At 71.1% G+C, this 55,921-nt stretch carries 54 protein-coding genes and 3 tRNA genes (1 of these 57 cut by a window edge); 27 read left to right on the top strand and 30 right to left on the bottom strand.

Features of this window, described 5'->3' with window-relative positions:
* Positions 1–510, bottom strand: part of the annotated coding region (locus tag AQJ46_RS38585) for an MFS transporter (RefSeq protein WP_059210014.1) (this coding region is incomplete at its 3' end). The annotated region extends 762 nt beyond the left edge of the window; 510 of its 1,272 annotated nt are in view.
* A 67-nt stretch (positions 511–577) separates the two neighbouring features.
* On the opposite strand from AQJ46_RS38585, the gene AQJ46_RS38580 reads away from it, so the two are divergent.
* From AQJ46_RS38580 to AQJ46_RS38565, 4 genes are all read left to right on the top strand, one after another.
* Entirely contained in the window at positions 578–1,105 is a 528-nt protein-coding gene (locus AQJ46_RS38580) for a winged helix-turn-helix transcriptional regulator (RefSeq protein WP_059210013.1), read from the top strand.
* Positions 1,106–1,143: 38 nt separating this feature from the next.
* Entirely contained in the window at positions 1,144–1,455 is a 312-nt protein-coding gene (locus AQJ46_RS38575) for a DUF6412 domain-containing protein (protein ID WP_059210012.1), read from the top strand.
* Between the two features lie 88 nt (positions 1,456–1,543).
* Positions 1,544–2,257 carry a YidC/Oxa1 family membrane protein insertase gene (locus AQJ46_RS38570; protein WP_059210011.1) on the top strand — a complete coding sequence of 238 codons (714 nt, stop codon included), beginning with the start codon at positions 1,544–1,546 and terminating at the stop codon, positions 2,255–2,257.
* Between the two features lie 116 nt (positions 2,258–2,373).
* Positions 2,374–3,231 carry a fumarylacetoacetate hydrolase family protein gene (locus AQJ46_RS38565; protein WP_059210010.1) on the top strand — a complete coding sequence of 286 codons (858 nt, stop codon included), beginning with the start codon at positions 2,374–2,376 and terminating at the stop codon, positions 3,229–3,231.
* Positions 3,232–3,353: 122 nt separating this feature from the next.
* Here the strand turns inward: AQJ46_RS38565 and AQJ46_RS38560 are convergent, their stop codons facing one another.
* From AQJ46_RS38560 to AQJ46_RS38550, 3 genes are read right to left on the bottom strand one after another with little or no spacing between them, the layout of a single operon-like run.
* The gene (locus tag AQJ46_RS38560; protein ID WP_059210009.1) at positions 3,354–4,211 is read right to left on the bottom strand and encodes an LLM class F420-dependent oxidoreductase; all 858 of its coding nucleotides are present in this window, start codon (positions 4,209–4,211) and stop codon (positions 3,354–3,356) included.
* Between the two features lie 46 nt (positions 4,212–4,257).
* Positions 4,258–4,767, bottom strand: coding sequence for a heme-degrading domain-containing protein (locus tag AQJ46_RS38555; protein ID WP_057610906.1), 510 nt, complete (start codon positions 4,765–4,767; stop codon positions 4,258–4,260).
* Positions 4,764–5,837, bottom strand: a complete 1,074-nt coding sequence (locus AQJ46_RS38550) for a Gfo/Idh/MocA family protein (RefSeq protein ID WP_059210008.1) — start codon at positions 5,835–5,837, stop codon at positions 4,764–4,766. Before AQJ46_RS38550 ends, AQJ46_RS38555 begins: the two co-directional genes overlap by 4 nt.
* A gap of 48 nt (positions 5,838–5,885) precedes the next feature.
* Here AQJ46_RS38550 and AQJ46_RS38545 point away from each other — a divergent pair, with 48 nt between their 5' ends.
* The 5 genes from AQJ46_RS38545 (at position 5,886) to AQJ46_RS38525 (ending at position 10,317) form a co-directional block, all read left to right on the top strand.
* Positions 5,886–7,025, top strand: a complete 1,140-nt coding sequence (locus AQJ46_RS38545) for an ROK family transcriptional regulator (protein WP_059210007.1) — start codon at positions 5,886–5,888, stop codon at positions 7,023–7,025.
* A 290-nt stretch (positions 7,026–7,315) separates the two neighbouring features.
* Positions 7,316–8,077, top strand: coding sequence for a hypothetical protein (locus AQJ46_RS38540; RefSeq protein ID WP_059210147.1), 762 nt, complete (start codon positions 7,316–7,318; stop codon positions 8,075–8,077).
* A 113-nt stretch (positions 8,078–8,190) separates the two neighbouring features.
* The gene (locus AQJ46_RS38535; protein ID WP_007382293.1) at positions 8,191–8,970 is read left to right on the top strand and encodes an HAD-IIA family hydrolase; all 780 of its coding nucleotides are present in this window, start codon (positions 8,191–8,193) and stop codon (positions 8,968–8,970) included.
* A gap of 87 nt (positions 8,971–9,057) precedes the next feature.
* A complete protein-coding gene (locus tag AQJ46_RS38530; RefSeq protein ID WP_059210006.1) occupies positions 9,058–9,609 on the top strand; it encodes a hypothetical protein in 552 nt (183 codons plus the stop codon).
* Between the two features lie 6 nt (positions 9,610–9,615).
* On the top strand, positions 9,616–10,317 hold the full coding sequence (locus AQJ46_RS38525) for a class F sortase (RefSeq protein ID WP_059210005.1): 702 nt from the start codon (positions 9,616–9,618) through the stop codon (positions 10,315–10,317).
* 273 nt (positions 10,318–10,590) lie between these two features.
* On the opposite strand, the gene AQJ46_RS57650 is transcribed toward AQJ46_RS38525, so the two are convergent.
* Complete coding sequence (locus AQJ46_RS57650) at positions 10,591–11,028, bottom strand: hypothetical protein (protein WP_404828515.1); 438 nt, start codon at positions 11,026–11,028, stop codon at positions 10,591–10,593.
* A gap of 385 nt (positions 11,029–11,413) precedes the next feature.
* Here AQJ46_RS57650 and AQJ46_RS38515 point away from each other — a divergent pair, with 385 nt between their 5' ends.
* Positions 11,414–12,454 carry a glycoside hydrolase family 6 protein gene (locus tag AQJ46_RS38515; RefSeq protein ID WP_059210004.1) on the top strand — a complete coding sequence of 347 codons (1,041 nt, stop codon included), beginning with the start codon at positions 11,414–11,416 and terminating at the stop codon, positions 12,452–12,454.
* A gap of 98 nt (positions 12,455–12,552) precedes the next feature.
* Here AQJ46_RS38515 and glxA read toward each other — a convergent pair whose 3' ends face one another.
* From glxA to AQJ46_RS38500, 3 genes are all read right to left on the bottom strand, one after another.
* The gene (glxA, locus tag AQJ46_RS38510; protein WP_059210003.1) at positions 12,553–14,490 is read right to left on the bottom strand and encodes a radical copper oxidase GlxA; all 1,938 of its coding nucleotides are present in this window, start codon (positions 14,488–14,490) and stop codon (positions 12,553–12,555) included.
* Positions 14,487–16,496, bottom strand: coding sequence for a glycosyltransferase family 2 protein (locus AQJ46_RS38505; RefSeq protein WP_059210002.1), 2,010 nt, complete (start codon positions 16,494–16,496; stop codon positions 14,487–14,489). The genes glxA and AQJ46_RS38505 overlap by 4 nt, the downstream gene beginning before the upstream one ends.
* Positions 16,497–17,385: 889 nt before the next feature.
* A tRNA-Lys gene (locus AQJ46_RS38500) sits at positions 17,386–17,459 on the bottom strand.
* Positions 17,460–17,624: 165 nt separating this feature from the next.
* Between AQJ46_RS38500 and AQJ46_RS38495 the strand changes: the two genes are divergently transcribed.
* The 5 genes from AQJ46_RS38495 (at position 17,625) to AQJ46_RS38475 (ending at position 23,054) form a co-directional block, all read left to right on the top strand.
* The gene (locus AQJ46_RS38495; RefSeq protein WP_059210001.1) at positions 17,625–18,959 is read left to right on the top strand and encodes a peptidoglycan-binding protein; all 1,335 of its coding nucleotides are present in this window, start codon (positions 17,625–17,627) and stop codon (positions 18,957–18,959) included.
* 75 nt (positions 18,960–19,034) lie between these two features.
* On the top strand, positions 19,035–20,144 hold the full coding sequence (locus tag AQJ46_RS38490; protein WP_059210000.1) for an SPFH domain-containing protein: 1,110 nt from the start codon (positions 19,035–19,037) through the stop codon (positions 20,142–20,144).
* 96 nt (positions 20,145–20,240) lie between these two features.
* Positions 20,241–20,846, top strand: a complete 606-nt coding sequence (locus AQJ46_RS38485) for a lytic polysaccharide monooxygenase auxiliary activity family 9 protein (RefSeq protein ID WP_059209999.1) — start codon at positions 20,241–20,243, stop codon at positions 20,844–20,846.
* An 85-nt stretch (positions 20,847–20,931) separates the two neighbouring features.
* Positions 20,932–21,366, top strand: a complete 435-nt coding sequence (locus AQJ46_RS38480) for a hypothetical protein (RefSeq protein WP_059209998.1) — start codon at positions 20,932–20,934, stop codon at positions 21,364–21,366.
* A gap of 41 nt (positions 21,367–21,407) precedes the next feature.
* Positions 21,408–23,054, top strand: a complete 1,647-nt coding sequence (locus AQJ46_RS38475) for a long-chain-fatty-acid--CoA ligase (RefSeq protein WP_079072606.1) — start codon at positions 21,408–21,410, stop codon at positions 23,052–23,054.
* Here the strand turns inward: AQJ46_RS38475 and AQJ46_RS38470 are convergent.
* From AQJ46_RS38470 to ehuB, 6 genes are all read right to left on the bottom strand, one after another.
* Positions 23,020–23,093, bottom strand: a tRNA-Lys gene (locus AQJ46_RS38470). The two genes, AQJ46_RS38475 and AQJ46_RS38470, sit on opposite strands and share 35 nt — an antisense overlap.
* A 96-nt stretch (positions 23,094–23,189) precedes the next feature.
* Entirely contained in the window at positions 23,190–23,948 is a 759-nt protein-coding gene (locus tag AQJ46_RS38465; protein WP_059209997.1) for an IclR family transcriptional regulator, read from the bottom strand.
* A gap of 220 nt (positions 23,949–24,168) precedes the next feature.
* A complete protein-coding gene (ehuA, locus tag AQJ46_RS38460) occupies positions 24,169–24,945 on the bottom strand; it encodes an ectoine/hydroxyectoine ABC transporter ATP-binding protein EhuA (RefSeq protein WP_059209996.1) in 777 nt (258 codons plus the stop codon).
* Positions 24,946–24,955: 10 nt separating this feature from the next.
* Positions 24,956–25,606: an ectoine/hydroxyectoine ABC transporter permease subunit EhuD gene (ehuD, locus tag AQJ46_RS38455; protein WP_057610923.1), complete on the bottom strand. Its 651-nt coding sequence runs from the start codon at positions 25,604–25,606 to the stop codon at positions 24,956–24,958.
* Positions 25,603–26,301 carry an ectoine/hydroxyectoine ABC transporter permease subunit EhuC gene (gene ehuC / locus AQJ46_RS38450; RefSeq protein ID WP_059209995.1) on the bottom strand — a complete coding sequence of 233 codons (699 nt, stop codon included), beginning with the start codon at positions 26,299–26,301 and terminating at the stop codon, positions 25,603–25,605. The genes ehuD and ehuC overlap by 4 nt, the downstream gene beginning before the upstream one ends.
* Positions 26,298–27,203 carry an ectoine/hydroxyectoine ABC transporter substrate-binding protein EhuB gene (gene ehuB / locus AQJ46_RS38445; protein WP_059209994.1) on the bottom strand — a complete coding sequence of 302 codons (906 nt, stop codon included), beginning with the start codon at positions 27,201–27,203 and terminating at the stop codon, positions 26,298–26,300. Before ehuB ends, ehuC begins: the two co-directional genes overlap by 4 nt.
* Before the next feature lie 97 nt (positions 27,204–27,300).
* Here ehuB and AQJ46_RS38440 point away from each other — a divergent pair, with 97 nt between their 5' ends.
* Entirely contained in the window at positions 27,301–27,795 is a 495-nt protein-coding gene (locus AQJ46_RS38440; protein WP_059209993.1) for a DUF3830 family protein, read from the top strand.
* Here AQJ46_RS38440 and AQJ46_RS38435 read toward each other — a convergent pair.
* On the bottom strand, positions 27,782–29,209 hold the full coding sequence (locus tag AQJ46_RS38435; protein ID WP_059209992.1) for an amidase: 1,428 nt from the start codon (positions 29,207–29,209) through the stop codon (positions 27,782–27,784). The genes AQJ46_RS38440 and AQJ46_RS38435 overlap by 14 nt on opposite strands.
* An 18-nt stretch (positions 29,210–29,227) precedes the next feature.
* Positions 29,228–30,175 (bottom strand): D-2-hydroxyacid dehydrogenase, encoded by a 948-nt coding sequence (locus AQJ46_RS38430; RefSeq protein ID WP_059209991.1) that lies wholly within the window; start codon positions 30,173–30,175, stop codon positions 29,228–29,230.
* Between the two features lie 198 nt (positions 30,176–30,373).
* Between AQJ46_RS38430 and AQJ46_RS38425 the strand changes: the two genes are divergently transcribed.
* On the top strand, positions 30,374–31,198 hold the full coding sequence (locus AQJ46_RS38425; protein WP_059209990.1) for a maleate cis-trans isomerase family protein: 825 nt from the start codon (positions 30,374–30,376) through the stop codon (positions 31,196–31,198).
* Complete coding sequence (locus AQJ46_RS38420; RefSeq protein ID WP_059209989.1) at positions 31,195–31,926, top strand: maleate cis-trans isomerase family protein; 732 nt, start codon at positions 31,195–31,197, stop codon at positions 31,924–31,926. Before AQJ46_RS38425 ends, AQJ46_RS38420 begins: the two co-directional genes overlap by 4 nt.
* Before the next feature lie 19 nt (positions 31,927–31,945).
* Here AQJ46_RS38420 and AQJ46_RS38415 read toward each other — a convergent pair whose 3' ends face one another.
* A complete protein-coding gene (locus tag AQJ46_RS38415; protein ID WP_059210146.1) occupies positions 31,946–32,479 on the bottom strand; it encodes a hypothetical protein in 534 nt (177 codons plus the stop codon).
* Positions 32,480–32,492: 13 nt separating this feature from the next.
* Positions 32,493–32,753, bottom strand: a complete 261-nt coding sequence (locus AQJ46_RS38410; RefSeq protein ID WP_059209988.1) for a hypothetical protein — start codon at positions 32,751–32,753, stop codon at positions 32,493–32,495.
* 171 nt (positions 32,754–32,924) lie between these two features.
* Here AQJ46_RS38410 and AQJ46_RS38405 point away from each other — a divergent pair, with 171 nt between their 5' ends.
* A complete protein-coding gene (locus AQJ46_RS38405; RefSeq protein ID WP_059209987.1) occupies positions 32,925–34,037 on the top strand; it encodes an LLM class flavin-dependent oxidoreductase in 1,113 nt (370 codons plus the stop codon).
* On the opposite strand, the gene AQJ46_RS38400 is transcribed toward AQJ46_RS38405, so the two are convergent.
* Positions 34,034–35,848, bottom strand: a complete 1,815-nt coding sequence (locus tag AQJ46_RS38400; RefSeq protein WP_059209986.1) for a putative bifunctional diguanylate cyclase/phosphodiesterase — start codon at positions 35,846–35,848, stop codon at positions 34,034–34,036. The genes AQJ46_RS38405 and AQJ46_RS38400 overlap by 4 nt on opposite strands.
* 315 nt (positions 35,849–36,163) lie before the next feature.
* Between AQJ46_RS38400 and AQJ46_RS38395 the strand changes: the two genes are divergently transcribed.
* Positions 36,164–37,417: a M6 family metalloprotease domain-containing protein gene (locus tag AQJ46_RS38395; protein WP_059209985.1), complete on the top strand. Its 1,254-nt coding sequence runs from the start codon at positions 36,164–36,166 to the stop codon at positions 37,415–37,417.
* A 266-nt stretch (positions 37,418–37,683) separates the two neighbouring features.
* Here AQJ46_RS38395 and AQJ46_RS38390 read toward each other — a convergent pair.
* The 7 genes from AQJ46_RS38390 to AQJ46_RS38360 all read right to left on the bottom strand — a co-directional run bounded on the left by AQJ46_RS38390 (position 37,684) and on the right by AQJ46_RS38360 (position 44,052).
* Positions 37,684–37,757 (bottom strand) — tRNA-Lys (locus tag AQJ46_RS38390).
* Positions 37,748–38,338 (bottom strand): bifunctional DNA primase/polymerase, encoded by a 591-nt coding sequence (locus AQJ46_RS38385; protein ID WP_059209984.1) that lies wholly within the window; start codon positions 38,336–38,338, stop codon positions 37,748–37,750. Before AQJ46_RS38385 ends, AQJ46_RS38390 begins: the two co-directional genes overlap by 10 nt.
* A gap of 119 nt (positions 38,339–38,457) precedes the next feature.
* Complete coding sequence (locus tag AQJ46_RS38380) at positions 38,458–38,826, bottom strand: hypothetical protein (RefSeq protein WP_059209983.1); 369 nt, start codon at positions 38,824–38,826, stop codon at positions 38,458–38,460.
* A 137-nt stretch (positions 38,827–38,963) separates the two neighbouring features.
* The gene (locus AQJ46_RS38375; protein WP_059209982.1) at positions 38,964–40,301 is read right to left on the bottom strand and encodes an AAA domain-containing protein; all 1,338 of its coding nucleotides are present in this window, start codon (positions 40,299–40,301) and stop codon (positions 38,964–38,966) included.
* Complete coding sequence (locus AQJ46_RS38370; protein WP_059209981.1) at positions 40,298–41,890, bottom strand: hypothetical protein; 1,593 nt, start codon at positions 41,888–41,890, stop codon at positions 40,298–40,300. Before AQJ46_RS38370 ends, AQJ46_RS38375 begins: the two co-directional genes overlap by 4 nt.
* Positions 41,891–41,987: 97 nt before the next feature.
* Entirely contained in the window at positions 41,988–43,202 is a 1,215-nt protein-coding gene (locus tag AQJ46_RS38365) for a hypothetical protein (RefSeq protein WP_079072605.1), read from the bottom strand.
* Positions 43,099–44,052: a phosphatase PAP2 family protein gene (locus AQJ46_RS38360; protein WP_059209979.1), complete on the bottom strand. Its 954-nt coding sequence runs from the start codon at positions 44,050–44,052 to the stop codon at positions 43,099–43,101. The genes AQJ46_RS38365 and AQJ46_RS38360 overlap by 104 nt, the downstream gene beginning before the upstream one ends.
* Positions 44,053–44,261: 209 nt before the next feature.
* Here AQJ46_RS38360 and AQJ46_RS38355 point away from each other — a divergent pair, with 209 nt between their 5' ends.
* Positions 44,262–44,858 (top strand): histidine phosphatase family protein, encoded by a 597-nt coding sequence (locus AQJ46_RS38355; protein WP_059209978.1) that lies wholly within the window; start codon positions 44,262–44,264, stop codon positions 44,856–44,858.
* Positions 44,859–44,941: 83 nt separating this feature from the next.
* Here the strand turns inward: AQJ46_RS38355 and AQJ46_RS38350 are convergent, their stop codons facing one another.
* On the bottom strand, positions 44,942–46,348 hold the full coding sequence (locus tag AQJ46_RS38350; protein WP_059209977.1) for a tetratricopeptide repeat protein: 1,407 nt from the start codon (positions 46,346–46,348) through the stop codon (positions 44,942–44,944).
* 264 nt (positions 46,349–46,612) lie between these two features.
* Between AQJ46_RS38350 and AQJ46_RS38345 the strand changes: the two genes are divergently transcribed.
* Positions 46,613–46,993, top strand: a complete 381-nt coding sequence (locus AQJ46_RS38345) for a hypothetical protein (RefSeq protein ID WP_079072615.1) — start codon at positions 46,613–46,615, stop codon at positions 46,991–46,993.
* A gap of 69 nt (positions 46,994–47,062) precedes the next feature.
* Complete coding sequence (locus tag AQJ46_RS38340; RefSeq protein WP_059209975.1) at positions 47,063–47,914, top strand: spermidine synthase; 852 nt, start codon at positions 47,063–47,065, stop codon at positions 47,912–47,914.
* A gap of 66 nt (positions 47,915–47,980) precedes the next feature.
* Here AQJ46_RS38340 and AQJ46_RS38335 read toward each other — a convergent pair whose 3' ends face one another.
* The 3 genes from AQJ46_RS38335 to AQJ46_RS38325 form a co-directional block, all read right to left on the bottom strand.
* A complete protein-coding gene (locus AQJ46_RS38335; RefSeq protein WP_059209974.1) occupies positions 47,981–48,589 on the bottom strand; it encodes an acyl-CoA-like ligand-binding transcription factor in 609 nt (202 codons plus the stop codon).
* On the bottom strand, positions 48,586–50,133 hold the full coding sequence (locus AQJ46_RS38330) for an MFS transporter (protein WP_059209973.1): 1,548 nt from the start codon (positions 50,131–50,133) through the stop codon (positions 48,586–48,588). Before AQJ46_RS38330 ends, AQJ46_RS38335 begins: the two co-directional genes overlap by 4 nt.
* Positions 50,134–50,237: 104 nt before the next feature.
* The gene (locus AQJ46_RS38325; protein ID WP_059209972.1) at positions 50,238–50,738 is read right to left on the bottom strand and encodes a hypothetical protein; all 501 of its coding nucleotides are present in this window, start codon (positions 50,736–50,738) and stop codon (positions 50,238–50,240) included.
* Between the two features lie 98 nt (positions 50,739–50,836).
* On the opposite strand from AQJ46_RS38325, the gene AQJ46_RS38320 reads away from it, so the two are divergent.
* From AQJ46_RS38320 to AQJ46_RS38305, 4 genes are all read left to right on the top strand, one after another.
* Positions 50,837–51,541 carry a response regulator transcription factor gene (locus tag AQJ46_RS38320; RefSeq protein WP_059209971.1) on the top strand — a complete coding sequence of 235 codons (705 nt, stop codon included), beginning with the start codon at positions 50,837–50,839 and terminating at the stop codon, positions 51,539–51,541.
* Positions 51,538–52,947, top strand: a complete 1,410-nt coding sequence (locus AQJ46_RS38315) for a sensor histidine kinase (RefSeq protein ID WP_059209970.1) — start codon at positions 51,538–51,540, stop codon at positions 52,945–52,947. Before AQJ46_RS38320 ends, AQJ46_RS38315 begins: the two co-directional genes overlap by 4 nt.
* Positions 52,948–53,021: 74 nt before the next feature.
* Positions 53,022–54,422, top strand: a complete 1,401-nt coding sequence (locus tag AQJ46_RS38310; RefSeq protein WP_059209969.1) for a glycoside hydrolase family 18 protein — start codon at positions 53,022–53,024, stop codon at positions 54,420–54,422.
* A 200-nt stretch (positions 54,423–54,622) separates the two neighbouring features.
* Positions 54,623–55,921, top strand: a 1,299-nt coding sequence (locus AQJ46_RS38305; RefSeq protein WP_059209968.1) for an ABC transporter substrate-binding protein, incomplete at its 3' end; no start/stop codon positions are given.

Here is a 55,921-nt window from a genome sequence, read left to right as displayed (position 1 = left end):
CAGAGGACCGACCGCGATGCCGCCGCTCACGAACGCGCCCCACACCCCGGTCGCGTGCAGGCGCCCTCTCGGCGAGGGGAACGCGTGGACGATCAGGCCCAGGCTGCTCGCGAGGAGCGCCGCGCTGGCCGCGCCCTGCGCGATCCGGGCCAGGGTGAACAGCCAGGTGGACGAGGTCAGCGCGCCGAGGGCCGTGGTGAGGCCCAGCGCCAGGGTGCCCGCGACGAAGATCCGGCGGCGCCCGTAGTCGTCGGCGAGGCTGCCGGCGACCAGGAGGAGGGCGGCGAGGCCGAGCGGGGTGCCGTTCAGGAGCCAGGCCTGGGCGGACAGCGGGGTGTGCAGGTCGGCGGCGACATCGGGGAGCGTGACCATCGGAGCCGTGTACGTCATCAGGGCCACGGCGGTGGCGGCGCTGGTCAGGGCCAGGGTCGCGGAAGGGCGCGGGGAGGCCGGGGCCGGGGCGGCCGGCACCTCCGTCTCCGTGATAGTTCGTTCACTGAACCTAGTCATGTCGAGAACCGTAGCAGAGTGAGTTCGGTCATTGAACCTACGGCCGGAAAATGGTTACAGTGGCGCCATGGCACTGGGTAAGGACTACGCGACACAGGAATGCTCGATCGCCGGCGCGCTGGAGATCGTCGGCGAACGCTGGACCCTCCTCGTCATCCGCGACGCCCTCTACGGCGTCCGGCGCTACAAGGACTTCCTCGTCCACCTCGGCATCCCGCGCGCGGTCCTCGCCGCCCGCCTTCAGATGCTCACCGAGGAGGGGATCCTCGAGAAGCGCCGCTACCAGGAGTCCCCGCCGCGCGACGAGTACGTCGTCACCGACCGCGCCATCGCCCTGTGGCCCGCCCTGCGCGCTCTCGGCCGCTGGGGCCGCGAGCACTACGGCAAGACCGTGCTGCGCACCTTCGAGCACACCGAGTGCGGCACCGAGATCGGCTCCTACGGCGAATGCCCCGCCTGCGCCAGGGTCGTACCGCTCGAGGAGGTGCTGATGCTGCCGGGCCCCGGACTCGATCCCCACCCGGCGGATCCGGTAAGCCGGGCCCTGCTCAAGCCGAAGAGGCTCTTGCAGCCGATCGTGGTCGATCAGGTATAACCGGGGGAGGACCCGACGACAGGGAGAGGGGGAGTGCCGTGATCCGCAGCTGGACGAGCATGCGGCCCGCCGCCGTGCTCCTGCTCCTCGTCCTCGACGTCGTCCTGCTCGACACCGGCAGCCTCTCCGCCGCCGTCGCGCTCGCCGCGACCGCCGCGGCCGGCTCCGCCTTCGCCGCCTGCTCGCTGATCGCCTCGCGCTGCGCGCCCGCCGTGCCGCCCACCCGGGTCCGTACGGCCATCCGCGACCGCGCCCGGCGCACGGCCTTCCTTCCGCAACGCGACCCCGACGCCAAGGGTCGCCCCCGCCCCCGAGCGCCCGGACACGCCCTCCCGGCGACCGTCGCGTAGGGACTCGCTCCTGCAAGGACACCCCGCGCGGGTCGTCATGCCGCCTCGCACCACTCCCGGCACGACGAGACCCCCGGAGGGCTCACCCATGTCCGTCTTCGCTGATCTGGTCCAGCATCTCGCTGACCTGCTCCACCCCCTGTTCGGCGCCACCGCGGCCGCCGCCGCGATCGTCCTGTTCACCGCTTTCGTACGACTGCTCGTGCACCCCCTGTCCCGCGCCGCCGCCCGCGGTCAGAAGGCGCGCACCAGGCTCCAGCCGAAGATCGCCGAGCTGCGCAAGGAGCACAAGGGCAACCCCGACAAGCTCCAGAAGGCGGTGTTGGAACTGCACGCCGAGGAGAAGGTCTCCCCGCTGACCGGCTGTCTGCCCGTGATGTTCCAGATGCCGGCGTTCTTCCTGCTCTACCACCTCTTCTCCAACACGACGATCGGCGGCAAGGCGAACGAACTGCTCGGCCACGAGCTGTTCGCCGCGCCGCTCGGCGGGCGCTGGGCGGACGCGCTCGGGGACGGCGGGGTGTTCCAGGGAGCGGGGCTCGTGTACGTCTGCCTGTTCGCGTTCGTGATCGTGGTGGCGACCTTCAACTACCGCCGGACGAAGCGGATGATGGCCGCGAACCCGGTCATGCCGGTGGCGGACGGGCAGCCGGTGCCCGGGGCGGGCGCGATGAGCAAGGTCATGCCGTTCATGTCCTTCTTCACGCTCTTCACCGTGGCGGTGGTACCGCTGGCGGCCGCGCTGTACGTGGTGACCAGTTCGACGTGGGCCGCGGTCGAGCGGGCCGTCCTCTACCGCTGACCGGTCCAGTCCGTGAACCGGGTATTGCGGACGGGACACTCTGCTTGGAGGATCGACCAGTCATCCGATGGCTGCACCCGTCGGCGGGCGCCCCGCAATCGAGGGAGATAGTGATCATGAAGCTGCTGCGAGTCGGTACGGCGGGAACGGAGACGCCCGCGCTGCTCGATGCCGACGGGGTCCTGCGGGACCTGTCCGGTGTCGTGGACGACATCGACGGGGCGCTGCTCGCCGACGACGCGGCACTCGGCCGGGTCCGCGCGGCCGCGGAGGCCGGGGAACTGCCGGCGCTGGACGCCACAGGGCTCCGCGTCGGACCGCCGATCGCCCGGATCGGCAAGATCGTCTGCATCGGGCTCAACTACCACGACCACGCGCGCGAGACGGGGGCCGAGCCGCCCGCCGAGCCGGTGATCTTCTTCAAGGCCGCGGACACCGTGGTGGGCCCCTACGACACGGTGCTGGTGCCCCGGCGGTCGGTGAAGACCGACTGGGAGGTCGAGCTGGCGGTCGTCATCGGACGTACGGCCCGCTACCTGGAGTCCGTAGAGGAGGCGCTCGCCCATGTCGCCGGGTACGCGGTGGCGCACGACGTGTCCGAGCGGGAGTTCCAGATCGAGCGCGGGGGGACGTGGGACAAGGGGAAGAACTGCGAGACCTTCAACCCCCTGGGGCCCTGGCTGGTGACCGCGGACGAGGTGCCCGATCCGCAGGATCTGTCCCTGAAGCTGTGGGTCAACGGAGAGCAGAAGCAGAACGGCACGACCGCCGAGCAGATCTTCCCCGTCGGTGAAGTGGTGCGGTACGTCAGCCAGTTCATGACCCTGTACCCCGGAGACGTCATCAACACCGGTACGCCGGCCGGGGTCGCGATGGGGGAGCCCGAGCCCAAGCCCTATCTCCGGTCCGGGGATGTGGTGGAACTGGAGATCTCGGGGCTCGGGCGTCAGCGCCAGGAGTTCAAGGACGCGTAAACGCTCTGCTGGGAAAACCGGGAACTGCGCGTTGTCCGGCGGCTGCAGGCCGTCTGTGGCTGGTCGCGCCCACGCGGCGGAGCCGCAGATCGACACAGCCCCGCGCCCCTAGGTCGGTCCGGTCACCCCAGCAGCGACGCCAGCCTGCGCCAGGCCTCCCTCGGGAGGTCGTAGCGCGGGCCTCCGTCCACGATCTGCAGGGCCACGTGGTCCGCGCCCGCCTCGATGTACTCGTCGATGCGGGCGCGGATCCTCTCGTCCGTGCCCCAGGCGTAGACCGCGTCGATCAGGCGGTCGCTGCCGCCGTCCAACAGGTCGTCCTCCGTGAAGCCGTTGCGGAGGAAGTTGTTGGTGTAGTTGGGCAGGCCCAGGTAGATGGCGAGGTAGCCGCGGGCCACGCTGCGGGCCTTGGCGGGGTCGGATTCGAGGACGACCTTCAGCTCCGGGGCCAACAGGGGTCCCTCGCCCAGGAGTTCGCGGGACTGTGCCGTCTGCTCCGCGGTGATCAGATACGGGATCGAGCCGGCCGCGCGGTCCCGGGCCAGCTCGATGGTCCTGGGGCCCAGCGCGGCCAGCACGCGGCCCTCGGCAGGGACTCCCGCCTTGTCCAGGGCGTCCAGGTGGGCCACCAGGGCCGAGTACGGGCGGCGGTACTGGTCGGCGATCTTGGCGTGGCTGACGCCCAGGCCCAGGACGAAACGGCCGGGGTGGGCGGCGCTGAGGTCGGTGAAGCTCGCGGCGGTGGCCTCGGGTTCGTGTTCCCAGATGCTCTGGATGCTGGTGCCGACGGCGATCCGGGAGGTCGCCTCGAGCAGCGGGGCGGCGTTGGCGGCCGAGCTGTTGCCGCCCAGCCAGATCGCGCCGAACCCGAGTTCCGCCAACTCGGCGGCGGCCTCGGCGCGCTCGCCCCGCTGGGACGGGTCCTCCGAACGCAGACCGCCGCCGTTCCAGATGCCGTACTTTCCGATGGTCTCCTTCATGGCAGGTGCCAACGTGGGAGGACCCGGAGATAATTCCTGTCCCGGACTAACGGTCCTTGCTCAGGAACTCCTCCAGCACCTCGACCACGAAACGGTGGTCCTGGAGCTGGGGCAGGCCCGAGACCGTCACCGTGCCGACGACGCCCACGCCCTCCACCGTGATGGGGAAGGAGCCGCCGTGGGCCGCGTACTCGTCCGGGTCCAGGCGCGAGGACTCCTCGAAGGTGCTGCCCTTGGCGCGGAAGCGGGCACCGACCAGGTAGGAGGCGGAGCCGTAGCGCTCCACGACCCGGCGCTTGCGGTCGATCCAGGCGTCGTTGTCCGGGGTGGAGCCCGGCAGGGCGGCGTGGAAGAGCTGCTGGCCGCCGCGGTGGATGTCGATGGCCACCGGCGCCTGCCGCTCCCGGGCCAGCTCGACCAGCAGGGAGCCCAGCGCCCACGCGTCCTCGAACGTGAACTGCCGGAAGACCAGGCGGCGTTCCTGCGCCTCCAGCTCCTCCAGCGGCGGGGTCAGTTCCGGATGGAACTTCGGGGTCAGCTCGGTGTTGTGCGTCACAGCTCCACCGCCACTCCGTCGTGGGCCGAACGGCGCGCCGCCTCCAGTACGTCGAGGGCGGCGGCCGCCTCCAGTGCGGTCACCGGGTTGGTGCCGCCGCCGGAAAGGGCCCTGGCCACGGCCGCATAGTAAGCGGGGTAGTCGCCGGAAAGGGTGGGGACGGGGCTGCCGCCTCCCGTCACGGGGGACTCGCCCGAGCCGAGCCGGCCCCACAGCGACTCCGGCTCCCGGCCCCAGCCGGCCGCCGTGCCGGGGCGCTCGCCCTCCCGCAGCGCGGCCTCCTGCGGGTCGAGGCCGTACTTCACATAGCCCGCCTTGGAGCCCAGCACCCGGAAACGGGGGCCGAGTTGGGCGGTGGTGGCGGAGACGTAGAGGTGGGAGCGGACGCCGCTCGCGTGGGTGATCGCGATGAACGTGTCGTCGTCGATCTCGGCGCCCGGGCGGCGGACGTCCGCCTCGGCGTACACCAAGGCGGCGGGTCCGAAGAGGGTCAGGGCCTGGTCGACGACGTGGCTGCCGAGGTCGTAGAGCAGACCTCCGACCTCTGCGGGATCGCCGGACTCGCGCCAGCCGCCCTTGGGCTGCGGCCGCCACCGCTCGAAACGGGACTCGAAGCGCCATACGTCGCCCAGTTCGCCCTCGTCGAGGAGCTTGCGCAGGGTCAGGAAGTCGTTGTCCCAACGCCGGTTCTGGAAGACGGAGAGGAACAGTCCGCGCTCCTCGGCCAGTGCCGCCAGCTGTCGTGCGTCGGCCGCGGTCCCCGCGATCGGCTTGTCGACCACGACCGGCAGGCCCGCCTTCAGGGCGGTGGTGGCGAGCGGGACGTGCGTCTTGTTGGGGGACGCGATGACGATCAGGTCGAGGTCGGCGGCGCGGGCGAACAGCTCGTCGGCGTCCGCGACCGTACGCACGTCCGGGAACTCGGCGCGGGCCTGTTCCTGCCGCTCGGGGTTCGAGGTGACCACCGTGTCGAGGGTGAGGCCCTCGGTGGCGGCGATCAGCGGGGCGTGGAAGACGGAGCCCGCGAGGCCGTAGCCGACGAGGCCCACCCGGAGGTCAGCAGCAGTCATGCCTCCCACTTTGGCAACGCTGTTGCCAAAGTGCAAGCGAGGCGGAGAATGGCAGTCGTGAACAGGACGAACGGCGGCGCCAACCTCCTGGCCCTGCGCAGCCACAACACCGCGCTCGTGCTCGACCTGCTGCGGGGCGCGGGCGCCGAGGGAATCAGCCGGCTGGAACTCGCCGAACGCACGGGCCTCACCCCCCAGGCCGTCAGCAAGATCACCGCCCGGCTCCGGGAGGAGGGCCTCGCGGTGGAGGCCGGGCACCGCGCCTCGACGGGCGGCAAGCGGCGGACCGTACTGCGCCTGGTCCCGGGAGCGGGCCACGCGGTGGGCGCCCACCTGGACCGGGACGCACTGCGGGCCGTGCTGGTGGACCTGGCCGGAACGGTGGTGGCCGAGCGCTGCGCCGCGCTGGACCTGGGCGCGGGGGCGGAAGCGGTGGTGGACGCGGTCGCGGGGGAGGTCGAGGCGCTGGCGAAGGGAGTGCGGGGAGGGGACGGGACGGGGGCGGCCGGTGCGGACGCAGTCGCTGCAGAACCCCTCTCCGCCCTCCTCGGCGTCGGTGTCGCCCTCCCCGGGCCCCTGGACCACACCCGGGGTGTACTGCACCGCGTCACCGGCTTTCCCGAGTGGGACGGCTTTCCGCTGCGGGACGCGCTCGCGCGGCGGCTCGGGGTGCCCGTCGTGGTCGACAAGGACACCAACGCGGCCGCGCTCGGGCTGGCGGTCGCGGGGGAGCGCGGGTCGTTCGCGTATCTGCACCTCGGTACGGGACTCGGCGCCGGGCTCGTCGTCGACGGGGCCGTGCACCGGGGCGCGCGGACCGGGGCCGGGGAGTTCGGACACCAGGTCGTCCAGCTCGACGGGCCGCCCTGCGGCTGCGGTGACAGGGGCTGCGTCGAGGCGCTGTGCCTGGCGGCGGTGGCCCGCGGCGACCTCGCCGAAGCAGCCCGGGTCCTCGGCATCGCCGCCGGCAACCTCGTCGCCCTGCTCGACATCGACCTGGTCCTGCTGGGCGGCCGGACCATCGCCACCACCCCGGACGCGTTCCTACGAGGGGTCGCGGCCGTCCTCGACGAACGCGCCCGGCGCGCGGGCGAGGAGCCGGTCCCCGTACGCGCCGCGACCGGCGAGGTCGCCGACGGGGCGGCACAGCTCGTGCTGGGCCCGCTCTTCGGACGAGCCGACGCCTGACGTCCGCTGATCGAGGGGACTTCCCGGGCCGCACGGAGCGGCATCGCCGGCAGGCCGTCCGCACCCGGCAGGGTCATGTGTTTATGCGACGGTATGTGCACGCCCCCACGCCCGCCCTCCTCGGCCTCGCGGCGGCAGCCGCCCTGTTTTCCGCACCCCCGGCGGCAGCCGCGCCCGCGGCTGCTTTGCTCCCCGCGCCCCCGGCGGTGGCCTTCCGAGCCCCCGCATCCCCGGCGGCAGCCGCGCTGTTCCCTACGCCACTGAAGGCGGCAGCCGCGCCCGCGGCCGTTCTGTTCCCCGCACCCTCGGCGGCGGTCCTCCGAGACCCCGCATCCCCGGCGGTGGCCCTCCGAGCCCCCGCCGCCCCTACCCCCGTGGCCCCCCTCGGTGACTCCTGCGCCCCCACCGGCCGTACCTTCCCCCTCACCACCCGCATCCACGGCGGCCCCGCCGTCTATGAGGCCGGTGGCGGCTACAGCATCTGGTACCTGGACATCACCAACACGACCCGGCACACCTGCGCCGAAGTCCACCCCGTCGTCGTCCTCGTCGACGAGCGGCACGTCCTGAAGCCCTCCCAGCCCCGCCTCGAGTTCTACGACGGCCCCCACACCCACGCCGTCCGCTTCGAGAGCACCGACGAGGACGAACTCGTCGGGGCTTTCGGAGGACCCGGGCTCACCGTCGGCCCCGGAAAGACCCTCACCGTGAAGGTGCGGCTCGCGCTCACCCCGGACGCCGTGCCGAACGAGGTCACCGTCAACGCGGCCGTCGTCCAGCGGCACGGTGATGACGGCGACTGGGTGGGGCAGTCCAACGCCTACCGATTCGGCATCGACACCGATCCGAGCCCGAACTCGAGCCCGGACCCGACCCCGAACCCGAACTCGAGCCCGCACCCCGACCCGGCCACCCCGGAAGGCATCCCCTTCACGGACGCGGTCGCGGAACTCGCCAGCACCGGCCCCGGCGTGGCCGCCGCCGCCCTCGCGACCCTCTCCCTCCTCCTGGTCACGGTGGGCGCGATCCTGCGAGCACGTGGCCGCCGTTGACCCCAAACCTTCCGAGACCTGTCCCGAACCGGCCATTCCCCCAAGATCGGGCCACTGTCTAGGCTGGGGCCGACGCAGCACGGCGTACACGCGTACGGCAGGAGACCCCGCACATGGCAGACCGCAAGCCCATCGATTCGTGGCTCACCGACATGGACGGTGTGCTCATCCACGAGGGCGTGCCGATCCCCGGCGCCGACGCCTTCCTGAAGAAGCTCCGCGAGTCCGGCAAGCCCTTCCTGGTGCTGACCAACAACTCCATCTACACCCCGCGCGACCTGCACGCCCGCCTGCGCCGCATGGGCCTGGACGTCCCGATCGAGAACATCTGGACCTCCGCCCTGGCCACCGCCCAGTTCCTGGACGACCAGCGGCCCGAGGGCACGGCGTACGTCATCGGCGAGGCGGGTCTGACCACCGCGCTGCACGACATCGGCTACATCCTCACCGACCACGAGCCCGACTACGTCGTTCTCGGGGAGACGCGCACCTACTCCTTCGAGGCCATGACCAAGGCGGTCCGGCTCATCAACGACGGCGCCCGCTTCATCTGCACCAACCCCGACGAGACCGGCCCCTCCGCCGAGGGCGCGCTGCCGGCCACCGGCGCCGTCGCCGCCCTGATCACCAAGGCGACCGGCAAGCAGCCGTACTTCGCGGGCAAGCCCAACCCGCTGATGATGCGCACCGGGCTCAACACCATCGGCGCGCACTCCGAGACCAGCGCGATGATCGGCGACCGCATGGACACCGACGTGCTGGCCGGCATGGAGGCCGGCATGCAGACCTTCCTGGTGCTCACCGGCCTGACCCGCCCCGAGCAGGTCGAGGACTTCCCGTACCGGCCCTCGAAGGTCGTGGACTCCATCGCGGACCTCGTCGACCGGATCTGAGGCGGACCCGAACGGAGCAACACGGAACCGCTTCGGGATGCGGACCCGGGCTCCCCGGGAGACCCTCCAGGTATCTGGAGGTTCACGATGGGTTCACTACGCCTCACTCTCTGTACCGCGGTCCTGGCTGTCGCCGCCTTCGCCCCGGCCGCGCAGGCGGCGGACGGCGGCAGCGTCTCGGTGACTCCCTCCTCCCCGGCCGCCGGCGCCGATCTCACGCTGCGGGTGACCGGCTGCGCGGGGAGGACGGCCACCGCCGCCTCGGCCGCATTCGTCGCGGACGCCCGGCTGACGGGGGCCGACGGCAGTCTCACCGGCGAGACCCGCGTCCGCTCCTCGATCGAACCCGGGCCCTACGACGTGCAGATCACCTGCGCCGACTTCCAGGTGAAGGGCCGGATCACGGTCGTAGCGGCAAAGGGCGCCGGCGCCACGGCCACGGCGACCGCCACCGCCCTCGCGACCCCCGTCGCCCCGGTGAACGCGGGCGGCGGCTGGACCGCCACCCACCTCTCCGCGATGGAGCCCCAACCCACCGGCCCCGGCACCGGGCAGACCGTGACCGGGCTGGTGCTCGCCGGGGTCGCGGCGGTCGCCGTAGTGCTGCGCCGCAGCCGCCGGAGTCGCGGGACGGGCTGACCGGAGATGTCCGACCGTTTCTCCGACCAGGAAGGCGGTCCCGCCCACCGCGCACACGTCTCCGGGACCGGACGGCTGCTGGCCGGCGTGACCTGGGCGGTGCTGCTGCTCGGGCTGTGGCTGTGGGGCCGCGAGGTGACCGACGTACGGCACGGCGTGTCCGCGCCGACCACCGGCGACATGGCCGCGGTCGGGCGCCCGCCCGAGACCGTCGAACTGCCGCCCGCCGCACGCCCCTTGAAGGAAGCGCTGCCCCAGCGCCTCGACATCCCGGACCTCGGGGTGCAGGCGCCCGTGGTGGCCCGCGGCCTGGACGCGCGGGGCGCCCTCGACCCGCCGCCCTTCGGCCGGCCCGGAATCGTCGGCTGGTACGCGGCCGGCGCGAAACCCGGTGCCGCCGGGACCGCGCTGATGGTGGGACACGTCGACACCGAGACCCGGCCCGCGGTGTTCTACCGGATCAGCTCCCTGAAGCCGGGCGAGACGGTCCGGGTGATCCGCGACGACGGCAGGGTCGCCGAGTTCACCGTGGACAACGTACGGCTCCTCGGCCGCGAGAGCTTCGACGCCCACCAGGCCTACGGCCCACGCGAGTCGGGCCGCGCCGAACTGCGCCTGATCACCTGCGGCGGCACCTTCGACCGGGCGACCCGCAGCTACACGGCGAACGTGGTCGTCTCGGCGTATCTGACGGGCACGGGTCTCTAGGGCCCCGCAGGCGGCACCTGGCCCGGTCGGCGACCCGCTCCCCCCGAAGTCGCCGACCGGGCCGGTCCTCGACCGCGCGCGCTCGGGCTGCGGGAATAACCCGGCGACGGCGCGGGAGGCATGGGAGGCTCGGTCGGTGCTGACCGCGGCCAGGGGCTGGGGCCGTGTCCGTATGAGGAGACTCTAGAACGGATGAGCGCCCGGGCCTAGAGGCTGGTTGACGCCAAGTCCCGTTCTCGTGGCTCTCCGTCATACGGCCTGGTGGTACAGGTCCTACGCGGGTCCGTCGGCGCTCGTTCCGCTCTCCCGGCGGAGCTCGGCGTCGTCGACGACGCCCTCGACGACCGCGCTCGCCACCTGGTCCAGGGGCAGTCGCTGCCGTCGCGCGTACTGCCGCAGCGCCATGAACGCCTCGTCGGCGCGGACCCTGCTGGAGAGGGCTCCCTGCAACTGCCCGGACAGGGCGCGGTACTGGGCGTAGGTGCTGCGGTTCTGCAGGCCGAGCGCGGCGGCGTCGGCGAGGGCCTGGGCGACATGGAGCTCGGAGGTGGAGTCGTCGGCCGGAGTGGTGTCGGGCAACGTTGGTACGAACACGTTGAGGGTGCCCAGCAGGTTCCCGCGGCGGCGCAGCGGCACCGCGAACGTTGTCACGATGTCGTGCCTGAGGGCCCGTTCGGTGAAGTCGGGCCAGCGGGCGTCCGCATGGGCGATGCGTAGGGAGACCGGCAGTACGGGCTCTCCCGAGCCGTAGCTGTCCAGACAGGGGCCGCCGCCGTGCTGCCGGCATCACTCCGGCCGCCCGGGCGTTGAGCAGTTCCACACAGTGGTCGGAGACCCGTTGTGAGTACCGGATGGCCTCGAAGCCCTCGACGAGGGTGTCCGCCGCCTCCACCAGTGCCGAGGCCAGCCGGATCTCCCTGGTGGCGTACCGCATCGCTGAGCACTCCCCTCCGTCGACGAGCGCCCGTACCCGCGCGCGCCTCCCCCGACCTTCGGTGCTGTAACGGCTCGTGGACAAGGCTCCGGCGACCTCGTTGGCGGCGCGACGGGTGTGTCACGATTGAGACTTGCCACGGTGCACCCAGGGGGGAATTGGATGTACGTCAGCAGGGGGGCCAGGAGGGCGACCCGCGCACGGGTTTCCGCGGCGGTGCTGGGGGCGGCACTGCTGCTCGCCGCGTGTTCGTCCTCGGGAGACGGGAACAAGGAGGGCGAAGGCGGCAAGGCCGGTGCCGGGATCACCCAGCAGCCCAAGGAGGCCGACCCGTTCTGGGTCAACCCGGACGGCAACGCGGCCCAGCAGGTCGCGGCGTATGCGAAGAGCGGCAAGGACGACGAGGCCGATCAGATCCGCAAGATCGCCCAGCAGCCGACCGGCGAGTGGATCGGCCCGGAGAACCCGGAGCAGGAGGCACGCGGTTTCACCGAGGCCGCGGACAAGGCGGGCCGTACGGCCCTTCTGGTCCTCTACAACATCCCGCACCGCGACTGCGGCCAGTACTCCCAGGGCGGCGCCGCCGACGGCAACGCCTACCGGACCTGGATCGACGGTGTGGCGGCGGGCATCGGTGACCGCTCGGCGACGGTGATCCTCGAACCGGACGCGGTTCTGCACCTGGTCGACGGCTGCACCAAGGACGAGTTCCACGAGGAGCGCTACGACCTGCTCACCGGCGCCATCGAGAAGCTCAAGTCCCTGAAGAACACGAAGGTCTACCTGGACGCGGGCAACGCGGGCTGGGGCCACCCCGACGAGATCTTCGAGCCCCTGAAGTGGGCCGGCGTCGCCAAGGCCGACGGCTTCTCGGTGAACGTCTCCAACTTCTACTCCACCAAGGACTCCATCACCTACGGCAAGCAGCTCTCCGCCAAGGTCGGCAACAAACACTTCGTCATCGACACCAGCCGCAACGGCAACGGCCCGTACAAGGAGGGCGACGAGAACGAACGCTGGTGCAATCCACCGGGCAGGGCCCTGGGGGAGACGCCGACCATAAAGACGGCAGACCCCTTGGTGGACGCCTACCTGTGGGTCAAGCGCCCGGGCGAGTCGGACGGCGAGTGCAAGGGCGGCCCGAAGGCGGGCGAGTGGTGGCCGACCTACGCATTGAAGCTGGCGCGAGGTTCGGACACCTAGGGGCGCGGGGCTGTATCGATTTGCGGCTCCGCCGCGTGGGCGCGACAAGCCACGACGCTCCCGCACCCGAGAAGCAAAGGTGCGGGAGCGTCGCAGTGCTAAGGAACTCGCACCCACTGTGCCTTCGAGGGCGTCCCCTGATCGTCATCGACGAACACCATGTACCACCCCGACTGCACCAGATTCTTGTTCTCCGGCACCGTCACCTTCACCTTGTCCCCGGACACCGTGAACTTCAGCTCGATGGACCGCTGATCCACATCGGTCACATGAGTTGACGCGCTGGGCCGGATCAACCGCACCTTCTTGATCACAGAAGCCTGCGGAGAGGTGAACGTCCCGGAGGCACCCCGAGCGATCGTCTGTGGCCCCCCGGACAGCGACGGCCGGGAATCCCGGTACAGATAGGGCGGCGTATAGATCTCGATCCGCTGCTCGAAGACGCCCGGCTTCGTGTTCGCCTTGTCGCCGTACAGCGAGTCAGAACCGAAGAACATCACCCGCCCGTCCGGCAACAGCAGCGACCCGGAGTGGTAGTTGCGCCCCACGAGAGGATCGGCCACCGACTCGAACGTGTTCGTGTCCGGGTGGTACAGCCGGGCCTGAAGGATGTTGGAGTCACCGCGCCCGCGATAGTCCTCCGACCCCCCGGACACCAGCACGCTGTCGTCGGGAAGGATCGACGCCTGCGGATACCGCGTCCCCTTCTCCAGCGTCGGCCCGTCCACGAACTTCGGGCTGCCCGCCTTCATGTCCACGATCCGCGTCCGGTTGCTGGACAGCGCGGACTCACCGACCCCGCCGCCCCCGATCACCATGTACTTCTCGTCCTGCGCCGGCGGCAGCAGCACGGTCCCGGAGGTCTCCATCTCGTTGGCGTCGCTGAGCCCCGGGATCTTCGTGAACTTGTTGGTGTCCACGTCCCAGATGCCCGGGACCCGGCCCACGTTGTCCGGCCCGTACCCCGCGTTCGACCCCGAGTAGAAGACCTTGCCGTTCTGCATGAGGAACAGCGCCGGGTACGTCGGGAACTGACGGACCTTCGGCAGGTACGTCCACTTCTTGGTCTTCGGGTCGAAGACCTCGTTCTTGCCCGGCACCAGCTGCCCGATGTCGTCGAGCCCGGAGACACTGAGGATCTTCCCGTCGCTCAGGGTCGTGAGCGTCGGATACCAGCGGGCCTCCTTCATCGGGTCGACCTTGATGTACTTCTCGGCGACCGGGTCGAACTCGAAGGCGTCCCGGATCCCCTGGAAGTCCTTCTTGTCGAGCGCGAGCTTCTGCGCGATGCCGTAGGTGTTACGGGCATCGGTGCCGGTCAGACCCTGGATCCGGTAGTTGTCCTGGGTACCCGTCTCGTACTTGGCGCCGCTCTTCTGCGCCTCGACGTAGATACGCCCGAGGCCGGGGTCGTTGCGCAGGAACTTCCCGGTCTGCTTGTCGAAGACCTTCGTGGCCCGCTCCACGACGACCGGGTCCTTGGAGACGAAGGTCTTGCCGTTCTCCTTGCCGGTGAACTTGGTGCCCGCCGGCAGGGTGATCGGCTGGTCCGGGTTCTCGTTGTGGACGATCATCAGGCCGCCGGCCTTGGTGACGTCACCCTTGAGCTTCTCGTACCGCTTGGTGCCACCGGCGATCAGCAGATTGCCGTTCGCGAGCTGCGTGTGCCCCGTGCAGAACAGGTCGCTGGGGGTCGGCACTTTCTTGATCGTGCCCTTGACCGGGTCCCAGATCCGGGTGTCGAACTTCTTCGCGTCGAAGTTGTCCTGGTTGTTGCCCGAGCCCGCCACCAGCAGCACCTTCCCGGTGCGCAGCAGCGCCGCGTGGATGGTGTTCTGCCGGTACTTCTCCGGGAAGTCGAGGATCTCCCACTTGCCGTTCTCGGCTTTGTACTCGGGCTTGTTGATCTGGTACTGGTGGTATTTCTCCGTCCCGAAGCGGTACAGCCACGGGCCGTTCATCCCGGCCAGCGCGAGCACCACCGCCGTACCGATCGCGAGTCGACGGGCGCGGCGGCGGCCTGCACGGTCGTTCATTCCTTACGTCCCCCAAGTCCACCAAGGGCGATCTGCATGGTCTGGTCGTTGCCCCCGTCGCCTGCGGTGCCCGGGTTCGAGCCGGCGGCCCAGGTCGGCTTGTGGGCCGGGGCGTGCGGGGCCTGGGCCTGCTGGGCAGGCAGCGGCTGCGGCTGGTACTGCGCCGGGATCTGAGCCGGGACCACCGGACCCTGGGGCGCCTCGGCGGCCGTGGCGGGCTTCTTCTTCGCCTGTCGCAGCATGTGCCGCCAGGTGAAGATCGGTGTCGCGGTGATCAGCATGGCGAAGGTCGCCCAGATGATCATCGCGGGATGCGAGTGCCCGAGGGCGACACCGGCACCGATCGAGCCACCGAAGATCAGGATGAAGTACCAGTGGTAGCGGAAGGTCGCGAACCACCGGTCGGGGCTGGCCGAGTCGCCCTTGGGCGTCACCACGAACTTGCTCTTGCGCCGCAGCAGCGAGTCGACCAGCGCCTTCGCGTACAGCGGGGCGGACAGCGCCGACATCACCATGCCCGCGACCCCGCCGGAGCCCTCGGGCTCGTGCGGGGAGACGTTGTGGCGGCGGTTCCAGATGTACAGGCCGATCTGGAGCGCGGAGGCGTTGCCGTAGAGCATCAGCCACACGGTCGGGTCGATGTTCACACCCGAGGCGCCCAGGCCCAGGAACAGCGCGCAGCTCAGGGCTGCGAGGATCCAGTTCAGGGCGGACATCGGGTAGAAGATGATCATCATCGTGTAGTTGAAGAGCTTGCTCGGCGGCAGCGAGTACCAGCCCTTCCAGTACTGCTTGAGGATCGTCTCGTACGTCCCTCGCGACCAGCGCATCTGCTGGGTGAAGAAGTCGGTCCAGGCGCTGGGGCCCTCGCCGACCGCGAGGACGTCCGGGGTGTAGACCGAGCGCCACTTCCTGCCGGTGGCCGGGTTCTTGGCGCGGTGGATCTCGAAGCCGGTGGCCATGTCCTCGGTGATCGAGTCGTACAGCCCGCCGATCTGCTTCAGCGCCTTGATCCGTACGGCGTTGGAGGTGCCCACGAACATCGGGGCGCCGTACTTGTTGCCGGCGCGCTGGATCAGCGCGTGGAAGAGGAACTGCTGGGACTCGGCTGCCTTGGTGACGAAGTTGTCGTAGTTGCCGTAGACCTGCGGGCCGATCACGAAGCCGATGTCCGGGTCGCGGAAGTAGCCGAGCATCCGCTCCAGGTAGTTGGGCAGCGGCACGTGGTCGGTGTCCACGGAGGCGAAGTAGTCGTACTGGTCGCCGTGCGCGTCCAGCCAGGCGTTGTAGTTGCCGTGCTTGGTCTTGGCGCGGTGCGGGCCCTTGGGTCGGTTCCACTTCTCGACGCCCTTGCGGGAGAAGTGGTGCACGCCGAGCCGGGCGCACACTTCCTTGACCGCCGGGTCGTCGCCCTCGTCCAGGAGCCAGACATGCATGAGGCCGCGGTGGCGGATCCTCACCGCGGCTTCCAGGGTCTTCGTCACCATCTCCAGCGGCTCCTTGCCGGGCACGAAGGAGGTGAGGAAGGCGACTCTGGTGCCGGTCTCGGGAACCACCGGGATCGGGTCGCGGGCGACCAGGGTGGCGTGCGCGTTGGACAGGACGTTCATGCAGCGGAAGAACTCGATCAGGCCGATCGAGACCAGCATGACGATGTCCAGTGCCGGCAGCCAGGAGAAGGCCGGGTAGTCCCGCTCGGTCCAGTGCTCGGGCTGCAGCAGCCAGGCCAGCAGGACCAGCGAGAGCAGCGGCGCGGCGGCGAGCATCAGGGCGACCCGGATGCGGTGCGGCTCCTGAGAGATCAGCGAGCGGTACTGCACCTTGTAGGGCTGGCCCGGGTCGGGCTGCGTGAGGGGACCGGCGAGTCTGCTGTAGTGCTCGTAGTCGTACTTCGGAAGCGTCTTCTTTATCCGGCGCAGTGTGCCGGTCCGATGCGAAGGCAGCCTGAGCTGAGTGGTGTCGGACGGGTCGAAGTTCTGCCGGGCGCCCGTCGGCGTCGACGTCATGAGTCATCCCCCCACACGCGGACGAGCCGCGTGTCGTCGTTTCCTTGCGTCTGCTCTGGTCCCCCTCGACCTTCACAGACGTATCAGTGGTGGGCCGCAGTCACCACAATCTTCATAGCATTAGACAGGTAACAGCGGCCTTCCGGTTGCAGACGCCCCCCTCGGCATCCTCCGAAGCGGGGCCCCTTTCCCCGCAACTCCGGCAACCGGATCCTTGCCCCCCAACTGCCGCGTATCCGCAGCATCTTGAAGAACCAGGGTTCTACGGTGCTCATCATGATCGCAAGATGCGAAACGCGGTGTTTACCGGTCATACGCGTTCAATGGGGCGCCTGTCATACAAGTCGGCCCCCCGGTTTCGTGGGAGGCCTTCAATCGTCGGTGCGCCGCCAGGGACTCGAACCCCGGACCCGCTGATGCTGTGTCTTCCCTGGGGCGACCCCCGGACCGTCGGCCGCCGCTGCATGACCGCCTGGTCGCGCCTGTGTGCCGGAGTCGCTCGTTTCAACGTTGAAGGCCCCCCACTCTCGCGGGGGGCCTTCAACCGTCTGTGCGCCGCCAGGGACTCGAACCCCGGACCCGCTGATGCTGTGTCTTCCCGGGGGCGACCCCCGGACCCCCGGCCGCCGCTGCATGACCGCCTGGTCGCGCCTGTGTGCCGGAGTCGCTCGTTTCAACATTGAAGGCCCCCCCGGTTTCGTGGGAGGCCTTCAATCGTCGGTGCGCCGCCAGGGACTCGAACCCCGGACCCGCTGATGCTGTGTCTTCCCGGGGGTGACCCCCGGACCCCCGGCCGCCGCTGCCGTCCCCCTGGTCGCGCCTGTGTGCCGGAGTCGCTCGTTTCAACGTTGAAGGCCCCCCACTCTCGCGGGAGGCCTTCAACCGTCTGTGCGCCGCCAGGGACTCGAACCCCGGACCCGCTGATTAAGAGTCAGCTGCTCTAACCAACTGAGCTAGCGGCGCCTGCTGACCTGCACGACTCTACCGGATGCCGGTGGGTGCTCCGGAACGCTCCCGAGGGTGCCGTACATCATTCGGACCGTCAGCATGCGCGTCCGGGCGTCAGTTGAGAAACTGGCGAATGTGCATAGTTGCGGACATATCTACCTGGAGGGTGAGGGGCGTCGCATGGAGACTCCGGTATTCGAGGAAATCGATCCCGCGAGCGACTGCGACTGCCCCGGCTGCGTCCACTGGCGTCGCGTTCTCCCGCGATCGACCGGAGGTCACCCCGCGGCCGCCCGAGTCGTGATCCTGGCCACCGCCGCCGCGGCCTCCACCGCCTTCGGCGCGGTCCACGCGGCCCCGGCCTTCGCCGCCCCCCAAGCCCCCGCCCGTCCCGGCGCCCCCGGCATCCCCGCGGGCGACGAACCCGACACCCCGCAGGGCCGCAAGGCCCCGCTGCACGGCCCCGGCGGCGGGCCGGTGGTCGCCAAGGCGCCGACCATCACCCGCGCCGACATCATCAGACGGGCCAAACAGTGGGTCGCCGCGAAGGTGCCGTACAGCATGTCCGAGTACTGGAGCGACGGCTACCGCCAGGACTGCTCGGGCTTCGTGTCCATGGCCTGGAACCTCCCGGCCAACGAGTGGACCGGCAGCCTCGGCAAGTACGGGATCAAGATCGCCAAGGACGACCTGCAGCCCGGCGACATCCTGCTCTTCCACAACCCGGACAACCCCGAGCAGGGCTCCCACGTCGTCATCTTCGGCGGCTGGACGGACCTTACGCGCACCTACTACGTCGCCTACGAGGAGACCCGTCCGCACGCCCGCGAGCAGGCCACCCCGTACGCCTACTGGAGCAACTCGGACCGGTACGTCGCCTACCGGTACAAGGACCTCGCGGGCGGCACCACGGACACCGGGACGGATCCCACCGCGACCGACAACGCCAAGCCGGGCTCACCGGCCGTGACGTCCTACCCGGGGAGTGCCTACTTCGGGCCCGGGGCCAACAACAAGTACGTCACCCAGCTCGGCCGGATGCTCGTCGCGCGCGGCGCCGGGCGCTACTACACCTCCGGCCCCGGCCCCCGCTGGACGGACGCGGACCGCAGGGCCACTCAGGCGTTCCAGCAGGCGCAGGGGTGGCGGGGCAAGGACGCGGGCGGGCTGCCCGGGGCGCCGACCTGGACGCTGCTGGTGACGGGCGGCGGCAAGGACATCGGGGCGGGCGGTGGGACGGGGACGGCGGGCCCGTCCACACCCTCCTCCCACGGGGTCACCGGCTACCCGGGGCGCGCGATGTTCCGCCCCGGCGCGACCAACGAGTACGTCACCCAGCTCGGCGGACAGCTGGTGAAGAAAGGGTTCGGCAAGTACTACACGACCGGGCCGGGTCCGCGCTGGGGCGAGCCGGACCGGCGGGGCGTCGAGGCCTTCCAGCGTGCCCAGGGCTGGCGGGGCGGCGCGGCGGACGGCTACCCGGGGCCGGAGACCTGGCGGCGGCTCTTCTCGTAGTCACCCGGCGCGTCGTCATCACCTGGCGCGTCATCACCTTTTGTGACGCATCTGGCGCGGAGGCTGGAGGCACTCATGAGCACGACCACTTCACACACCCCCGAGTCCGAGGGGCCGTCACGGCCCGCCCGGCTCATCCAGAACGAGGCGACCACCGAGATCCCCGTCCATCTGCTCTTCCGTGACGACCCGGACCCGGTGTCGGTCCCGCTGAGGCCCGCGGTGGTGGCACGCCGGCAGGGCACCGGTGAGCAGCCCCGCCTGCGCAGAACCGGTCAGGTCACCCCGCGCCCCGCCCCCGACGTCGACCCCGAGCTGGCCGAGCGCCCCGCGCGAGTGCTGCCGGGCTCGGCGGGCGTCCTGGCCGGCGCCTGCGGACTGGCCGGGTGCGCGATCACTTCGTGGTGGGCGGGGCTGCTGCCGCCGCTCGCCCTGGAGGCTCTCAGGGTCCCGGAGTTCGCGGGCGGGGTCCTCGGCCCGGCGCAGTGGGCGGCGTACGCCGGAGCCGGTGCCCTCGGCCTGTTCGGTTTCGGCGGACTGGCCCGCGGCCGTACCGGAGGTGCCTGGGTGCTCGGGCTGTTCGGCCGCTACCGGGGGACCGTCCGGCGCACCGGCCTGATGTGGGTCAACCCGCTGCTGCTGCGCCGCCGGGTCGACGTACGGCTGCGGCACTGGCGCGGCGAGCCGATGCCGGCCGCCGACGCGAGCGGGGTCGCGCTCCGGGTCGTCGTCCTCGTGGTGTGGCGGGTGCGGGACACCGCGCGGGCCACGCTGGGCGTCGACGACCACGAGACGTTTCTGCGCGAGTGCGTCGAGGCCGCGCTCGCCCGGGTCCCGGTGGAGGCGCCGGGCTCCGGCCGCGGCTCGGTCGACGCGGCGGGGGAGGCGCTGACCCGGCTGGTGGCCGCGGAGACCGCGCCCGTCGGCGTCGAGGTTTTCTCGGTCCAGCCGCTGCGCGTCGAGTACGCCCCCGAGGTCGCCGCGGCGATGCACCGCCGCCGGATCGCCGCGCTGGACGCCCAGCACCGGGCCACGATGCTCACCTCGGTCGTGGACTCGGTGGAGGACACGGTGACCCGGCTGACCATGCGGGGCCTGGTGGAACTGGACGACTACGAACGCAAGGCGCTGGTGAAGGACTTGACGGTGGCGTTCTGCGCGGGACGCGCAGAACAGGGCGGGTGATTGGTATGGACATGGTCAACGCACGGTAATAATCTGGGACTTGGTCTAGACCTGCAAGCTCACTGAACTTCCCCCACGTTCTCCAGGAGCGGCAGCATGCGCAAAAAGACCAAGTGGTACGCCGCCGTGGTGGGCCTCGCCACCACCGGAGCCGTCGTGCTCTCCTCCGGCGGTGCCAGCAGCCACGGCTACACCGACCTCCCCATCAGCAGGCAGAAGCTCTGCCAGAACGGCACGGTGGCGAACTGCGGCTCGATCCAGTGGGAGCCACAGAGCGTCGAGGGCCCGAAGGGCTTCCCGGCCTCAGGCCCCGCCGACGGGCAGATATGCAACGCCGGCCTGAGCCAGTTCAGCCAGCTCAGCGCGCCGAAGACCCCGTCGGGCAGCGTCTGGCCGACGACCAAGGTGACGGGCGGCCAGAGCTACACCTTCCGCTGGCAGTTCACCGCCATGCACGCCACGACCGACTTCAAGTACTACGTCACCAAGGCGGGCTGGAACCCGAACCACAACCTGGCCCGTTCCGACCTCAACCTCACCCCGTTCCTGACCGTCCCCTACAACGGCCAGCGGCCCCCCTCGACCCTCTCCCACAGCGGCACCCTGCCGTCCGGGCTCAGCGGACGGCATGTGATCGTCGCGGTGTGGACGATCGCCGACACGACGAACGCGTTCTACGCCTGCTCGGACGTCACGTTCTGAGCATCGCTTGAGACAGTCCAGGTGTCCCCCGGGGTACGTTCCCCACACGATCACGCGATCGGTGCCTGACCTCGGGGGATCTGTCATGGACGCCTTCTTCTACATCATTCCCGGCCAGATCATGGCCGTGGTCCTCCTCGCCGCGTACGTCGTGGTGCGGCGCTGGCTGCGGATGCGCAGCGCCTGGCGGAGCGGGCTGACCGCCGAGGGGCGGTGCCTGCGGGTGTACGCGACGGCGCACGGGGGCGGCGACACCCGGGTGCGTACCGCGCTGCGCCATGTGTACGAGTTCAGGGCCCGTGACGGCCGGGTCGTCCGTTTCGAGGAGGAGGGCGGTCCGGGGACGATACTCGAGGGCGACATCGTCACCGTCCACTACGCCGACGGCCCGGACGTCGTGGCGACGGCCCGCCCCGGCCGTGGCGGGCACGGGTGCGCTGCCTGCGCGGTGCTCGCCCTCGTCGGCGTGGTCGTGCTGGTCTGCGTGGTCTTCATGGTCGCCGTCAGCGCGCTGTCCTAGGCCCTCCACATCTGACGGTGCGTCAACTACCGTACGCCTCCATGGACTCCAGGAGGCGTACGGTCGCGGAGCTCGTCGCCGGCCGGTGGGGCGACCACCGGCCCGGGCTGTGGTTCGAGGGGCGGGTGCTCACCCACCATGAGGTCGCCGTCGGCGCCGCCGCCCGGGCGGCGCTGCTCACCGACCTGCTGCCGGGCCCCGGGGCCCACATCGGTGTGCTGCTCGACAACACCCCCGAGTACCCGCTGTGGCTGAGCGCCGCCGCGCTCGCCCGTACCGCCGTCGCCGGCATCAACCCCACCCGCCGGGGACTCGAACTGGCCCGCGACATCCTGCACACCGAGTGCCGCCTGTTGATCACGGAGGCGTCCCACCTGCCGTTGCTGAGGGGCCTCGACCTCCCCGGCGTCCGTCTGCTGGTGACCGGCACCGAGGAGTACGACGCCCTGCTCGCGCCCTACGCCGACGCCGAACCCGACGCCTCCCGCGCCGCCCCCGACGACCGGCTCCTCCTCTACTTCACCTCCGGCTCGACCGGCGCGCCCAAGGCCGCGCTCTGCTCCCAGGGCCGCCTGGCCGCGGCGGGGAGCTCGCTGGCCGACCAGTTCCGGCTCGGTCCCGACGGGGTGCACTACCTCTGCATGCCGATGTTCCACGGCAACGCGGTGATCGCCGACTGGGCGCCCGCGCTGGCGAGCGGGGCGGGGGTGGCGCTGAGGCGGCGGTTCTCGGCGTCGGGGTTCCTGGTGGACGTACGCGCGTACGGGGCGACGTACTTCACCTATGTCGGCCGGGCGATCCAGTACGTCCTGGCCACCGAGCCCCGCGAGGACGACCGGGACAACCCGCTGCGGCTCGGTTTCGGCACCGAGGCGGGGGCGGTGGACGCGGCGGCCTTCGAGCGGCGGTTCGGGGTGCGGCTGGTCGAGGGGTACGGGTCCTCCGAGGGCGGCGCGGCGATCCAATGGGCGCCCGGCACGCCGGTGGGCGCGGTCGGGCGGGCGGGGCCGGGGCTCGTCGTACTCGATCAGGAGACGGGGCAGGAGTGTCCCCCCGCACGATTCGACACGGCGGGGCGGCTGCTGAACGGGGACGAGGCGATAGGTGAGCTGGTGAACCGGGCGCCGAACCCCTTCGAGGGGTACTGGCGCAACGCGGAGGCGGAGGCCGAGCGGCGCCGGGGCGGCTGGTACTGGACCGGTGACCTCTTCTACCGGGACGCCGACGGCTATCTGTACTTCGCGGGCCGCACCGACGACCGGCTGCGCGTCGACAGCGAGAACCTGGCCGCCGCGATGATCGAGAACATCCTCGCGCGCTACGAGGGGGCGGTGGCCGTCGCCGTGTACGCGGTGCCGGATCCGGTGACCGGGGACCAGGTGATGGCGACCCTCGCGGGGACCTTCGATCCGGAGGCCTTCGTGGACTTCCTGGAAGCCCAGCCCGATCTCGGGACGAAGATGGCGCCCCGGTTCGTGAGGGTGGTGGAGCGGATGCCGGTCACCGCCACGAACAAGATCCACCGGGCGCGGCTCAGGAAAGAGGGCGTGCGGTGCGCGGACCCGGTGTGGTGGCGGCCGCCGGGGACGCGGACGTACCGGAGACTGGGAAACCTCGAAGGGCCCCTCGCTCCCACGAGAGGCCCTTCATCGGTGCGCCGCCAGGGACTCGAACCCCGGACCCGCTGATTAAGAGTCAGCTGCTCTAACCAACTGAGCTAGCGGCGCATGACTCTCGCCCTCCGCCTTCGGCGGCTGGCGACAGAGAAAATACTACCCGGTCTCAGGGGGTGCTTCCGACCACGCTCGAGTGGACCCACCCACCTAGATCGCCAGTGACAGGAGGACCGGTGCAGCCCCCCTGTTCAAGCGGTCCGTCGCCTGGCGGAGCCGATGCGCCTGGTCGAGCGGCAAGGACAGCGCAAGGCATCCCACCGACGACCCCGCGGTGATCGGCACCGCCGCGCACACCGTGCCCACCGCGTACTCCTGGAGGTCGAGATGGGGGACCGTGGGCGGCTGGGACTCCAGGCGGGAGAGCAGCAGCTTGTCGTTGGTGATGGTCCTCGAGGTGAGCCGGGTCATGCGGTGCCGGGAGAGGTGGTCGCGGCGGCCGTTGTGGTCGAGCTGGCTGAGCAGGCTCTTGCCGAGGGCGGTGGCGTGGGCGGAGGAGCGGAAGTCCACCCACTCGTTGACCGCCGGGGTCGCGGGACCGTCGGCGTACTGGGCGATGGTGACCTCGCCGTCGACGTACCGGCTGATGTAGACGGCCGCGCCGATCGAGTCGCGCAGTTCGTCGAGGGTGTGCTGGAGCTTGTCGCGCAGGGCCTCGTCACGGTCGTGCGAGGAGCTCAGCCTGGTCAGGGCGGCTCCCGTCACATACGCGCCGTCGGCGACCTGCTCGACGTACCCCTCGCGGCGCAGCATCCTCAGGAGGGTGGTCAGCCGCTCCGGGTCGAGGCCGGTGGTACGGGCGAGTTCGACGTCGGTGACTCCGGCGGTGTGCCGCGCCACTGTCTCCAGGACGCGCAGCGCGTCCTGGGCCGAGTGGTACGGCGCGGTCGGTTCGTGCTTCAGCGCCACGGTTTTCCCCCTGCGCTCGCTCGGTCGCACTACTACTGGGCCGTAATCCAGACAGCGATCCCCTCCACGATAACCGGCAAAAGGCTTGTAGTGAGCGGCTGTTGACGAGATTCCGTCCCCGGGCCGTGCCTCTCAGCAGGGACGCTGACACTCTGGCATATGCCAGAGACATGACCCGGGTCCGGGACCTCGAAGGTTGAACGCTGTTCATCTCTTGGCGTCAGAGAACCGCGCTGAGAAATTCCCGGGTGCGGTCCTGCTCGGGGTCGCTGAAGATCTTCTCCGGCGCGCCCGACTCGATGATCCGGCCCGAGTCGAACATCAGGACCTGGTCGGAGATGTCCCGGGCGAAGTTCATCTCGTGGGTCACACAGAGCATCGTGATGTCGGTGGTGCGGGCGATGTCCCGCAGCACGTCGAGGACGCCGGCGACCAGCTCCGGGTCGAGCGCCGAGGTCACCTCGTCGAGCAGCAGCACCCGTGGCCGCATGGCCAGTGCCCGCGCGATCGCCACCCGCTGCTGCTGGCCGCCGGAGAGCTGGGTCGGCCGGGCGTCGGCCTTGTCGGCGAGGCCCACCAGGTCGAGCAGCTCACGCGCGCGTGCCTCCGCCTCGTCCTTGGACATGCCGAGCACGGTGACGGGCGCCTCGGTGATGTTGCGCAGGACCGTCATGTTCGGGAACAGGTTGAACTGCTGGAAGACCATCCCGATCTTCTTGCGCACCTCGCGCAGCTGCTTCTCCGGCGCCGGGAACATGGTCTGGCCGTCGACCGTGACCGTGCCCTCGTCGGGCTTGGTCAGCGTCATCAGCATCCGCAGGATCGTGGTCTTGCCGGACCCGGAGGGGCCGATCAGCGTCACGTGCTTGCCGGAGTCGACGGAGAAGTTCAGCCGGTCCAGGACGGTGTTCGACCCGAAGCGCTTGGTCACGTTCTCGAAGCGGATCAGCTCGCTGCCGTCCACCGGCGGGTTGGCGCCTGCGTCGGGTTCTTTCATCAGGGGAGTGTCAGCGGACAAGACGTCGCTCCAGGGATCGCAGAAGAAGGGAGGCCAGATAGGAGATGACGATGAAGGCCACACCGATCACGGTCAGCGGCTCGGTGAACTGGAAGTGCTCCTGGGCGAACAGCCGTGCCTCGCCGAGCATCTCCAGGACCGTGATGACCATCAGCATCGGTGTGTCCTTGAGCATCGAGATCACGTAGTTGCCGAGAGCCGGCACGACCCGGCGGATCGCCTGCGGCAGGATCACCACCTGCCAGGTCCGCACGCGTGGCAGGTTCAGCGCCGTCGCCGCCTCCCACTGGCCGGTCGGCACCGCCTCGATACCGGCCCGGTAGACCTGCATGGTGTACGTCGAGTAGTGCAGCCCGATCCCGATGACACCGGTGGCCAGTGCCGAGAGGGTCACGCCCCACTCGGGCAGCACATAGAACAGGAAGAACAGCTGGACCAGCAGCGGGGTGTTGCGCACGAACTCCGTGACCACCCCGACCGGCCAGCGTACGAACCGCGAGGGCGCACGCATCAGCAGCGCCCACACCAGGCCGAGCGCGAAGGAGATCAGCGAGCCGAGCGCGAGGGCCTGCAGGGTGACCAGCAGCCCGTCCCAGAACTGCGGCATGAAGTCGCTGACGGCACTCCAGTCCCATGTCATCCGACACTCCCTCCGACCGGCTGGGGCACCTGGACCTCACGCGTGGGCTCCTTGCCGACCCCCGCCTTGAGCTTCTTCTCGAGGCCGCGCATCAACCGGGTGAACAGGAAGGCGATCACGAAGTAGATGAGCAGCAGATACGTGTAGATCCCGGCACTCTCCTGGAGCGCGAGCCGCACCAGGTTGCCGCTGAACGCCAGATCTCCCATGCCCATCACGGACACCAGCGCGGTGCCCTTGAGCAGTTCGATCAGCAGGTTGGAGAACGGCGGGATCATCTCCGGCACCGCCTGCGGCAGCAGGATCAGCCGCAGGCGCTGCCAGGGCGTGAAGCTCAGCGCGATCCCGCCCTCCTGCTGGGCCGGGTCGACCGCCTTGAGCGCCCCGCGCACGATCTCGGAGCCGTAGGCCCCGTAGGTCAGTCCGAGTGCGAGCGTGCCCGCCCACATCGGCACCAGCTGCCAGCCGAAGGCCGGGGGCAGCACGAAGAACACCCAGAAGATCATCACCAGCGCCGAGGTCCCGCGGAACACCTCGGTGTAGAAGCCCGCCAGGAAGCGGACGATCCACAGCCGGTGGGTGCGCAGGACGCCGACCACGAAGGACACGGCGGCCGCGAGGATCGCGCTGAAGAACAGCAGCTGGACCGTCGTCCAGATGCCCTTGAGTACCAGTTCCCAGAGTCCGGAGGTCATCCGCCGCAGAGCTCCTTCGCGGTCAGGTCCGTCATCTCGGCCTGCGTGAACCCGAAGGGCTTGAGGACCCGGAACAGCTCCCCGCTCTTCTTCAGCTTCCGCAGCTCGGCGTTGAAGGCGTCCCGCAGGTTCGTCTCGGTCCGGCGGAACGCGAAGGCGCCCCCGTCGACGTGCGGTTTGCCGCCGACGGTCGGGGTGAAGGCCTTGGTGGCCTCCGCCTTGGCCGATTTCTTCACCACCTCGCGGGTGGTGAGCGCGGTCCCGGCGAACACGTCGACGCGTCCCGCCTCCACCGCGTTCAGCCCCGCGACCTGGTCCGGCACGATCAGGATGTCGCTTTCCTTGTAACCCGCCTCGACGGCGTACCCGATCTCCGCGTAGCCGGTCCCGGTGGCGAACTTCGCCTTCTTCGTGACGACGTCCTTGTAGTTGTGAAGACCTTTGGGATTTCCCTTGCGCACGATGAAGGAATCGAGCATCTGATAGTCGGGATCTGCGAAGATCACCTGTTCGCAGCGTTCCGGTGTGACGTACATCCCGGCCGCCACGACATCGAACTGCTGAGAATTCAGCCCGGGAATGAGCGAGCCGAACTCGGTGGGCACGGGCTGCACCTTGTCCACCCCGAGCCGCTTGAATATGACCCTCGCGAGTTCTGGTGCCTCGCCGGTCAGGTCGCCGTTCTTGTCGATGTATCCGAACGGGATCTCGCCCGCGATTCCCAGCCGTACGACACCTGCCGCCCTGAGCCGGTCGAGCAGTTCACCGCCTCCCTTGGTCGAGGCGGTGGCCACGCGGGAGCAGCCCGCGGCGCCCAGGGCACCGAGCGCCGCCACCCCCGCGAGCAGCGACCGGCGGGTGGTCCCGGATATGTGTTCGCCATGTTCCAGTGGTGGAGCCATGGCGGCGCGGCTACCCGACCGGATGCGACTTATGCAGATCGATTTGAGCCCCGTTCCGGACCGAGGCCCTCTTGACCGGCGGGGGACCATGGAATGCATGGCTGACCGCTACATCGAAGTCTCGCTGGTCAAGCGGGGAATCACCGCCACGGCAAAGCTCCTGGACGATCGGGCGCCGATCACCTGCGCGGCCGTATGGGATGCCCTGCCGCTCGCCGGTGACGTCTACCACGCGAAGTACGCACGCAACGAGATCTACGCGCTTTTCCCGCCTTTCGCAGAATCGGAACCACCCCTGGAAAATCCGACAGTTACCCCGATTCCCGGAGATCTCTGTTATTTCTCCTTCGCGGGCGCCGAGCTCGGCACCAAGTCCTACGGCTACGACCGTGAGGTCCGCGCGGGCACGACCGTCGTCGACCTGGCACTGTTCTACGAACGCAACAACCTGCTCCTGAACGCCGATGTGGGCTGGGTGCCGGGGATCGTCTGGGGGCAGGTGGTGGACGGGCTGGACGCCCTGGCCGAGGGCTGCAACGACCTCTGGCGCGCGGGCGCCCTCGGCGAGAGCCTCCGGTTCAGCCGGGCGTGACGCTCCTCGCGCGGGCCGGGGCGGGTGGCCGGATACCCGCGGTTTCCGCCTCGTAGAGTGCGTGCGCCGCTCGCAGCACCAGGTCGTCCCGGTGCCGGGCCGCCACGATCTGCAACCCCACCGGCAGCCCGTCGGCGTCGGTCCCCACCGGGACGGACGCGGCGGGCTGCTGGGTCATGTTGAAGGGGTACGTGAAGGGCGTCCACCCCGTCCAGCGGTGGTGCCCGGAGCCCTTCGGGACCTCCGTGCCCGCCTCGAACGCGGTGATCGGAAGGGCCGGGGTGACCAACAGGTCGTAGGAGTCGTGGAAGCGGCCCATCCGGCGCCCGAGCTCCATCCGGACGTCCACCGCGGCGAGGTAGTCGAGCGCGCTCATGCGCGACCCGAGACCGCAGATCGCCCGGAGCCCCGGATCCAGCACCTCCCGCTGGTGCGGCCCGAGATGCTGGGTCACCCGGGCCGCCCCGCTGAACCACAGGGTGTGGAAGGCGTCCACCGGGTCGGCGAAGTCGGGATCGGTCTCGGTGACGTACGCGCCGAGTCCGGCCAGGCGCTCCACGGCCCGCCGTACCGCCGCGGCGACCGCGGGCTGGACGGCCACCTGGCCGCCGAGGGACGGTGAGTACGCGACCCGCAGCCCGCGCACCCGGCCCGACAGGGCCGCCGTGAACGGGCCGGCCGCCGGGCCCAGCGCCGACCAGTCACGGGAGTCCGGCACCCCGATGACGTCGAGGAGCAGTGCCGCGTCGGCCGCGTCGCGGGTCATCGGGCCCACGTGGGCGAGGGTGCCGAAGGCGCTCGCCGGGTACAGCGGCACGCGGCCGTACGTCGGTTTGAGGGCGAAGATCCCGCAGAACGCGGCCGGGATACGGACGCTGCCCCCGCCGTCCGTGCCGAGCGCGAGCGGCCCCGCGCCAAGCGCCACGGCCGCCGCGGCGCCCCCGCTGGAGCCGCCCGCGGTGCGCGTCGGGTCGTAGGGATTGCGCGTCACGCCCGACAGCGGCGAGTCCGTGACGCCCTTCCAGCCGAACTCGGGGGTCGTGGTCTTGCCGAGGAAGACCGCGCCCTGCTCGCGCAGCCGGGCGACGGACGGCGCGTCCTCGTCCCAGCTGCCGCTCTCCGGGATCGTCCTGGAGCCCTTCAGGGTCGGGGCGCCGCGCAGCAGCAGGATGTCCTTCACCGTGACCGGGACGCCGTCCACCGCGCCGGACGGCTCCCCCCGTCGCCAGCGGTCGGCCGAGGCGCGGGCCTGCGCCAGGGCCTCCTCGCCGGTCAGGCGCACGAACGCGTTCACCTCCGGCTGGATCCGTTCGGCCCGGTCGAGAGCCGCCCGGGTCGCCTCCACTGGGCTGAACTCGCCCTTGCGGTAGCCCTCCACGAGTTGTACGGCGGTCAGTTCGGTGAGGTCCTGCATGTGCCCCTCCGCTCACGTTCAGTGCCCTGGCACGTACCCGCGTTGCTTGTCGACCACGTTCGCCAGTGATCTGCCCGCCTCCCAGCGGTCGTACAACTGCAGGAACTGCGCGCCGAGTTCATCGCGCCAGCCGACCGTGTCGCCGCTCATGTGCGGGGACACGATCAGGCCCGGCACCTGCCACAACGGACTGTCGGGCGGCAGCGGTTCGGTGTCGAACACATCGAGGGCGGCCCCGGCGATCCACCGCTTGGACACCGCCTCCACCAGCGCGTCCTCGACGACCAGCTGACCCCGGCCGATGTTGATGAACCGCGCGGAGGGCTGCATCATCCCGAAGCGGCGGGCGTCGAACATGCCGTGCGTGTCCTCGGTGAGCGGGGCGGCCGCGATCACCCAGTCGGCGCGGGCCATCAGACGGTCGAGGTCGTCGGGGCCGTGGATCCCGGTGCGGGAACGGCGGCCGACGAGGGCCGTGGTGATGCCGAGCGCCTTGAGGGTGCTCACGATCGCCCGCCCGATGGGCCCGGAACCGACCACACAGGCACGGGTCCCGGCCACCCGCTGGGACTCCCGGTGCCGCCACACGCCCTCCCGCTGCAGTTCCAGGGTCCGGGGCAGGTCCTTCGCCATCGTCAGGACCAGCGCGGCGACGTACTCGGCGATCGGCTGGTCGAAGACCCCGCGGGCGTTGGTCACCACCGTGTCGGAGACGGCGAGTTCGGGGCACATCAGATGGTCCACGCCCGCGCTCGCCGTGTGCACCCAGCGCGGCCGCGGGCCCTCGCCCGGCCATGCGTCACGCACCGCGGTCGAGGTGAAGTCCCAGACCAGCAGCACGTCGGCGGACGGCAGCCGCTCGGCGAGTGTGGTCGCGTCCGCGTGCTCGATCCGGGCCCGGCCGGTGAGCTTTCCGAGCCGGGGCAGGGGGTCGGCGTCAAGGACGAGAAGGGTGGGGACGGACATCGAGGCACCGTTTCTACGGATTATCGCGAGCGCTGCCGGGCGTCTGACATGGGCGGAAACGCCGGCGGTGACACCGGTGTGACGTGAGCGTGACATGGGCGGATTGACCACGCTCGCACCCGAACCTACCTTCGTCAACACGGGCGTTGTGCACGTACCGCTGTCCCCCCGTCTCTCACCGTGAGGCCGGTCTCTGCCATGGACGTTTCCTTTCTAGGTGGTCCGCGCCCCCAGCGCGGTGTCGGTGTCGTCGCCCCCTTCGACTTCGCGCTGGATCGCGAGCTGTGGCGGTGGGTCCCCGACGAGATCTCGCTCCATCTGACCCGCACCCCGTACGTCCCCGTCGAGGTCAGTCTCGACCTGGCCCGTCTGGTCAGCGAGCACGAGACCCTGCACGAGGCGGTGCGCACGCTCAACGCCATCGCCCCCGAGGTCGTCGCCTACGCCTGCACCTCCGGCAGCTTCGTCGGCGGAATCGCCGGGGAACGCGCCATGTGCGCGGCCATGACCAGGGCGGGCGCGGTCCCGTCCCTGACCACGTCCGGCGCCCTCCTGGACGCCCTCGCCGAACTCGACGTCCGCCGGGTGGCGCTGGTGACGCCGTACACGGTGTCGGTGACCAGGTCGCTGGAGGAGTACGTCGCCGAGGCGGGCGTCTCGGTCACCGGATGCGCCTACATGGGCCTGACCCGGCACATCTGGAAGGTGCCCTACCGCCAGGTCTCCGAGATGGCCCACAAGGCCGTACGGGGCGACGCGCAGGCCCTGTTCATCAGCTGCACCAACCTGCCCACGTACGACGTCATCCCGCAACTGGAAGCGGAACTGCGCATACCGGTGATCTCGGCCAACCAGGTGACGATGTGGGCCGCGCTGCGCCGACTGGGTACCCGAGCCGTGGGACCGTACCAGGCGCTGATCGATCCGGCGGCGAGGTACGGCCCCGTGCGCCCGGAGATTCCGGGACTGCCGGAAGTCCGGGGCCTGCCGGACGAAGAGCAGCAGCAGGAAGGCTGGACATGACCGCTCTCGGATTCCTCTACCCGGGCCACTCCGCCGAGGACGACTATCCACGCATCGAACAGCTCCTGGGCAGCGACATCCGCCTGGACGTCGTCCACACCGACATCGGCACCGACGCGCACCGCGTGGACGCCCTCCTGGAGATGGGCTCGGCCGAACGGCTCGCCGCCGGTGTCGAGGAACTGCGCATGTCGGGCGCCGAGTCCGTCGTCTGGGCCTGCACCAGCGGCAGTTTCGTCTACGGCTGGGAGGGTGCCCACGAGCAGGTGCGCACCCTCGCCCGCGCGGCCGGCATGGCCGCGTCCTCGACGTCGTTCGCCTTCGTGCACGCGGCCCAGGAGATCGGGGCCGAGCGGGTGGCGGTCGCGGCGACCTACCCGGACGACGTGGCCGGCCTGTTCGCGGAGTTCCTGCGGGCGGGCGGAGTCGAGGTCCTCCAGGTCCGCGGCGCCGGGATCATCACCGCCGCGGAGGTCGGCACCTGGGGCGAGGAGGAGGTCTTCGCGCTGGCCCGGGAGGCCGACTCGCCGGACGCCGAGGCGGTGCTCCTCCCGGACACCGCCCTCCACACGGCCACGCACATCCCGGCCCTGGAGAAGGAGCTCGGCAAGCCGGTCCTCACCGCGAACCAGGTCACGGTCTGGGAGGCGCTGCGGCTGACGGACCGCCGGGTGAACGCTCCGGCCATGGGGGCGCTGTTCACCAGGGAGCCGATCGTCCAGGTGTGAGACGCGCCTGTTCACGGGCTCACCGCCGACGGTCCTGGGCGGCCTCGGCGGTGAGTTCCGTGTGCATGGCGCGCAGTCGCCGGTGCTGACGGTTTCCGTACAGGACGAGCCAGCCCAGGAAGACCCCGGCGAACAGGCCCATGCCGAGGGTCTGCGGCAGGCTCGCGGTCAGGGCCGTCAGCACCACGACCGCGCAGAACAGGACGGCGAGGAAGACCTGGGCCGCGACCCGGTGGCGGGACCGGTGCAGACGCTGTTCGACCAGGTCGCGCACGACCTGCCGCTCCTGCGGCGCCGTGGGGACCTCGCCCCGGCGAAGCTTCCGGTCGAGCGACACGAGGCTGTCCACGGAGCCTCCGGCGGCCTGCTTCTCCCGGCGCCGCACGGCGAGCATGACGCCGACCCCGCCGACCGAGGCGAACACCACGTACAGCGGGACCGAGGCGATCGAGCGATCCGGGGACAGCAGCAGCACCACGGCGCACGCGACCAGGAGGGACAGGGCGGCCTGGACCCACAGGTGCTTGCCGAGAAAGGAGTTGACGCGTTCCACGGCCTGCCTCCCGTCACATCCGGTCGCGGCGGCGGACGGCACGCAACCGCATCGTCAGGCCGATGGCCAGCAGTACCAGGGCCACGGCGCAGTAGGCCCACGAGCCGGTGCCGCGCACGGCGTCGGCGGCGGCCAGGACCACCCACAGGGCGGCGACGACACTCAGCGCGGTCCACGCGATGTCGGCGATACGGATGGACAACTGGGCGCGCTGTCTGGTGCCGGGTTCGAGCGGTCCGAGTTCCGACGGCCGCGACCGGTTCTCTCGCGTCATGGCGATCCCTCCGGATTGTGGATTTGTGCGCTTTGAGTACCCGGGGGCCGGTGCGGCAAGCCGTCGACGCAGGTCGGGATGCGGAAGCCGGTGCTCCAGGAATCCTCGATCCGCCCCGGGGAATAAACGGAGACACTCTCCTGTTACTTCGTGACTGACAGCGCACGGCTCATGAGCAGGAGGCACCCCACCGTGGCGGAAGACGAGATCCGAGGTACCGCACAGGGCACCGCCCCCGTACCTCTCTCGGTACTGGACCTGGTCACCGTCGGCGCCGGACGCACGGCCGGCGACGCCCTGCGCACCAGCGTCGCCATCGCCAGGCTCACCGAGTCCCGCGGCTTCCACCGCTACTGGATCGCCGAGCACCACTCCATGCCGGGCGTGGCGTCCTCGTCCCCCGCGGTGATCCTCGCCCACCTCGCCGCCCACACCACCCGCATCCGGCTCGGCTCGGGCGGCGTCATGCTCCCCAATCACGCCCCGCTGGTGATCGCGGAGCAGTTCGGCACGCTGGAGGCGATGGCCCCCGGACGGATCGACCTGGGCCTCGGCCGGGCGCCCGGCACGGACGGCGCCACCGCGGCCGCCCTGCGCCGCAGTGACCGGCTGAACGAAGGCGCCGACGACTTCCCCCAGCAGCTCGCCGAGCTCACCCGCTTCCTGGACGACGACTTCCCCGACGGCCACCCCTACCGCCGTATCCACGCCGTACCCGGTCCCGTCCAGGCGACCTCACCCGGTGGCGTCCAGTCCCCGCACCGCCCGCCGCTCTGGCTGCTCGGCTCCTCCGGCTTCAGCGCCCAGCTGGCCGGCTCCCTGGGCCTGCCCTTCGCCTTCGCGCACCACTTCTCGGCGCAGAACACCGTCCCGGCCCTGGACCTGTACCGCGAGTCCTTCCGGCCCTCCGCGGTCCTCGACGAGCCGTACGCCCTCATCGGCGTCTCCGCCCTCGCCACCGACGACGAGCGGGAGGCCCGCCGCCAGGTCCGCGCCGCCGCGCTCAGCATGATCCGGCTGCGCACCGGCCGTCCCGGCCTGGTCCCCACCCCCGAGGAGGCGGAGGCCCACGAATTCAGCCCGATGGAGGAGGAGTTCGCCAACTCCTGGAACGCCAACGTCATCCACGGCACCGCCGACGAGGTCCGCTCCGGCCTCGACGACCTCCACAAGCGCACCGGCGCCGACGAGTTGATGCTCACGGGCAACGCGCACAGCGGTGACGCACGCCTGCGCTCCTACGAACTCGTCGCGGACGCCTACGGACTGCCCACGACCCGCTAGGCCTTCACGCCCATCAGCCCGGAGATGCGATCCGGCGACACCGGCCGCGAGTACAGCCAGCCCTGGCCGGTGTCGCAGCCGATCCGGCGTAGGCGGCTGGCCTGGGCCGAGGTCTCGACGCACTCCGCGGTGACGGTGAGGCCGAGGCGGTGGGCGAGCTGGATCATCGCCTCGACGACGACCTCGTCGGCCGGGTTCGGGGGGACGCCCTCGCCCTCGTACTGGAAGCCGCGCACGAAGGAGCCGTCCAGCTTCAGGACGGAGACCGGCAGGCGGCTGAGGTAGGCGAGGTTCGAGTAGCCCGTGCCGAAGTCGTCGATCGCGATGCCGACGCCCATGTCGCTCAGCGCCTGGAGGGCCTGCAGCGGGCGGCCCGCCGAGCCCATCACCGCGGACTCGGTGAGTTCGAGCTGGAGGAGATGGGGTGCCAGGCCGGTCTCCGCGAGGGTCTTCGCCACGTCCGCGACCAGGTCGGAGTCCCACACCTGACGGACCGCCACGTTGACGCTGACGAAGATCGGCGGCTCGTCGGGGTGGTCGAGCTGCCACTGACGGGCCTGGCGGCACGCGGTGTCGAGGATCCAGCGGCCGAGCGGGACGATCGATCCGTCCTCCTCGGCCAGTGCGATGAACCGATTCGGCGTCAGCATCCCGAACTGCGGGTGGTTCCAGCGCACCAGCGCCTCCACCCCGCGCAGCCGGCCGTCCTCCATGCCCACCAGCGGCTGGTACTCCAGCTGGAACTCGCCGCGCTCGATGGCCGGGCGGAGCGTGGAGGCAAGGGCCTGGCGGGTCATGCGGTGGGCGTTGCGCTCGGGGTCGAAGAGCGTCCAGCGGTCCCGGCCGTCCGCCTTGGCCCAGTACAGCGTGGTGTCGGCGGCCTGCATCAGACCCGTCGCCGAGGTGCCCTCCGCCTGCCGCTCGACGACCCCGATCGACGCCGACACCGACATCCGGTTGCCGGAGACGTCGAAGGGCGCCTGGACGGCCTTCAGCAAGGACTCGGCGAGGTCGGCGAGCTGTTCGGTGCCCGTGGAGTCCTCGACGAGCAGCGCGAACTCGTCACCGCCCAGCCTCGCCACCAGGGGAGCGGTCGCCCGCCCGTGGCCGGCCTCGTCCGCGCAGCGCGTGAGCCGCTCGGCGACGGCGGCCAGCAGCCGGTCGCCGACCCGGTGGCCGAGGGTGTCGTTGACGGCCTGGAACCCGTCGAGGTCCAGGTAGCACAGCCCGATCCGGCCCGTGCCGCCCTGCTCGTACGACTCCGGCTCCAGCGCGGCCGTCAGCCGTTCGAAGAACAGCGTGCGGTTGGGCAGCCGCGTCACCGGGTCGTGCATCTGCAAGTGCCGCAGCCGGGCCTGGAGTTCACGGCGGGCGGTGATGTCGGCGACGGACAGCAGGACGCCGGGGGATTCCTGGGGGCCTTCGGCCAGCGGGGTGATCGTGATCTGCGCCCACATCGAGTGCCCGTCGGGATGCTTGAGCCGCCGCTTGAAGCGCAATTTCGACTGCCGGCCGCGCAGCACCTCGCGGTAGGAGTGCCAGGTGCGGGCGTCCGAGGCCAGATCCACCAGGTCGGCGGCCTGGGCCCCGGCCAGCTCCTCCGGTACGGCGCCGAGCAGCTCGCCGAAGGCGGGGTTGGCGTCGACGACCGTGCCCTCGCGGTCCACCACGGCCATGGCCAGGGGCGCCGCCGCGAACGCGGCACGGTGCGTCGGGGGCTCCGTACGAGCAGGTGTCGTGATGTCACTCTCTGTTACGGCCGACCCGTCGAGGTCTGCCGCGGGCGCCGGCCCTTCGGACGTTCCGTTCACCGCTCGCTCCCGCAGTGCACTCGATCGCTGTCCGCGCAGGAAAGTGTGCCGATCATAGAGGCTGCCCCCGGGCCCTTCCAGCCATTGCCCAGTCTGGAGGACCGGCAACCCCTTCTGGCAGATCGTTTCTGCCCGCAGCTGGACGGGTTCTTGGGGCCCGGGACCGGTTGTGACGTTCCGTGAGTGATTCGGGGGTGTCGGCCGGCCCGTCAGGTCACGCCGCCTCACTCATCCGGTGCAGATAAACAGGGCGTACCACCACAAAACAACACAGGCTGGGTGCGGTATCCCGTGAAACCGCTCCCGGAGGTCCCGTTGCCGCGCCCGTTTCCGCGCACACCCCCGCGCCCCCGACTGCGCAGCACCGCCGCCGTGTTCACCACCATGGCGGCCCTCGCCTCCACCTCCCTCGTCACCGGCCCCTCGGCAGCCGAACCCTTCTCGTCGGCGCCCTGCACCCTGGAGCGCACCGAGGCCCACCACTCGGAGGGCCTCGACACCTGGAACGCCGCCTATCCTCGCCCGGCCCGCGCCCTCGACGCGGTCATGGTCTTCCTGTCCTTCCCGGACGCCCGGCCGATGACCGCCCCCGCCCAGCTGGCCGCCGATCACTTCCCGGCCACCACCCGCTTCTTCCAGCACGCCTCCTACGGCCGCTTCACCCTGCGCCCGCACCCGCTGCGGCACTGGATCCGGATGCCACGCCCGTCGACGGCCTACGCCATACAGCGCGACTGGAGCGCCGCGGACCGGGGGGCCTATCTGCGCGACGCGCTCGCCGCGGCCGACGGGCAGGTCGACTTCTCGCGCTACGACGTCGTCTACTTCGTCGCCGACCCGGACGCGCCCGGCGTCGACTCGGACGCCACGAAGGTCGTCAACCTGGACGTACCGCTGCGCGCCGACGGCACGGACATCCGCCGGGTGGTCACCGTCTTCGAGAAGCACCCGCCGGACCGGCTGGTGCTGGCCCATGAGACGGGCCACGTGTTCGACCTGCCGGACCTCTACCACCGGCCGATGGACGGCAAGGGCGACTGGGACACCTATGTCGGCGACTGGGACCTGATGGGCAGCCAGTTCGGGCTCGCCCCCGATCTTTTCGCCTGGCACAAGTGGAAGCTGGGCTGGCTGGAGCGGCGGCAGGTGACGTGCGTACGGGGGCCGAAACCGACGCGGCTGACGCTGGAGCCGCTGGGGTCCGGCCCCGGCAACGCCGGGATCTTCGGGCCCGGTCACGGCACCAAGCTCGCGGTCGTGCGCACCGGGGCGGACAGCGCGCTCGCCTTCGAGGGGCGCGCGGCGACGGGCGACGACGAGGCGGCCTGCCGGCAGGGCGTGCTGATCTACCGCGTCCACAGCGGCGCCGCGTCCGGCGGCGGCCCGATCCAGGTGATCGACGCCCACCCCCGTACCGAGGCCTGCTGGGAGAACTCCGTCTACCCACCCCTCGCGGACGCCCCCGTCGACACCGGCGAGACCTTCACGGTCCCGGGCGAGCACGTACGCGTAAAGGTGACCGGGCGAACGGCCTCGGGGGCGTGGAACGTGGAGATCGCGGTCGGGTGACGTCCCGGCCGACGGCTCGGTGAGGGAGGGCGTGTGGGTGGCGGAGCCCCCACAGCGCGCGGCGCAGCCGCGCAGAAACGACGATGGCGAGGCCGGTTCGCGCTTTCCGCGAACACGCCTCGCCATCGACAACGTGCGCCGCCAGGGTCGAACCCCGGACCCGCTGATGCTGCGTCTTCCGGGGGGCGACCCCCGGACCCCCGGCGGCCTTGCAGTGCCGTCACGGATGAAGGCCCCCCGCAGTCGCGAGAGGCCTTCACTGTCTGTGCGCCGCCAGGGACTCGAACCCCGGACCCGCTGATTAAGAGTCAGCTGCTCTAACCAACTGAGCTAGCGGCGCCTGCTGACGTCGTAGACCTTAGCATCCTGATCGGCGGGGGGAAAAATCGATATCCGCACGGCGGCGCGAGCCGCGCGTACCGCCGCCCAGAGCAGGATTTCCGGGCCCGGCAGCCACGGGTGGCGGGTGTCGGGGGCGACCAGCCAGCGGGAGGCCGGCGCGGATTTCGGGGCGCTCAGCGGGGCCGGGACGGTGACCGCGTCGCCGATGCCGTGGCACAGCAGCGGCGGGATCGCGGCCGTACGGCCGATCTCCTCCCACCGCAGCAGCGACGGCAGCCGCTGAGCCGTGCCGGGCGCCGCGAACAGCAGCATCCGGGCCCGGAGCATCGCCACCGGCCCCGAGCCCGGCCCCTCCTCCCAGAGTCGGTCCAGCATCCGGCGCCCGAAGATCGCGGGGGCGCTGACCACGTCGAAGGCGGTGCCGCAGGGCAGTACGACCGGGGCCGCGGGGCGCTCCTCCCAGAGCGCCAGGGTGCTGCGCGGGTACGTTCCCGCCGAGGCGAGCCAGGCGGCTCCGTCCGCGGTGACGTCCGAGACGTCGAAGCGTGTGTCGGAGAGCGGTTCGTCGCGAGTGCTCATGTCGCCTACATCTACCGGGCGTGAGCAGGACGTTCCACAGAGTTGCGGGAAATCGGGACAGGAGGGGCCGAGGAGGGGTATCTTGCCCGCCTGGCATATGCCAGGGATCGTTTACGGGCTCACACGGGGTCGGCGTGCCCCGCTCCGCCCTCCGCGCCACCCAGCAGATCCCGGCCGAACTCGACCATCTTCTTGGCGTAGTCCTCGGTCCACTCGGCGCGCTCGGCGATGTCGGCCGTCGTGAGCCGGTCGAAGCGCCTGGGGTCGGCCAGCTGGGCCGCCGCCATCGCCTGGAACTCCACGGCACGGTCCGCCGCCGCACGGAAGGCCTGCGCCAGCTCGGTGGACCGGCTCAGCAGCGCGCGCGGATCGTCCATCGACTCGAGGTCGAAGAAGTGCTCCGGGTCGTCGGCCACCTGTGCGGGCTCGAACAGCAGGGGCGCGGGGCGCAGCCGCGGTTCGTTCCGACGCGGCGTGGGCTCCGCCATGTCTTCATCCTCCTCGTACGTCGTCCGTACCGACGGCCCATCTGTGCATGGGCCACCGTCCATTGTCCCGCGCCCATGCAAGAGGGCGGGGGCGCCTGCGGCGGTACCAAGGTCTACGGCCCGCGCGATGTTCCCGCTCACGGCCGCCACGCCACCCGGTGCTCCGCCAGCCGTGCCAGTACCGCGTGGTTGGCCTCCCAGCCGTCCGGAAACTTCACCAGGGTCCCCAGCTGGACCGGTTCCGTCGACGGGTAGTCGTCCAGCAGCTCGCTCACGCCCGCGCGGCACACCACGACGCACGCGTGGCGGTGCCGGGAGGCCAGAACGCACAGGCGGCCCGTCTCCAGGTGGAAGGCGGTGGCGTCGGGGCGGCCGGAGAGGGGATGGAGGACGACCGTGACGTCGTACTCGCGGCCCTGGAGCCGGTTCGCGGTGTCGACGGTGACGTCCATGACGCCGAGGTCGGCGAGCGCTGCACGGACGGCCGCCGCCTGGTCGCGGTGGGCCGTGCCCACGGCGATGCGGTCGGCGGTGAGCGGCGCGGGGTCCGGTGAGCGTTCCGACGTGGCCGCCCCGCCCCGGTCCAGCAGCCGCCGTACGACGGTCGCGACGGCCCGTACCGCTTCGGGGTCCGTGCGCGGAGTGTGCCGCGCGGGCAGCTCCAGCAGGCCCCAGCCGGACTCCGCCGCCGCGTCGATCACCCGGTCGGGGCCCGAGCCGTCCGAGGGGACGCCGAAGGTGAGCCGGCGGTCGCCGTGGTCCGTGCCGCTGCGGAAGGGCGTGTACGGGTAGAAGGCGTCCGAGACCAGGGGCGCGGCCGAGGCGGGCAGCCGCCAGGACACCGGCAGGCGGTGCTGGGGCAGCTCCGGGTTGTGGGCCAGCAGGGTCGTCACCGCCGAGGCCGAGGGGTCGTACGACAGCCCCGCCCACTGCTCGCTGCCCACGATCGCGAACGGGTCCAGCTGCCCGGGGTCGCCCACGAACAGCGCCCGCTCGAACAGCCCCGCCACCGCCAGCAGCGCGTCCGAGCGCATCTGGTACGCCTCGTCCACGATCGCGTGCGCCCACGGCTCGTCGACCTTCACATGCCCCCACTTGGCGGCCGTGGAGATCACCACGGGCAGCCCGGTCAGATCACCCGCCTTCGCCGACTTCCGTACGTTCGCCAGCGCGTCCAGCGCCTTGTCGTACGGGTCGGCGTCACTGCTGTGCAGCCGCCCGACCGGCAGTTCGGGGTTCTTCTCGGCGAGCCGCAGGACCAGGTCGTCCACCTGGGCGTTCGTCTGCGCCACGACCATCAGCGAGCGCCCCGCGTCGGCCAGTTCCAGCGCGGCACGCACGACGAGGGTGGACTTGCCCGCGCCGGGCGGGGAGTCGACGACGACACCGCGGTGGGTGCCGTGCAGGGTGTCGTGGAGGATCGCGTCGGTGGCCCGCGCGGCTTCGGCACCGGGGTCGAAGGTCCGGGTGGTCACAGGACGTCCTCGGGGGTCAGGGGATCGGCGGTCTCCTGCACGGCCTCACCGGGCGGCCCGCCGTGCGTCCACGGGGTGTCCTCCGGGTCGGGCAGCTTCGCGCCGCCGCGCTGCTCGTGCTCGAAGAGCGTGAAGCACACCCGGTCGCCCTTCTCGGGCACGGACCCGGTCTCGGGCTCCTTGCCGCGGCCCATCTTGTCGAGGATCTTGAGGACGACGAGGGCGCCCTCCTCCTCGTACCCCACGAACTCGGCCGACTGCGGCTTCCCGCCCAGCGCGCGGTATCCCTTGGCCCGCTCGCCCAGATGCGGCCGGTCGTCGGTCCGTACGGTCACCAGCGGGCGCGGGCTCGGCCGCTTTCCCTCGCTGTAGGTCATCACGACGTCCGTGACCTCCCCGGCGAACGCCTCCCCGGCCAGCCGCCGCCCGGCCATGACCAGTGGGTCGTCGAGCGCCTCCTGTGCCTCCAGACGGGCCTGTTCGCGCTCGCGCGCGGCGAGCTTGTTGGCGGCGGTGACCGCGTCGTCGCGGCGCGGCTGCGGGGGCTCGCCCGCCACGACCCGGTCGCGGTGGCTCGTGAACGACCAGCGGTCGCGCGTCCACCGCTCCTCGGCGTGCGCCCCTTCGGGCAGCGTCCGCAGCAGGTCGATGCCCCGCCACACCGCGTCCCAGGTCGGCCGGGTACGACTGGCGACCAGGGCGCGGATCTCCTGCTCGGCGGCGGTGAGCGCGCCGAGCCGGTCGTCGGCCTCCAGGCCGTCCTCGGCGGCGGCGAGGGCGGTGCGCGCGCGGTCGTAGCGCAGGAGGGCCGGGGCGAGCAGCTTGTTGTCGAACGCCGGGTCGGTGGCGGGCCCCGCGGGCGGGTGCAGCAGCTGGCCGTGGGCGTCCCGGGCGAGCTCGGCCTCCAACGCGGCGTCGGCGCCCGAGCGGCCTTGCGGAGGGTCGATCCACGCGAGCAGCGCGCCCAGGTGCTGGTCCTCCAGCGTGGACTGGCCGGTGGACCAGTGCCGGCCCAGTACGTCCGTCATCGCCAGCAGCAGCGAGGAGCCCGGCACCCGGGCCCGCTCCCCGAAGTGGGTCAGCCACCGGCCCAGCAACGGCACCCGGGGCGGGGCCGGATACGGGGTCTCCGGGTCCTGCTCCGCCGTACGCCGGAAACGCATGGAGCGCCCGAGCAGCCGTACGAAATCGACACCCGCGCGGCTCGGCAGGATCAGCTGCGGGGCGTCCGCGCACAGTTCGACCTCGACCTTGACCCGCTTGCCGGTCTCCGGATCGGTCTCATTGCGCTCGGCGGCCTCCACCGATTCGGCGTATCCGTCGACGTACGGCAGCACGATGTCCGCCAGCTCGGCCAGGAACGCGAACCTGAGGTCCCGGTCCCGCGGCTGCGGTACGACCAGGAGGTGCGGGGCGTCCCGGTCGGTGCCCACGAGCGCGCCCAGCGGGGCACCGGCCTCGCCCGCGGTGGTGAGCGGGACCAGGACGAGGGGGTGGTCGGAGAGGTGCCGGTGCAGGACGGTCGCGGCGGGCTGGGCGCGGCCGGTGCGAACGGCTTCCAGCCGGGCCAGCGTCGTGATCAGTGACACGGGGCCTCCACTGACTGGGGGCGGGGGGCCGGGGACATGCCCGGAGGGGGCGTGGCGGGGTGGGGCGGCGCCGGAAAGCCCGGGCGCGGGATCGTCGTCACCACGCGGCACCTCCCGCGGCCGTGCCCGGCGCCGACGCCGGTCCGATGCCCTCCAGCGCTTCGGCGCGCAGCCGCGCGGCTCTCCGCAGGGCGGCCACGGCCGGATCGTCCGGATCGCCGGCCTCACCGCGGGCCGCGGCCAGGACCTCCTCGACCGTTGTCAGTCCGCCCAGTTCCGCGCGTACCGAGCGGCCCAGGGAGGTCACCGCGCCGGCCGCGCGGGAGCGGTCCCGGCAGTGGAAGGCCAGTTCGCACGCGGACAGGCACTCGGGGGCGTAGGTCGCCGGGACCGACTCGACCGCCGCGGTCAGTTCGGCGGCGGGCTGGTCGGGAGCGAAGCAGGTGCCGTCGGGCAGGGCGTCGGCGATGTCCTGGATGCGGGTGAGACGGGCCAGCTGGCGGGCGGTGACCGCACGCTGCTTGCGGATGTCGACGGCCGAGGCGGTGGGCAGGTTGGAGAAGTCCTTGGGGCAGACCAGCAGGACCCGGTGGCGGACCTTCGGAGCCGGTTCCAGACGGGCCGCGACCGCCTCCAGCGCCAGGACGTACACCGCGGCCTGGCGGGCGGCCGCGCCCACCTTCGACGGGTCCGCCGAACCGTCCAGCATCGGGAAGGACTTGATCTCCACGACTGTCCAGCTGCCGTCCGGGTGCACGACCACCGCGTCCGGCTCCAGGAAGGCGGGGGAGCCGGCGACGTCCAGCGCGAGCATCGGGTGGTCGAGCAGCGTCCACGTGCCCGCTGCCTCCGTGGCTTCGCGCAGGGCCAGTGCCGTACGCGCGGTACGGCCCTCGGGGCCGATCGCGGTGAGGTCGGGGACCCGGGCGTCGGCGGGGGGCTGCGCGGTGCGGTCCAGCCGCTCGTGCACCAGCCGCAGCAGCTCCGCGCCGCCGTCCGCCTTGACCTTCGCCTCGAAGGCGTTGCCCCGCGTCAGGGCGAACTGCGACTGCCCGAACGCGGACGGCGCACCCAGCGCGCTCGCCACCGCCGTCTTGTTCACCCCGGCGCCGTCGAGGATCGCGCGCCGCTTGCACCCGGGGTTGGCGGCGAGGGCCGCGAGGGCGCGCGCGTCCAGTGCCTTGGCCGGTACCTCGGGCCCGCGCAGCTCAGCGAGCCGCTGCCGGAGCGCCGTCCCCCGCGTCCGCGGGAGAGGTACTCGGCTCGGCTCCGCTTCCGAAGAGTGACTCGCGCTGCCGTGGAATGTGCTCACCCGCGGAAGTCTGGCATCCGTCACTGACAATTGAGGGCTCTGCGTCCTGCGGGACGGCGGTGACGGGAGTTATCCGGGCCCGGATACCCGCCGTGGCCCGCTCCGCGGCCCGTGAGACGTACGGGGCGAGCAGGAACCCGACACCCATCACGGCCGCGCCCGCGACCGCGTCGAGGAAGTAGTGGTTCGCGGTGCCCATGACCACGATCGTGGTGATCAGCGGGTAGGCGACGGCCGCGACCTTCGTCGTACGCGTCCTGCCGTAGCGCCACAGCATCACTCCGCACCACAGCGCCCAGCCGACGTGCAGGCTCGGCATGGCCGCGTACTGGTTCGTCATGCCGCCCATACCCCGTGGGGCGCTCGCCTCGCCGCCCCACCAGCCGTACGAGCTGTACTGGGCCATCGTGTCGACGAAGCCATGGCTCGCGGAGAGGAGGCGGGGCGGGCAGGTCGGCAGCAGGGTGAAGCCGATCAGACCCATGAACGTGGACGTCATCAGCCAGGTGCGGGCCGCGCGGTAGTGCAGGGCACGGGAGCGGAAGAGCCAGACCAGGATGGCCGGCGTGACCAGGTAGTGCAGCGAGGCGTACCAGAAGTCGGCCGGTACACCGATCCAGGTCTGGCTGGTGAACAGCCGGTTGAGCGGGTGCTCGGCGTTGAGGTACAGGACCTTCTCGACCTTGAGGATCGCCAGGCCGTGGTCCACGGCGCCCGTGACATCGCCCCTGGCGAGGAGCCGGCCGGCGCTGTAGCAGGCGTACACCAACAGGATCAGGGGCAGCTCGGTCCACCAGCGCAGCCGCGTGTCCGGGACTGCCTCGGTGCCTGGTGTCTCGGTCAGCGGCATCCGATCCTGTCCCCCTTCGTTTCGCGCGGCGTCCGGCGGTCCTTGTCCGGTCGTGCCACTTTACGGCGTATGTGCGGGCCCATGTGGAGTGCCCCCACGCAGCGCCTTCGGCCCTCAAAGACGCTGAGATCGCCCGTCGGGTTGCCCCTGCACAGCGTGCGCGATGATGGAGGGGTTCCGCCTCCGCTTTCCTCCGGAAAGGTCTCTTCATGGCTCCGCGCATCCTGCTGGCCCGGCACGGACAGACCGAGTGGTCGCTGTCCGGCAAGCACACCGGCAGGACCGACGTGCCGCTCCTGGAGGAGGGCCGGCGGGGCGCCAAGCTGCTCGGCGAGCGGCTGCACCGGGCTCCCCACGACGGTCTCCGCGGGGCGGAGATACGCACGAGCCCACTGGCACGCGCGCGGGAGACCTGTGAACTCGCCGGGTTCGCGGAGCGGGCGTCCACCTGGGACACGCTCATGGAGTGGGACTACGGCGCGTACGAGGGCATGACCCCGGACGAGATCCAGGCCGTCCGGCCGGGGTGGCTGATCTGGCGGGACGGGGTGCCGGACGGGGAGTCCCTGGCGGAGGTCACCTCCCGCGCGGACGAGGTCGTCGCCTGGGCACGTTCCGCCGACCGGGATGTGCTGGTGTTCGCCCACGGGCACATTCTGCGGTCCATCGGGGCGCGGTGGCTGGGGTTGCCGATCGACTTCGCGGCGCGGGTGCGGCTGAATCCGACGTCCCTTTCGGTGCTGGGCTGGGCTTATGACGAACCGGCGATCGAGAGCTGGAACGACTTGGGGCATCTGGGTTCGTAGTCGGGTGGCGGTCGGTGGGGGCTGGTCGCGCAGTTCCCCGCGCCAAAAACAGGCGGGTCCCAGCCAGGCAGGCCGTCACCCGCTCACGCAGTCCTCGGCGTCGACGCGTGGCGTTCCAGGAAGGCCGACACCCCCGCCGCCCTCCGATGCGGCAGCAACACCCTCGCCGTTCCCGCCAGCATCGTCTGGATCCGGGACGACTGGACCTCGCCCAACAGCTCCAGGACCCGCAGCCCCGCCGCCGCGCTCTCGTCGGGGTGGCCGCCGCGGGCCAGGTCGTCGGCCAGTTCGGCGGTGTACAGCGCGATGTTGCGGGTGAAGTGCGGATCCTGGAGATCGGCCGCCCGGCGCGCGTGCCGGGCGGCCCGGCGCCAGTCGCCCAGCGTCGACCAGCACTGTGCCTCCAGACCCTCCAGCTCGGCCTCGCCGTAGAAACTCATCCACTCGGGGTCGGCGTCCGAGAGACCTCGTTCGAAGAAGGCCTGCGCGCGGGCGAGCGCCTGCTCGCACCCCGTGCGGTCGGCGAGCCCCGCCCAGCCGCCCGCCTCGCGCAGCGCTAGCAGCGACATCAGCCGGGGCGAGCCCAGGGGCCGGGCCACCCGCTGCGCGGCCTGCGCGGCCCGCACCGCCTCACGCGGCCGTCCCGCGTCGCGCGCGAGGAAGGCCGTGTTGCAGAAGGCGTGCGCCTCCAGGGCGTCGTCACCGGTCACCCGGGCGGTCGCGAGCGCCTCCGCGTAGTGCGAGCGGGCGTCGTCGAAGCGTCCCGAGTCATGCGCCAGCCAGCCCACCGAGATGGCGAGTTCGCCCGCGCCCGAGTGCAGCCGGTCTGCGGTCGTCTGCCGGGTCGCGCCGACGTCCAGCAGCGCATAGGCGGCGCGCAGGGGAGCCGCCGCGCGCCGGTACAGGCCGTCCGCCCCGTGCCGGTCGTCGAGCAACCGGATCCTGCGCACGGCCTCTTCCAGGGCGCCCGCCTCGCCCGTCCCGGCGCGGCGGACCGGCCGTCCGGCGGCCGTGGCGTCGACGGCGAGCCCGAGGGGGCCCAGTGAGGCGGCGGCCACCGTGGCGCCTCCGCCGGTCATGAATGCGCGACGCAGCACGTCGCTCTCCTCGTAGTTGTCGTACGTCTCGTCAGGGTCTTGCGTGTCTTGCGTGTCATACGGTTCGTACGTCCCCTCTGTCTCACTCGCCGGACGTGCCCGGCGTCCGCGCACGGAGGCGCGGGGGGCGAAGCCCAGGTCGGTGAGCGTGCGACCGGGGAACATGTGCAGGAACACCCGTTCGTACGCGTAGTTGGGGCAGCGGATCTCGCCCGCCTCGACGCGGCCCACATAGCGCGCGTCGCAGCTGACCCGCTCGCCGATCTCGCGCGCGGCCCGCCGCACCGCCGCGGCGAACTCGGCCGGCGAGCGCTGTCCGCGCAGGCGCCGGAACGCGAGGTTCGGCTGCGGTGGGTTGGGGGGCTGGGACGAGGTCACCATTGACGACGTCATGGCCGGGTCCTCTCGTGCGAACCGTCGAACCATGCCGGGGGTGGGCGAGTTGACTGGTTTGTCAGTGTGGCGCCCTGTTTCCGGCGGGCAAGAACGTACCTGCTGTGTCCGGGTCGTCATGCGGGGTTTGGCTACAAACCGGATATCTCATCCGGGATCTGCCATGAACTGCCATCCTTTGCGGCGGACTTCTGCCGTAGCCGTTGACGCGGGCGCGCGTTGAAATCCTCGGAGTCGGACGAGGGTTCCTTGATGGAGGCCGCGATGGAGTTCAGCCAGAGCGTCGATCCTTGTACGCCGGTGTCCTGTGACGTGGTCACGGTGCCGACGCGACACGGCCTGGAGGCCGTCGACATCCTGCGGCGGGGGGTGGGGGACGGGGTCGGGCCGGTGCTGCACGACGACGGTGGCCAGACGTTGGGGTTCCTGGTCCCGCCGGGGACCGCGGCAGCCTGGGACGTGCCGGGGAGCACGTGCACGGAGACGGACGGCCGGGGTCTGCGGCTGGCCCCGGAGCCTCCGGTGGCGGGATCGGACTGGCTGCTGCCACCGGGAGACGCCGACCTGGCGACGGACCCGGCGGTGCTGCGGGAGGCACTGGGCGAGGCGGCGAGACTGATCGAGGCCGCGGACAACTGCCGGTGAGTTCGCCGGCCTGAGGGGGCCCACCGGCCCGCAGACGCGTGACCACGCGCTGCTGCGGATAATGGTGGAGTGGGAAAGTCCAGAAGGTCCGCCGAAGCCGTTGTAGAACCCGTGGACGGCGGCCTCGCCGAGCTCATCCCCGACCGCGAGCGCACACACGCGTGGACGCTGCTCATCGACGGCGCCCCGCAGTCCCACGTCGACCTGGACGACCCGACCCATCTCTCCTTCGAGTACCAGCGCCGCCTCGGCCACGTCATCGACCTCGTCGCGCCCCCCGGCAAGCCCGTGCACGCCGTGCACCTCGGCGGCGGCGCCTTCACCCTCGCCCGGTATCTCGCCGCCACCCGCCCCCGCTCCACCCAGCAGGTCGTCGAGCGGGATGCCGCTCTGGTCCAACTGGTCCGACAGAAGCTCCCGTTGCAGCAGAACGCGCGGATACGGGTGCGGTCCGTCGACGCGCGCGAGGGCCTCGCCAAAGTGCCCGACGGGTGGGCGGACCTCGTGATCGCCGATGTGTTCAGCGGAGCCAGGACCCCGGCACATCTCACCTCCACCGAGTTCCTCGACGAGGTCCGCCGGAGCCTCAAGCCGGGCGGGTACTACGCCGCCAACCTCGCCGACGGACCGCCGCTGGCCCATCTGCGCGGCCAGATCGCCACCGCCGCCGCCCGCTTCCCCGAACTCGCCCTCGTGGCCGACCCGACGGTCCTGCGCGGCAAACGCTTCGGCAACGCCGTCCTGGTCGCCTCCGACACCCCCCTGCCGCTCGCGGAACTGACCCGCCGCGCCGCGGGAGATCCCCATCCGGGCCGGGTCGAACACGGAAGGGCGCTCACCGACTTCACCGGCGGGTCCGTACCGGTGACGGACTCGGCGGCGGTGGCCTCCCCGGCCCCGCCGGCCTCGGTGTTCCGGTAGCCCTGACCCCTCACGAAGTCGGTCCCTTCACAGGGCTTGTCTCTTCACAAGGGCCACCTGCTCTCCTCAGAAGGGCAACCCGCGTGCCAGCAGCGGCAGATGGCGTGCGTACAGTTCCGCCAGGTCTTCCTGGCCGGCGCCCTCCACCCAGTACCGTACGAGCGTGGTGAACACGGCGATGATCGCCGCGGCCGCGCACCTGATCTCCAGGTCGGCCGGGTCCCGGCCGGTGCGCTCCGCGATGACCTCGGCCATGGCCCGTTCGCTGCGGTCCTGTTCGGCCACGTTGTGGGCCCGCAGCGCCGGGTCCTCGAAGGTGAGCCGGGTGCGCAGGAGCAGGTCCTCGCGGTCCTGTTGAAGCGTCGCGCCGAGCGAGCCCTTCAGGGTGCCCAGGATCGCCTCCAGGACGGGCTCGTCGGCGGGCCGGGACCGTAGCGCCTCGGTGAGAGCGGGGTCGTACTCGTCCTGGATGACCACGTCCTCCTTGGTCGGGAAGTACCGGAAGAACGTGCTCGACGAGACCTCCGCCGCGTCCGCGATCTGGTCGACCGTGGTCGCCTCGTACCCGTGCTCGGCGAACAGGCGGTAGGCCTCGCGCCGGATGCGCTCACGGGTCTGCTGCTTCTTGCGCTCCCGCAGGCCGAGGGGCGCGGCGGAGGTCTCGTGCGTCGTCATGCGACTGATTCTGCGTGCTCGGGGACGGACCCGGCCACCGTGCGGGAGCAGGTGGAGCGGCCGGGCAGGAAGCGCGCGGCCAGCACCGCGGCGAGCAGGGCGATCGCCCCGCAGGCCACCAGGACCAGGTTCATGCCGTGGACGAAGGCCCCGTGCGCGGAGGCCGTCAGGCCCGCGTCGTGCAGCTGGAGCGCCACCGCGTCGGCGCCGGAGACCGAGTCGCGGGCCGCGTCCGTCGCCCCCCTCGGCAGGCTGCCGGTGTCGAGCCGGGCCAGGTAGCCGTAGCCGAGCAGGCTGCCCAGGCCGGCGACGCCGAGGACCGAGCCGAGCTGCTGGACGGTCTCCAGGAGGCTGGTGCCGGAGCCGGTGTGGTCGGTGGGCAGGGCGCCCATCACCAGGCTGGTCGCGGGCACCACGGCGAGTCCGAAGCCGAGGCCGGTGAGGGAGAGCCACAGGGCGGTGAAGCCGTAGCCGTCGGCAGCGTCCGTGGTGGCGCCGAGCAGGGCCCCGGCCGAGAGCAGGGCCAGGCCGAAGGGGACGACCGTACGGACGCCGAGCCGCGGGACCACCGACTCGCTCAGGGTGGCCGCCGCCATCAGCCCGCCGATCAGGGGCAGGACGCGCAGGCCGGTGCCGAGGGCGTCGTTGCCGAGGACGGCCTGGAGGTACTGCGGGAGGACGAACAGGATGCCCATCACGGCGAAGTTGACGAACACGGCGATCAGTGTGCCCCACAGGAAGCGGCGGTCGGTGAACAGCTTCAGGTCGACGATCGGGCGGGCGGTGCGGCGCTCGTGCAGGACGAACGCGGGCAGCAGGGCGGCCGCGGCGGCGAGCGAGGCGAGGACGGACGGGCTCGTCCAGCCGTCCTGGGGGATCAGGATGGTGCCGTAGACGAGGGCGACGACGCCGAGGCCGCCGAGGACGGTGCCAAGCAGGTCGAACGGGGCGGTACGCGCGTGCCGTTCGTCGCGCGGCAGCAGCCACAGGCCGGCGAACAGGGCGAGCGCGGCGACGGGCAGGTTGAAGAGGAACACTGAGCCCCACCAGAAGTGGTCGAGCAGCCAGCCTCCCGCGACGGGGCCGACGGGCATGCCCAGCGCGGTGGCGGCGGTCCAGACGGCGACGGCCTTGGGCAGCTCCTCCTTGGCGAAGAGGCGCGGCAGGATCGCCATGGACAGTGGCATGATCGCGGCGGCGCCGAGACCGAGGACGGCCCGGGCCGCGATGACCTCAATGGGCGAGTCGGCCAGCGCTCCGCCGAGCGAGGCGACGGCGAACAGGCCGATGCCGCTCAGCAGGAGCCGTTTGTGGCCGTACCGGTCGCCGAGCAGCCCGACCGGGAGCATCGCCACGGACAGGGCGAGCAGATAGCCGCCGCCGATCCACTGCAACTGTGAGCTGTCGGCGGGGAGTTCGCCCGCCATGGTCGGCAGGGCGACGTTGATGACGGTGCCGTCCAGGCCGACGATCAGCACGCTCAGGGTGAGCGCGGCGAGGGCGAGCCAGCGGCGGGGTGACGAGGACAGCGCGAGCGCGGACATGTGGACCTCCCATATGGGGCAACCTGATGAAAGGCTACCCCCAAATGGGAGTGGACTGTCAATATGTAGTTGGCTCTCAGGTTTTCCGGCTGCCAAGGGCCGCCCTAGTAGGTCCCCACCTCCACCCGCGGCGGCCCGTCGTGCCAGGTGCAGAACACCGACACCCGGTCCGCGCCCGAGGAGAACTCCACCCGGATCCACGACTCCGTCTTCCACACCTGCATCGACCAGCCCGTGCCCGGCGTCGCGGACACCAGGGACGCCGACGTCTCGCCGAGGTCGAAGACCGCGCGGCCGCCGTCGGTGTCGTAGCTTCTGACCTGACCGGAAGCCGTGGGAGAAGGGCTCTTCGAGGGCGTCGGCCTCGCGGACGTGGCACTCGGCGCCGGTGCCGGGCTCTTCGACGGGGCCGGCCGCTTCGCCGGGCTCGGTGAGGCCAGCGGCTTCGACTCCTGTGTCGTCGCCTCGGCCGCCGTGATGGGCAGGGCGCGCGGCGGATCGTAGGCCGTGCCCGCCATGACCGTGTGGACGCCCCACCACGACAGCGTGACCGCCGCGCCCGTGGCGAGCGTCCAAGCCAGTACGTGTACGAGTCCTCTGCGCATCGCGGGCCATACTGCCTCAGGCACCTCACAGAGCGCACCCGGACTGAGTTGTCCACAGGCGCCGAAAGAGGTCCCCCGCATGGCGTACGGTGCCGCGCATGGCAAGTGTGCTCGTGGTCGAGGACGACCAGTTCGTTCGCTCGGCGCTCATCCGGCACCTGACCGACGCGGCACACACCGTGCGCAGTGTCGGCACGGCACTGGAGGCGCTGCGCGAGGTCGCCCATTTCCGTTTCGACGTGGTGATCCTGGACCTCGGACTGCCCGATCTGGACGGGTCCGAGGCCCTGAAGATGCTGCGCGGGATCACCGACGTCCCGGTCATCATCGCCACCGCGCGGGACGACGAGACGGAGGTCGTCCGCCTGCTGAACGCCGGGGCGGACGACTACCTCACCAAGCCCTTCTCGGTCGAGCACCTCTCCGCCCGCATGGCCGCCGTCCTACGGCGATCCCGTGCCGCCGGCGGTGACGGGCCGCCGGAGACCGTGCTGCGCGTCGGCGGCCTGAGCGTCGACCCGCTGCGCCGCCAGGCCGAGCTGGACGGCGTCCGACTCGACCTCACCCGCCGCGAGTTCGACCTGCTCGCCTTCCTGGCCGCCCGGCCCGGGGTGGTCGTGCCCCGCAAGGAACTCCTCGCGGAGGTCTGGCAGCAGTCCTACGGCGACGACCAGACGATCGACGTCCATCTGTCGTGGCTCAGGCGCAAGTTGGGGGAGACGGCCGCGCAGCCCCGCTATCTGCACACCCTGCGGGGCGTCGGCGTGAAGCTGGAACCACCGGGCGGGGGGCTGCCGCTGTGAGATGGGCCCTGGTCAAGGTCTGCCTGGCGGTCACCACCATGGTCGTGGTCGCCTTCGCCATCCCGCTCGGCCTCGTCATCAAGGAGATGGCCCGGGACCGCGCGTTCTCCAACGCCGAGCGGCAGGCCGCCGCCGTGGCTCCGGCGCTGTCCATCACCACCGACCGCGACCAGTTGGAGCGGGTCGTCGCCTCCGCGGGCTCGGACTCCGGGATGGCCGTCCACATACCGGCCGACGGCGACCGGAAGAGCGGTCAGAAGGCCGTCGACATCGGACGGCAGCGGGCCGCCGCCGCCGACATCGCGACCGTGCGGAAACTGGGCCGCGCCTCCACCACCGAGGTGCCCGGCGGCTCCACCCTGCTCCAGCCGGTCGCGCTCAGCTCCGGCGAGATAGCCGTCGTCGAGGTGTACGTCCCCGAGTCCGAGGTGAGCAACGGCGTCGCGACCGCCTGGGCGGTGCTCGCGGGCGTCGGCATGGCGCTCGTCGTCGGCTCGGTCGCGGTCGCCGACCGGCTCGGTGTCCGGATGGTGCAGCCCGCTCAGAAACTCGTCGAGGGCGCCCATGAACTGGGGGAGGGGAAGCTGGGGTCGAGGGTGCCGGAGGAGGGGCCGACCGAACTGCGGCTGGCGGCGGTCGCGTTCAACTCCATGGCCGACCAGGTCGTACAACTGCTGGCGAACGAACGGGAGCTGGCCGCCGATCTGTCCCACCGGCTGCGCACCCCGCTGACCGTGCTGCGGCTCAACGCGGCCTCGCTCGGGGACGGGCCCGCCGCGGAGCAGACCCGGGCCGCGGTCGCGCAGCTGGAGCGCGAGGTCGACACCATCATCCGTACCGCCCGGGAGGCCAAGCCGCAGACGGCGGCCGCCGGGCCCGGCGCGGGGTGCGACGCGGCCGAGGTGGTCCGGGAGCGGATGGGGTTCTGGTCCGCGCTCGCCGAGGACGAGGGCCGCAAGTGGCGGGTGGCCGGCACCGAGCGGCCGGTGCGCATACCCGTGGCCCGGGCGGATCTCGCCGCCGCGCTGGACGCCCTGCTCGGCAACGTCTTCCGGCACACCCCGGAGGGCACCGCCTTCGCGGTCGACGTGCACAACGGCGAGGACGCGGTGATCGTGCTCGTCTCCGACGCCGGGCCCGGCATCCGTGACCCCGAGGCCGCGATGGCGCGCGGGCGGGGATCGGGCAGCGCCGGGTCGACCGGGCTCGGGCTGGACATCGTGCGGCGGCTCGCCGAGTCGACCGGCGGGGACGTACGGATCGGGTCGTCGGTGCTGGGCGGCACCGAGGTGCGGATCTGGATCCAGGTGGACGGACGGGAACCGGTGCGCCGGGGACACCGGGTGCGTCGGCGCCGCACGGGCAGATTGGTCTCGACCTTTAACCGACCCCGATCCCTTCCTTAAGGGCGCCCTAAGATCCTCAACCCCCGTCCTGATCAGGTCATTTGCCCGATTCCGGCTCGCTAGCGTGCCGCGGCATGAGCATGCATCGACGCAAGGTGAGTGGCAGGAACAAGCTGATCGGCGGGGCGGTGGCCGCCGCCGTGGTCGGGGGTGGCGCGGTCCTCGTCACCGGTACCGCCCAGGCGGCCGGGGTCGGCGTCGCGTACAGCAGAACCAGTGACTGGTCGACGGGTTACTCCGCGCAGTACGTCGTCACCAACAACAGCGGTGCGGTGGACAAGGACTGGAAGCTGGAGTTCGACCTGCCGAGCGGATCCACGCTCGGTTCCCTGTGGAACGGGGAGTCCGGAGTGAGCGGGCGGCACGTCACCGTGAAGCCGCCCCGGTGGGACACCGACGGTCTGGCCGCCGGTGAGTCGGTCACGGTCGGGTTCGTGGTCAACGGCTCGGGCGACCCCACAGGCTGTCGCATGGACGACGCCGACTGCGCCACCGACGGCAACGACACCCCCACCCCCACACCCACCCCCACGCCCACCCCCACACCCACCCCCACGCCCACCTCCACCGCTTCCCCCTCGGTGAGCACCGGCTTCGCCCCCTACGTCGACACCTCCCTCTACCCCGCCTTCGACCTCGTCGCGAGTGCCGCGTCCACCGGCGTCAAGAACTACAACCTCGCCTTCGTCACCGACGGTGGCGGCTGCACCCCCAAGTGGGGCGGGGTCACCGACCTGGCGAGTGACGCCGTGGCCCAGCAGATCGGCGCGCTGCGGGCGAAGGGCGGGGACGTCCGGGTCTCCTTCGGCGGTGCCTCCGGCTCCGAGCTGGCCACGACCTGCTCCTCGGCGGACGCGCTGGCGGCGGCGTACGGGAAGGCCGTGGACGCGTACGGCCTCACCAAGGTCGACTTCGACGTGGAGGGCGGGGCGCTGCCGAACACGGCCGCGAACACCCGGCGGGCGCAGGCGATCGCGAAGCTCCAGTCGCAGCACCCCGGACTCGACGTCTCCTACACCCTCCCGGTCATGCCCGAGGGCCTCACCCAGGACGGCGTGGACCTGCTCGCGAACGCCAAGGCGAACGGCGTCGAGATCGACACCGTCAACATCATGGCGATGGACTACGGGCCCGCGTACAGCGGAGACATGGGCACCTACGCCGAGCAGGCCGCCACCGCCACCCAGGCACAGGTCAAGGGCGTTCTCGGGCTGTCCGAGAGCGCGGCCTGGAACGCGGTCGCCGTCACCCCGATGATCGGGGTCAACGACGTGGCCTCGGAGGTCTTCAAGGTCGACGACGCCTCCCAGCTCGTGACCTTCGCCAAGGCGAAGGGGCTGGGCGGACTGTCGATGTGGTCCGCCACCCGGGACAAGCAGTGCCCCGGGGGTGCGAAGCCCTCCGCCGACGCGACCTGCAGCTCGATCGTCCAGGACGCGTTCGCCTTCTCGAAGGCCTTCGCCGCCTACAACTGAGCCCGTCGCCGACGGGGCTCCTGTGTCACCGGTAGGCAGGGATGTCGGTCACGTTTCGACAAATCGGGCCGATAGCTATTGACGCATGACCTGACATAACGCTGTCATTGCGCCACCGTGTTCGGTCAAGTTGATTTCTGGTTGATTACGACCGGTCTCCAAACCCTCCATGATCGAACCCCTGCCTTCAGGAGCCGTACATGCGTGACCTCTCGTCTTCCCTCCCCTCGCCCAGCCGCCGCGGTCTGCTCAAGGGCATGGGCGGCGCCGCCCTGCTCGGGGCCGGCATACCCCTGCTGTCCGCCTGTGGCAGCAGCGACAGCTCGTCGGACTCCAAGACCGTCACGCTGGGGTCGAACCAGTCGGACGCCGTGCCGAAGAAGGCGTACGGGGAGATCTACACGGCGTTCACGAAGCAGTCGGGGCTCTCGGTCAAGGTCAACACGAAGGACCACAACACCTTCCAGGAGCAGATCAACTCCTACCTCCAGGGCACGCCCGACGACGTGTTCAACTGGTTCGCCGGGTACCGCATGCAGTTCTTCGCGGCCAAGGGGCTGGCCTCCCCGATCGACGACGTGTGGGAGAAGATCGGCGACAACTTCCCCGACGCCATGAAGAAGCTCAGCAAGGGCGCGGACGGCAAGTACTACTTCGTGCCGCTGGTCACCTACCCGTGGGCGATCTTCTACCGCAAGAGCGTCTTCAAGCAGTACGGCTACGAGGTCCCCACCACGTGGGACGCCTTCGTCGCCCTGTGCAAGCAGATGAAGAAGGACAACCTGGTCCCGATCGCGTTCGGCGACAAGGACGCCTGGCCGGCGATGGGCACCTTCGACCAGCTCAACTTCCGCACCAACGGCTACGACTTCCACGTCGACCTGATGGCGGGCAAGGCCTCCTGGACCGACGCCAAGGTCAAGACCGTCTTCGACCACTGGGCCGAGATACTGCCCTACCACCAGGACGGCTTCATGGGCCGCACCTGGCAGGACGCGGCGCAGACCCTGGTGGCCAAGAAGGCCGGCATGTACGTGCTGGGCACCTTCGTGGCGCAGCAGTTCACCAACAAGGCCGACCTGGACGACCTCGACTTCTTCGCCTTCCCGGAGATCAACTCCGCGTACGGGCAGGACACCGTCGAGGCGCCGGCCGACGGCTTCATGGTGAGCAAGTCGCCGAAGAACAAGGCGGGCGTCACCAAGCTCATGCAGTACCTGGGCACGCCGGAGGCCGAGCAGATCTACCTCAAGTCCGACACCAGTGTGGTGGCCGCCTCCAACAAGGCCGACACCTCCTCGTACACGCCGCTGCAGAAGAAGGCGTACGAGATGATCACCGGCGCCAAGAGCCTGACCCAGTTCATGGACCGTGACTCCCGTCCCGACTTCACCTCGACGGTCATGCAGCCCTCGCTGCAGAAGTTCCTGCAGAACCCCAAGGGCGTCGACAGTCTGCTGTCCTCGATCGAACGCCAGAAGAAGACGATCTTCGCGTCC

The organism is Streptomyces canus, assembly GCF_001514145.1.
GTDB classification, from domain to species: Bacteria; Actinomycetota; Actinomycetes; order Streptomycetales; family Streptomycetaceae; genus Streptomyces; species Streptomyces canus.
Note: the sequence above shows the minus strand (reverse complement) of the source record. Positions and strands in the feature narration are given on the sequence as shown.

Bases quoted from the DNA above. Each gene is read 5' to 3' on its own strand.
- AQJ46_RS38580 (WP_059210013.1), top strand. From the start codon at position 578: ATGGCACTGGGTAAGGACTACGCGACACAGGAATGCTCGATCGCCGGC.
- AQJ46_RS38570 (WP_059210011.1), top strand. From the start codon at position 1,544: ATGTCCGTCTTCGCTGATCTGGTCCAGCATCTCGCTGACCTGCTCCAC.
- AQJ46_RS38565 (WP_059210010.1), top strand. From the start codon at position 2,374: ATGAAGCTGCTGCGAGTCGGTACGGCGGGAACGGAGACGCCCGCGCTG.
- AQJ46_RS38560 (WP_059210009.1), bottom strand. From the start codon at position 4,211: ATGAAGGAGACCATCGGAAAGTACGGCATCTGGAACGGCGGCGGTCTG.
- AQJ46_RS38550 (WP_059210008.1), bottom strand. From the start codon at position 5,837: ATGACTGCTGCTGACCTCCGGGTGGGCCTCGTCGGCTACGGCCTCGCG.
- AQJ46_RS38545 (WP_059210007.1), top strand. From the start codon at position 5,886: ATGGCAGTCGTGAACAGGACGAACGGCGGCGCCAACCTCCTGGCCCTG.
- AQJ46_RS38535 (WP_007382293.1), top strand. From the start codon at position 8,191: ATGGCAGACCGCAAGCCCATCGATTCGTGGCTCACCGACATGGACGGT.
- AQJ46_RS38530 (WP_059210006.1), top strand. From the start codon at position 9,058: ATGGGTTCACTACGCCTCACTCTCTGTACCGCGGTCCTGGCTGTCGCC.
- AQJ46_RS38525 (WP_059210005.1), top strand. From the start codon at position 9,616: ATGTCCGACCGTTTCTCCGACCAGGAAGGCGGTCCCGCCCACCGCGCA.
- AQJ46_RS38515 (WP_059210004.1), top strand. From the start codon at position 11,414: ATGTACGTCAGCAGGGGGGCCAGGAGGGCGACCCGCGCACGGGTTTCC.
- glxA (WP_059210003.1), bottom strand. From the start codon at position 14,490: ATGAACGACCGTGCAGGCCGCCGCCGCGCCCGTCGACTCGCGATCGGT.
- AQJ46_RS38505 (WP_059210002.1), bottom strand. From the start codon at position 16,496: ATGACGTCGACGCCGACGGGCGCCCGGCAGAACTTCGACCCGTCCGAC.
- AQJ46_RS38495 (WP_059210001.1), top strand. From the start codon at position 17,625: ATGGAGACTCCGGTATTCGAGGAAATCGATCCCGCGAGCGACTGCGAC.
- AQJ46_RS38490 (WP_059210000.1), top strand. From the start codon at position 19,035: ATGAGCACGACCACTTCACACACCCCCGAGTCCGAGGGGCCGTCACGG.
- AQJ46_RS38485 (WP_059209999.1), top strand. From the start codon at position 20,241: ATGCGCAAAAAGACCAAGTGGTACGCCGCCGTGGTGGGCCTCGCCACC.
- AQJ46_RS38480 (WP_059209998.1), top strand. From the start codon at position 20,932: ATGGACGCCTTCTTCTACATCATTCCCGGCCAGATCATGGCCGTGGTC.
- AQJ46_RS38475 (WP_079072606.1), top strand. From the start codon at position 21,408: ATGGACTCCAGGAGGCGTACGGTCGCGGAGCTCGTCGCCGGCCGGTGG.
- ehuA (WP_059209996.1), bottom strand. From the start codon at position 24,945: ATGAAAGAACCCGACGCAGGCGCCAACCCGCCGGTGGACGGCAGCGAG.
- ehuD (WP_057610923.1), bottom strand. From the start codon at position 25,606: ATGACATGGGACTGGAGTGCCGTCAGCGACTTCATGCCGCAGTTCTGG.
- ehuC (WP_059209995.1), bottom strand. From the start codon at position 26,301: ATGACCTCCGGACTCTGGGAACTGGTACTCAAGGGCATCTGGACGACG.
- ehuB (WP_059209994.1), bottom strand. From the start codon at position 27,203: ATGGCTCCACCACTGGAACATGGCGAACACATATCCGGGACCACCCGC.
- AQJ46_RS38440 (WP_059209993.1), top strand. From the start codon at position 27,301: ATGGCTGACCGCTACATCGAAGTCTCGCTGGTCAAGCGGGGAATCACC.
- AQJ46_RS38435 (WP_059209992.1), bottom strand. From the start codon at position 29,209: ATGCAGGACCTCACCGAACTGACCGCCGTACAACTCGTGGAGGGCTAC.
- AQJ46_RS38430 (WP_059209991.1), bottom strand. From the start codon at position 30,175: ATGTCCGTCCCCACCCTTCTCGTCCTTGACGCCGACCCCCTGCCCCGG.
- AQJ46_RS38425 (WP_059209990.1), top strand. From the start codon at position 30,374: ATGGACGTTTCCTTTCTAGGTGGTCCGCGCCCCCAGCGCGGTGTCGGT.
- AQJ46_RS38420 (WP_059209989.1), top strand. From the start codon at position 31,195: ATGACCGCTCTCGGATTCCTCTACCCGGGCCACTCCGCCGAGGACGAC.
- AQJ46_RS38410 (WP_059209988.1), bottom strand. From the start codon at position 32,753: ATGACGCGAGAGAACCGGTCGCGGCCGTCGGAACTCGGACCGCTCGAA.
- AQJ46_RS38405 (WP_059209987.1), top strand. From the start codon at position 32,925: ATGAGCAGGAGGCACCCCACCGTGGCGGAAGACGAGATCCGAGGTACC.
- AQJ46_RS38385 (WP_059209984.1), bottom strand. From the start codon at position 38,338: ATGAGCACTCGCGACGAACCGCTCTCCGACACACGCTTCGACGTCTCG.
- AQJ46_RS38380 (WP_059209983.1), bottom strand. From the start codon at position 38,826: ATGGCGGAGCCCACGCCGCGTCGGAACGAACCGCGGCTGCGCCCCGCG.
- AQJ46_RS38360 (WP_059209979.1), bottom strand. From the start codon at position 44,052: ATGCCGCTGACCGAGACACCAGGCACCGAGGCAGTCCCGGACACGCGG.
- AQJ46_RS38355 (WP_059209978.1), top strand. From the start codon at position 44,262: ATGGCTCCGCGCATCCTGCTGGCCCGGCACGGACAGACCGAGTGGTCG.
- AQJ46_RS38350 (WP_059209977.1), bottom strand. From the start codon at position 46,348: ATGACGTCGTCAATGGTGACCTCGTCCCAGCCCCCCAACCCACCGCAG.
- AQJ46_RS38345 (WP_079072615.1), top strand. From the start codon at position 46,613: ATGGAGTTCAGCCAGAGCGTCGATCCTTGTACGCCGGTGTCCTGTGAC.
- AQJ46_RS38335 (WP_059209974.1), bottom strand. From the start codon at position 48,589: ATGACGACGCACGAGACCTCCGCCGCGCCCCTCGGCCTGCGGGAGCGC.
- AQJ46_RS38330 (WP_059209973.1), bottom strand. From the start codon at position 50,133: ATGTCCGCGCTCGCGCTGTCCTCGTCACCCCGCCGCTGGCTCGCCCTC.
- AQJ46_RS38325 (WP_059209972.1), bottom strand. From the start codon at position 50,738: ATGCGCAGAGGACTCGTACACGTACTGGCTTGGACGCTCGCCACGGGC.
- AQJ46_RS38320 (WP_059209971.1), top strand. From the start codon at position 50,837: ATGGCAAGTGTGCTCGTGGTCGAGGACGACCAGTTCGTTCGCTCGGCG.
- AQJ46_RS38310 (WP_059209969.1), top strand. From the start codon at position 53,022: ATGAGCATGCATCGACGCAAGGTGAGTGGCAGGAACAAGCTGATCGGC.